The sequence below is a fragment of the Bacillus sp. LNXM12-1 genome, assembly GCF_003004375.1.
Classification (GTDB): domain Bacteria; phylum Bacillota; class Bacilli; order Bacillales; family Bacillaceae; genus Bacillus.
In genome coordinates this window covers 576,716-634,386 of the sequence record NZ_PVWX01000002.1, presented here as the reverse complement: position 1 = coordinate 634,386, position 57,671 = coordinate 576,716, and the positions used below count along the sequence as shown (strand labels likewise).

Annotated in this window: 55 protein-coding genes and 1 tRNA gene (2 of these 56 running past the window's edge); 8 read left to right on the top strand and 48 right to left on the bottom strand. The window is 43.4% G+C overall.

What is annotated here, in order from left to right; genetic code table 11:
* Positions 1–734, bottom strand: the 5' portion of a protein-coding gene (locus C6Y07_RS10665; protein ID WP_223254147.1) for an amino acid permease. Its footprint begins 652 nt before the window's first position; 734 of the gene's 1,386 nt are visible here — the first part of the coding sequence; the start codon lies at positions 732–734; its stop codon lies beyond the left edge, outside the window.
* A gap of 139 nt (positions 735–873) precedes the next feature.
* The gene (locus C6Y07_RS10660) at positions 874–2,067 is read right to left on the bottom strand and encodes an ornithine--oxo-acid transaminase (protein WP_060597328.1); all 1,194 of its coding nucleotides are present in this window, start codon (positions 2,065–2,067) and stop codon (positions 874–876) included.
* Between the two features lie 209 nt (positions 2,068–2,276).
* Here C6Y07_RS10660 and C6Y07_RS10655 point away from each other — a divergent pair, with 209 nt between their 5' ends.
* Complete coding sequence (locus C6Y07_RS10655) at positions 2,277–3,719, top strand: sigma-54 interaction domain-containing protein (RefSeq protein WP_106030514.1); 1,443 nt, start codon at positions 2,277–2,279, stop codon at positions 3,717–3,719.
* 27 nt (positions 3,720–3,746) lie between these two features.
* Here C6Y07_RS10655 and C6Y07_RS10650 read toward each other — a convergent pair whose 3' ends face one another.
* Together C6Y07_RS10650 and rpoN are read right to left on the bottom strand one after the other, a co-directional pair.
* On the bottom strand, positions 3,747–4,484 hold the full coding sequence (locus C6Y07_RS10650) for a FadR/GntR family transcriptional regulator (RefSeq protein WP_106072954.1): 738 nt from the start codon (positions 4,482–4,484) through the stop codon (positions 3,747–3,749).
* Between the two features lie 172 nt (positions 4,485–4,656).
* Complete coding sequence (rpoN, locus tag C6Y07_RS10645; protein ID WP_106156674.1) at positions 4,657–5,955, bottom strand: RNA polymerase factor sigma-54; 1,299 nt, start codon at positions 5,953–5,955, stop codon at positions 4,657–4,659.
* A gap of 70 nt (positions 5,956–6,025) precedes the next feature.
* On the opposite strand from rpoN, the gene yvfG reads away from it, so the two are divergent.
* Entirely contained in the window at positions 6,026–6,241 is a 216-nt protein-coding gene (yvfG, locus tag C6Y07_RS10640; RefSeq protein ID WP_003213121.1) for a protein YvfG, read from the top strand.
* 24 nt (positions 6,242–6,265) lie between these two features.
* On the opposite strand, the gene C6Y07_RS10635 is transcribed toward yvfG, so the two are convergent.
* The 19 genes from C6Y07_RS10635 to C6Y07_RS10545 all read right to left on the bottom strand — a co-directional run bounded on the left by C6Y07_RS10635 (position 6,266) and on the right by C6Y07_RS10545 (position 26,567).
* A complete protein-coding gene (locus C6Y07_RS10635) occupies positions 6,266–7,591 on the bottom strand; it encodes an MATE family efflux transporter (RefSeq protein ID WP_060597330.1) in 1,326 nt (441 codons plus the stop codon).
* A 62-nt stretch (positions 7,592–7,653) separates the two neighbouring features.
* Entirely contained in the window at positions 7,654–8,469 is an 816-nt protein-coding gene (locus tag C6Y07_RS10630) for an ABC transporter ATP-binding protein (protein ID WP_060597331.1), read from the bottom strand.
* Positions 8,470–8,482: 13 nt separating this feature from the next.
* A complete protein-coding gene (gene nikD / locus C6Y07_RS10625) occupies positions 8,483–9,298 on the bottom strand; it encodes a nickel import ATP-binding protein NikD (RefSeq protein ID WP_189293868.1) in 816 nt (271 codons plus the stop codon).
* A gap of 4 nt (positions 9,299–9,302) precedes the next feature.
* Positions 9,303–10,136, bottom strand: a complete 834-nt coding sequence (gene nikC, locus C6Y07_RS10620; RefSeq protein ID WP_034660032.1) for a nickel ABC transporter permease subunit NikC — start codon at positions 10,134–10,136, stop codon at positions 9,303–9,305.
* Positions 10,133–11,077, bottom strand: coding sequence for a nickel ABC transporter permease subunit NikB (gene nikB, locus C6Y07_RS10615; RefSeq protein WP_066030350.1), 945 nt, complete (start codon positions 11,075–11,077; stop codon positions 10,133–10,135). Before nikB ends, nikC begins: the two co-directional genes overlap by 4 nt.
* A gap of 18 nt (positions 11,078–11,095) precedes the next feature.
* Positions 11,096–12,718: a nickel ABC transporter substrate-binding protein gene (gene nikA / locus C6Y07_RS10610; RefSeq protein WP_060597333.1), complete on the bottom strand. Its 1,623-nt coding sequence runs from the start codon at positions 12,716–12,718 to the stop codon at positions 11,096–11,098.
* 149 nt (positions 12,719–12,867) lie between these two features.
* Positions 12,868–14,046: a DegT/DnrJ/EryC1/StrS family aminotransferase gene (locus C6Y07_RS10605; RefSeq protein WP_106072085.1), complete on the bottom strand. Its 1,179-nt coding sequence runs from the start codon at positions 14,044–14,046 to the stop codon at positions 12,868–12,870.
* The gene (locus tag C6Y07_RS10600) at positions 14,046–14,732 is read right to left on the bottom strand and encodes an acetyltransferase (protein ID WP_106048197.1); all 687 of its coding nucleotides are present in this window, start codon (positions 14,730–14,732) and stop codon (positions 14,046–14,048) included. Before C6Y07_RS10600 ends, C6Y07_RS10605 begins: the two co-directional genes overlap by 1 nt.
* Positions 14,695–15,288, bottom strand: a complete 594-nt coding sequence (locus C6Y07_RS10595; protein WP_060597336.1) for a sugar transferase — start codon at positions 15,286–15,288, stop codon at positions 14,695–14,697. The genes C6Y07_RS10600 and C6Y07_RS10595 overlap by 38 nt, the downstream gene beginning before the upstream one ends.
* Before the next feature lie 20 nt (positions 15,289–15,308).
* The gene (locus C6Y07_RS10590) at positions 15,309–16,823 is read right to left on the bottom strand and encodes an MATE family efflux transporter (RefSeq protein ID WP_106030519.1); all 1,515 of its coding nucleotides are present in this window, start codon (positions 16,821–16,823) and stop codon (positions 15,309–15,311) included.
* A gap of 28 nt (positions 16,824–16,851) precedes the next feature.
* Positions 16,852–17,880: a polysaccharide pyruvyl transferase family protein gene (locus tag C6Y07_RS10585; RefSeq protein WP_081311371.1), complete on the bottom strand. Its 1,029-nt coding sequence runs from the start codon at positions 17,878–17,880 to the stop codon at positions 16,852–16,854.
* Between the two features lie 5 nt (positions 17,881–17,885).
* Complete coding sequence (locus C6Y07_RS10580; RefSeq protein WP_106071382.1) at positions 17,886–18,908, bottom strand: glycosyltransferase family 2 protein; 1,023 nt, start codon at positions 18,906–18,908, stop codon at positions 17,886–17,888.
* A gap of 27 nt (positions 18,909–18,935) precedes the next feature.
* Positions 18,936–20,039, bottom strand: coding sequence for an EpsG family protein (locus C6Y07_RS10575; RefSeq protein ID WP_066030345.1), 1,104 nt, complete (start codon positions 20,037–20,039; stop codon positions 18,936–18,938).
* Positions 20,040–20,053: 14 nt separating this feature from the next.
* Positions 20,054–21,184, bottom strand: a complete 1,131-nt coding sequence (locus tag C6Y07_RS10570; RefSeq protein ID WP_106071381.1) for a glycosyltransferase family 1 protein — start codon at positions 21,182–21,184, stop codon at positions 20,054–20,056.
* A complete protein-coding gene (epsE, locus tag C6Y07_RS10565; protein WP_060597340.1) occupies positions 21,177–22,016 on the bottom strand; it encodes a glycosyltransferase EpsE in 840 nt (279 codons plus the stop codon). The genes C6Y07_RS10570 and epsE overlap by 8 nt, the downstream gene beginning before the upstream one ends.
* A gap of 2 nt (positions 22,017–22,018) precedes the next feature.
* Positions 22,019–23,158 carry a glycosyltransferase family 4 protein gene (locus tag C6Y07_RS10560; RefSeq protein WP_106156672.1) on the bottom strand — a complete coding sequence of 380 codons (1,140 nt, stop codon included), beginning with the start codon at positions 23,156–23,158 and terminating at the stop codon, positions 22,019–22,021.
* Positions 23,124–24,998: a polysaccharide biosynthesis protein gene (locus C6Y07_RS10555; RefSeq protein WP_106156670.1), complete on the bottom strand. Its 1,875-nt coding sequence runs from the start codon at positions 24,996–24,998 to the stop codon at positions 23,124–23,126. The genes C6Y07_RS10560 and C6Y07_RS10555 overlap by 35 nt, the downstream gene beginning before the upstream one ends.
* Positions 24,999–25,162: 164 nt before the next feature.
* Entirely contained in the window at positions 25,163–25,846 is a 684-nt protein-coding gene (locus C6Y07_RS10550; RefSeq protein WP_034660048.1) for a CpsD/CapB family tyrosine-protein kinase, read from the bottom strand.
* On the bottom strand, positions 25,836–26,567 hold the full coding sequence (locus C6Y07_RS10545) for a YveK family protein (protein ID WP_034660050.1): 732 nt from the start codon (positions 26,565–26,567) through the stop codon (positions 25,836–25,838). Before C6Y07_RS10545 ends, C6Y07_RS10550 begins: the two co-directional genes overlap by 11 nt.
* Before the next feature lie 258 nt (positions 26,568–26,825).
* Here C6Y07_RS10545 and slrR point away from each other — a divergent pair, with 258 nt between their 5' ends.
* Positions 26,826–27,296, top strand: a complete 471-nt coding sequence (gene slrR / locus C6Y07_RS10540) for an HTH-type transcriptional regulator SlrR (RefSeq protein WP_034660051.1) — start codon at positions 26,826–26,828, stop codon at positions 27,294–27,296.
* 88 nt (positions 27,297–27,384) lie between these two features.
* Here slrR and C6Y07_RS10535 read toward each other — a convergent pair whose 3' ends face one another.
* The 4 genes from C6Y07_RS10535 to C6Y07_RS10520 form a co-directional block, all read right to left on the bottom strand.
* Positions 27,385–27,609 (bottom strand): phage holin, encoded by a 225-nt coding sequence (locus C6Y07_RS10535; protein ID WP_034660052.1) that lies wholly within the window; start codon positions 27,607–27,609, stop codon positions 27,385–27,387.
* A 139-nt stretch (positions 27,610–27,748) separates the two neighbouring features.
* The gene (locus C6Y07_RS10530) at positions 27,749–28,654 is read right to left on the bottom strand and encodes an iron-hydroxamate ABC transporter substrate-binding protein (protein ID WP_060597722.1); all 906 of its coding nucleotides are present in this window, start codon (positions 28,652–28,654) and stop codon (positions 27,749–27,751) included.
* A 17-nt stretch (positions 28,655–28,671) separates the two neighbouring features.
* Positions 28,672–29,673: a FecCD family ABC transporter permease gene (locus C6Y07_RS10525; RefSeq protein ID WP_106156668.1), complete on the bottom strand. Its 1,002-nt coding sequence runs from the start codon at positions 29,671–29,673 to the stop codon at positions 28,672–28,674.
* Entirely contained in the window at positions 29,670–30,698 is a 1,029-nt protein-coding gene (locus C6Y07_RS10520) for a FecCD family ABC transporter permease (RefSeq protein WP_181185428.1), read from the bottom strand. The genes C6Y07_RS10525 and C6Y07_RS10520 overlap by 4 nt, the downstream gene beginning before the upstream one ends.
* A 322-nt stretch (positions 30,699–31,020) precedes the next feature.
* On the opposite strand from C6Y07_RS10520, the gene C6Y07_RS10515 reads away from it, so the two are divergent.
* Positions 31,021–32,430: a polysaccharide deacetylase family protein gene (locus tag C6Y07_RS10515; RefSeq protein WP_106071378.1), complete on the top strand. Its 1,410-nt coding sequence runs from the start codon at positions 31,021–31,023 to the stop codon at positions 32,428–32,430.
* A 15-nt stretch (positions 32,431–32,445) separates the two neighbouring features.
* On the opposite strand, the gene abc-f is transcribed toward C6Y07_RS10515, so the two are convergent.
* The 9 genes from abc-f to C6Y07_RS10470 form a co-directional block, all read right to left on the bottom strand.
* Entirely contained in the window at positions 32,446–34,005 is a 1,560-nt protein-coding gene (gene abc-f / locus C6Y07_RS10510) for a ribosomal protection-like ABC-F family protein (protein WP_212040910.1), read from the bottom strand.
* A gap of 335 nt (positions 34,006–34,340) precedes the next feature.
* Entirely contained in the window at positions 34,341–35,111 is a 771-nt protein-coding gene (locus C6Y07_RS10505; protein ID WP_060597346.1) for an ABC transporter ATP-binding protein, read from the bottom strand.
* A complete protein-coding gene (locus C6Y07_RS10500) occupies positions 35,105–35,923 on the bottom strand; it encodes an ABC transporter ATP-binding protein (RefSeq protein WP_060597347.1) in 819 nt (272 codons plus the stop codon). The genes C6Y07_RS10505 and C6Y07_RS10500 overlap by 7 nt, the downstream gene beginning before the upstream one ends.
* Positions 35,886–36,773 carry a nickel/cobalt ABC transporter permease gene (opp1C, locus tag C6Y07_RS10495; RefSeq protein ID WP_066031726.1) on the bottom strand — a complete coding sequence of 296 codons (888 nt, stop codon included), beginning with the start codon at positions 36,771–36,773 and terminating at the stop codon, positions 35,886–35,888. The genes C6Y07_RS10500 and opp1C overlap by 38 nt, the downstream gene beginning before the upstream one ends.
* A gap of 5 nt (positions 36,774–36,778) precedes the next feature.
* On the bottom strand, positions 36,779–37,708 hold the full coding sequence (gene opp1B, locus C6Y07_RS10490) for a nickel/cobalt ABC transporter permease (RefSeq protein ID WP_034660061.1): 930 nt from the start codon (positions 37,706–37,708) through the stop codon (positions 36,779–36,781).
* Between the two features lie 15 nt (positions 37,709–37,723).
* Entirely contained in the window at positions 37,724–39,355 is a 1,632-nt protein-coding gene (gene nikA / locus C6Y07_RS10485) for a nickel ABC transporter substrate-binding protein (protein WP_066030337.1), read from the bottom strand.
* 122 nt (positions 39,356–39,477) lie between these two features.
* On the bottom strand, positions 39,478–40,647 hold the full coding sequence (locus C6Y07_RS10480; RefSeq protein WP_066030336.1) for a macrolide family glycosyltransferase: 1,170 nt from the start codon (positions 40,645–40,647) through the stop codon (positions 39,478–39,480).
* Between the two features lie 168 nt (positions 40,648–40,815).
* Entirely contained in the window at positions 40,816–41,706 is an 891-nt protein-coding gene (locus C6Y07_RS10475; RefSeq protein WP_060597723.1) for an ABC transporter substrate-binding protein, read from the bottom strand.
* A 372-nt stretch (positions 41,707–42,078) separates the two neighbouring features.
* Positions 42,079–42,154: transfer RNA gene (locus C6Y07_RS10470), tRNA-Arg, on the bottom strand.
* A gap of 252 nt (positions 42,155–42,406) precedes the next feature.
* Here C6Y07_RS10470 and clpP point away from each other — a divergent pair.
* Positions 42,407–43,003 (top strand): ATP-dependent Clp endopeptidase proteolytic subunit ClpP, encoded by a 597-nt coding sequence (gene clpP / locus C6Y07_RS10465; protein ID WP_034660066.1) that lies wholly within the window; start codon positions 42,407–42,409, stop codon positions 43,001–43,003.
* 59 nt (positions 43,004–43,062) lie between these two features.
* On the opposite strand, the gene C6Y07_RS10460 is transcribed toward clpP, so the two are convergent.
* Positions 43,063–43,641 carry an LOG family protein gene (locus C6Y07_RS10460; protein WP_034660067.1) on the bottom strand — a complete coding sequence of 193 codons (579 nt, stop codon included), beginning with the start codon at positions 43,639–43,641 and terminating at the stop codon, positions 43,063–43,065.
* A gap of 136 nt (positions 43,642–43,777) precedes the next feature.
* Between C6Y07_RS10460 and C6Y07_RS10455 the strand changes: the two genes are divergently transcribed.
* Positions 43,778–44,119, top strand: coding sequence for a MazG nucleotide pyrophosphohydrolase domain-containing protein (locus C6Y07_RS10455; protein ID WP_034660068.1), 342 nt, complete (start codon positions 43,778–43,780; stop codon positions 44,117–44,119).
* Positions 44,120–44,147: 28 nt separating this feature from the next.
* Here C6Y07_RS10455 and C6Y07_RS10450 read toward each other — a convergent pair whose 3' ends face one another.
* Together C6Y07_RS10450 and C6Y07_RS10445 are read right to left on the bottom strand one after the other, a co-directional pair.
* On the bottom strand, positions 44,148–45,770 hold the full coding sequence (locus C6Y07_RS10450) for a SulP family inorganic anion transporter (RefSeq protein WP_106156666.1): 1,623 nt from the start codon (positions 45,768–45,770) through the stop codon (positions 44,148–44,150).
* 37 nt (positions 45,771–45,807) lie between these two features.
* Complete coding sequence (locus C6Y07_RS10445; RefSeq protein WP_060597724.1) at positions 45,808–46,389, bottom strand: beta-class carbonic anhydrase; 582 nt, start codon at positions 46,387–46,389, stop codon at positions 45,808–45,810.
* 553 nt (positions 46,390–46,942) lie between these two features.
* On the opposite strand from C6Y07_RS10445, the gene C6Y07_RS10435 reads away from it, so the two are divergent.
* Both C6Y07_RS10435 and C6Y07_RS10430 read left to right on the top strand, forming a co-directional pair.
* Positions 46,943–47,920: a 2-hydroxyacid dehydrogenase gene (locus C6Y07_RS10435; protein ID WP_060597351.1), complete on the top strand. Its 978-nt coding sequence runs from the start codon at positions 46,943–46,945 to the stop codon at positions 47,918–47,920.
* 184 nt (positions 47,921–48,104) lie between these two features.
* Entirely contained in the window at positions 48,105–48,593 is a 489-nt protein-coding gene (locus C6Y07_RS10430) for a ribonuclease (protein ID WP_034660072.1), read from the top strand.
* Between the two features lie 51 nt (positions 48,594–48,644).
* Here the strand turns inward: C6Y07_RS10430 and C6Y07_RS10425 are convergent, their stop codons facing one another.
* From C6Y07_RS10425 to C6Y07_RS10385, 9 genes are all read right to left on the bottom strand, one after another.
* Positions 48,645–49,388, bottom strand: a complete 744-nt coding sequence (locus C6Y07_RS10425; RefSeq protein WP_034660073.1) for an arylamine N-acetyltransferase family protein — start codon at positions 49,386–49,388, stop codon at positions 48,645–48,647.
* 39 nt (positions 49,389–49,427) lie between these two features.
* On the bottom strand, positions 49,428–49,685 hold the full coding sequence (locus tag C6Y07_RS10420) for an HPr family phosphocarrier protein (RefSeq protein WP_034660075.1): 258 nt from the start codon (positions 49,683–49,685) through the stop codon (positions 49,428–49,430).
* Between the two features lie 26 nt (positions 49,686–49,711).
* Positions 49,712–50,662, bottom strand: a complete 951-nt coding sequence (gene whiA, locus C6Y07_RS10415; protein WP_034660076.1) for a DNA-binding protein WhiA — start codon at positions 50,660–50,662, stop codon at positions 49,712–49,714.
* 17 nt (positions 50,663–50,679) lie between these two features.
* Positions 50,680–51,639, bottom strand: a complete 960-nt coding sequence (locus tag C6Y07_RS10410; RefSeq protein ID WP_034660077.1) for a gluconeogenesis factor YvcK family protein — start codon at positions 51,637–51,639, stop codon at positions 50,680–50,682.
* On the bottom strand, positions 51,640–52,527 hold the full coding sequence (gene rapZ, locus C6Y07_RS10405; RefSeq protein WP_034660713.1) for an RNase adapter RapZ: 888 nt from the start codon (positions 52,525–52,527) through the stop codon (positions 51,640–51,642).
* A 39-nt stretch (positions 52,528–52,566) separates the two neighbouring features.
* Complete coding sequence (locus C6Y07_RS10400) at positions 52,567–53,031, bottom strand: 8-oxo-dGTP diphosphatase (RefSeq protein ID WP_003213484.1); 465 nt, start codon at positions 53,029–53,031, stop codon at positions 52,567–52,569.
* A 357-nt stretch (positions 53,032–53,388) separates the two neighbouring features.
* On the bottom strand, positions 53,389–54,339 hold the full coding sequence (gene trxB / locus C6Y07_RS10395; protein WP_106156752.1) for a thioredoxin-disulfide reductase: 951 nt from the start codon (positions 54,337–54,339) through the stop codon (positions 53,389–53,391).
* Positions 54,340–54,572: 233 nt separating this feature from the next.
* The gene (locus C6Y07_RS10390) at positions 54,573–55,955 is read right to left on the bottom strand and encodes a C40 family peptidase (RefSeq protein WP_060597352.1); all 1,383 of its coding nucleotides are present in this window, start codon (positions 55,953–55,955) and stop codon (positions 54,573–54,575) included.
* Positions 55,956–56,318: 363 nt separating this feature from the next.
* A protein-coding gene (locus tag C6Y07_RS10385; protein ID WP_106156664.1) for a tetratricopeptide repeat protein crosses the window boundary here: on the bottom strand, positions 56,319–57,671 show its 3' portion. It continues 108 nt past the right edge of the window; only the last 1,353 of its 1,461 coding nucleotides appear in the window; its start codon lies off the right edge, out of view; the stop codon is at positions 56,319–56,321.

The window sequence follows — 57,671 nt, the reverse complement described above, 5'->3', positions numbered from 1 at the left end:
GCAATTGATAAAACGAAAAAGACCATCGTTCTCCAAATAATATTCCGTATCGATCGAGGCAATGTTTTTTCAGGGCTTTCACTCTCACCTGCTGCAATCCCTACAAGTTCTGTTCCTTGAAAGGAGAAATTGACCGTGACCATGGTTAATAAAATAGCAAAAACACCATTAGGAAATAGTCCGCCATGATCCGTCAAATGACGAAATAAAGGGGCTGGTTCTCCGCCTTTTAAATGAATCATTCCGAAAATTGCGCCAATTCCGATGATAATAAACAATAGGATGGCAGCGACCTTGATAGCTGAAAACCAAAACTCCGTTTCAGCGAAGCTGCGAGCTGAGATGGCATTCACGGCAAATAATATCACACTAAATGCTAGGCACCAGAGCCAAACCGGGATATCTGGGAACCACCTTTGGAGCAATATGCCTGCTGACGTAAACTCCAGTCCAATCGTACACGCCCAGCTAAACCAATACAGCCAGCCGATCATAAAGCCTGTGGACGGGCCTATATATTTGGTTGCATACTCCTGAAAGGAACCGGCTGTCGGCATCGCCACTGCTAATTCTCCAAGACACAGCATGACCAAATACATTAACAGTCCGCCAATGATAAACGATAGAATGGCTCCGCCAGGTCCTGCCTGATGGATAATCAATCCTGATCCAAGGAAAAGGCCCGTACCGATGACGCCGCCTAAGGCAATCATAAAGAGATGTCTGCTTTTCATGGAACGCTCTAGTTCATTATGCTGTTCTTGCTTCAAATCCACTTCCCCACTTTCTTTCTTCTATTCATCATCCTTTGACAAAATTCGCTGTTCGTTGAAAAAGAAAGGGAGAAAGTGAAGGTTCCTCCCCCTTTGGCATTTAGGCTTGAAACAGTGCTTCAATATGACCAATTGCCCAGTCTAAATCTTCTTTTGAAATGGTCAGCGGCGGTGCAAAACGGATAACTGTCTCATGGGTTTCTTTACATAACAATCCTGCTTGCTTCAGCTTTTCACAATAAGGTCTAGCTGCCTCTGTCAGCTCCATTCCTATAAATAATCCGCGGCCGCGCACTTCCTTAATCACAGGGCTTTGAATGCGTGATAGTTTGTCTTTGAAGTATTCGCCAAGCTCCATGGAACGTGCTGCAAGCTTTTCGTCGATTAAAACATCCAGTGCAGCAAGCGACACCGCACACGCAAGAGGATTTCCTCCGAAGGTAGACCCATGAGAACCAGGGTTAAACACGCCTAATATATCGCGGTTTGCTACGACACACGAGATTGGAAAGACGCCGCCGCCTAAAGCTTTCCCGAGGATCAGCATATCTGGCTCAATGTCTTCCCAGTCACACGCAAACATCTTACCTGTTCGTGCTAACCCCACTTGAATCTCATCCGCAATGAACAGCACATGTTCTTTCTCACAAAGCGCCTTGGCATCTTTCAAGAAGCCTTCTGGCGGCATGACAATTCCCGCTTCTCCTTGAATCGGTTCTATGAGGAAAGCCGCTGTCTGTGGTGTGATAGCTTCACGTAACGCTTCAATATCTCCGTAAGGAATCAGTTTTATTCCGGGAAGCATTGGACCGAAGCCTCTTTGGTATTCTGCTTCAGAGGAAAGAGACACAGCCGTCATCGTTCTCCCATGGAAATTGCCAACACACGCAATGATTTCTGCACGATTCTCTTCGATTCCCTTAACATCATAGCCCCAGCGTCTTGCTGCTTTTACAGCGGTTTCTACAGCCTCAGCACCAGTATTCATTGGCAGTGCCATGTCTTTATTTGTCAGTTTGCAAATTTTTTCATACCAAGGACCAAGCTGATCATTATGAAAAGCTCTCGAGGTGAGTGTCACACGGTCTGCTTGTTTTTTGAGCGCCTCAATAATGAGGGGATGGCGATGTCCTTGGTTCACTGCGGAATACGCACTGAGCATATCCATATATCGATTGCCTTCAGGGTCTGTCACCCACACTCCCTCAGCCTCTGAAATCACAATTGGCAGCGGATGATAGTTTGCCGCTCCATATTGTTCTGTTTGTTGAATCAATTCATTTGTCTGTGTCATCATCTATTCCTCCTTCTGTAAGGTAGCTTCTTTCAATTGGGTTCATCTTCATCCATATGTTATGCAAGGATCGTGCCAACTTTCTGACTGCTTGATCATGAGGGTCTACCTCATTATTTACGCAAAATTTCTTTGCGCATGCCAAATTTTTTAGAGGAAACCGCAAAATTTTTCATGTAAAATAGAGGTAACGTCAGGAGGTGGCACAAGTGAAAAAAGATCTGCATGCCGCAAAGCTTGAAAATGAGATTGATTTGTATAAACAAATGCTCGATTTAATTGATGTCGGGGTTCATGCAATTGACGAGAATGGCCATACGGTTGTTTATAATAAAAAAATGATGGAGATTGAGTCTTTAAAACGCTCTGATGTTCTCCATAAAAATGTACTCGACTTCTTCACCTTTCAAGATGAGATGCACAGTACACTTGTCCAAGCGCTTCGTACCGGGAAACAAACCGTTCATGCCAAGCAGACGTATCATAATTACAACGGAAAAGAAATCACAACGATTAACCATACATACCCGCTCGTTCGAGACGGCCTCATTCAAGGGGCAGTTGAAATTTCAAATGATGTGACCAAGCTGGAACGGCTGATTCATCACAATATGAAGAAAAAAGGAAGCACACGCTTTACCTTTGATTCCATTATTGGACAAAGCCCTGCATTTTTAGAGGTGATTGAACATGCGAAACGAGCGACACGCACCTCTTCTTATGTGCTCATTGTTGGCGAAACAGGGACTGGGAAAGAACTGTTTGCTCAAAGCATTCATAACGGCAGCAGCCGGTCATCTGGACCATTTATTACCCAAAATTGTGCAGCACTGCCTGATAATCTGATTGAAAGTCTGCTCTTTGGTACACAAAAAGGGGCTTTTACGGGGGCAACTGATCAGCCTGGTTTATTTGAACAGGCGCAAGGAGGAACATTGCTTTTAGATGAGATCAACTCATTAAATCCTCCTCTTCAAGCAAAACTGCTGCGCGTCTTACAGGAGAAACGCGTGAGAAGGCTAGGCAGCACAAAAGAAATCGCTGTTGATGTAAGAGTCATTGCCAATATGAATGAGGACCCTGTGGATGCGATCGCAGGTGGACGCATGCGCAAGGATTTATTTTATCGGCTCGGTATTGTCACCTTATTTATCCCGCCGCTTTCTGAGCGAAAAGAGGACATTCCTACGTTTGTGAATCATTTTATTCAAAAATATAATGAGCTGTTTCAAATGAAGGTGAAGACGGCTGACGAAGAGGTACTTGCCCTTTTCCAAGCGTATCATTGGCCAGGCAATGTAAGAGAACTGGAGCATGTGATTGAGGCGGGGATGAATATGATGATGGATGAAGACGACTTAAGCATGCATCACCTTCCCTATCATTTTAGATTTAAGCACGGGGAAGGCCGTCCTAAGGCGCAATTGCAAACAAATTCTCTGCAGCAAACCGCCGCTGCTGACACCTTTGTCTATACAAGCCCAGAACAGACGACTGATTTCCAAACCCAAATGGAGCGATTCGAAAAACAATACATCGTCCATTACTTAGAAAAAATGGACGATAATATTTCACAGACTGCAAAGTTATTGGGCATGAGCAGGCAAAGTCTGCAATATCGAATGAAAAAGCTACATATTTCTCGTCAATAATAGAGCTGTGCCATCATTCGGCACAGCTTATTGTGTATCTGACTGTTCTGCTTTTTTTTGCAGCACATCACCGAGCAGATTTTCTACATTTTTCAAATGCGTAAGCATCGCTTTCTCTGCTTCTTCTGGCTGCCTTGCCATGACGGCTTTGTAAATTTGTTCATGTTCTTCGTAAAGCTGCCGAATGGAGGCTTTCGTTGAGAATAATACGACTTTTCTCGTTTCCCGCATCGTTTCTACTAACAAGGTTGAGACTTGATTCATTAACACCTTTAATACATCATTCTTCGAGGCTTTGGCTAAGGCGAGATGGAAGGTGATATCTGCCTCTTCACCAATTTCTTCATGTGCTTCTGCCAGCTTCATTTGTTCGAGTGCATCACGCAGCTGATGAAGGTCATCGTCCGTCCGAAGCAGCGCCGCCTTTTTAACAGCACCTGTTTCAATGATGGTTCTCACTTCAAGGAGCTGCCTGACATCATGCTGCTTCATTAAAAATGCAGGAGATAAAGAAAATGCGAGCTGTTCAGGATCGAACTGCTTCACATACGTGCCTTCCCCTTGCTTCATCTCTATTAATCCGATCGCTTTGAGAGCAGACAGCGCCTCTCTTACAGCGGAACGGCTGACTTGAAAGCTTTCTGAGAGCGCTTGAACCGAATCTAATTTTTCCCCCGGAAGAAGCTCACCTGTACGAATGAATTCGATTAATGCATCCGCAATTTCTTCATATATTTTTTTGGTTTTGATTTGTTTATATTTCAATTGGTCTCACCTCATCACTGTTGTCTATCCTTATCGGCTCATGCCCTATCTTATACTTTACCCCAAAATTTCCGTTCAGACGTCTCCCCGATTTAATTTTCAAAAAATCTTCTGTGTGCCTTGCTTTCAACAAAAAAGAAGCACCTGCCTTGTTTCTGGCAAGTACTTCTTTTTAATCATAGCGCTTCCGCAGTGTAGATGATGGGAGATTCATTTGTTCACGATATTTCGCAATGGTTCTGCGCGACACACGGATACCAAAGGTTTGCTGAAGCTGCGTCATCATTTGCTGATCTGAATACGGTTTTTTCTTATTTTCCGTTTGGATCAGCTCTGCGATGTGCGTCTTGACTGTGTAGCTGGACGCCTCTTCCAGCGAAGGTCCTTCTAGTTTTGCTTGGAAAAATTGTTTCATTTCCATGAGACCATAAGGGGTTTGCACCATTTTCCCTTTCACCGTTCGGCTGACTGTTGACTCATGCACTTGCAATATATCTGCGATTCGCTTCATCGTAAGCGGTTTCATTTTATGTTTCCCTGTAAGGAAAAAATCTGTCTGATGGAAGATAATCTCACGAACGACATGGGTCATCGTTTGTTTTCTTTGCTTCAGCGCTTGGACAAGCCAATTGTATTGCTGCTCTTTTTCCTTTAGATACACATATGCTTCATGCCGCTTCTGGTCTTGAATCATGGCGAAGTATCCTTCATTCATTTCAACGTCTGGAAAAGCGCGCTGATTCAGCTCAAATGTGATGTGGTCCTGCACGACAGTAATCGTCACATCTGGCTCTATATACACAGGGTCCTCTTCATATGAGAAATGTATGCCCGGTCTTGGTTCCAGCTGCGACACCTCATCTTGTACCGCTTGAAGTGTTTTCATTGAAACGCCTGTTTTCGCCGCGATTTCCTTCCAAGCCTTTCTTGCAAAGAGAAAGAAGTGCTCGTCGATGATCAGCTCGGCTTCATACCAGCGCTCCTTTTTTCTTCTCAGCTGAAGCAGAATGCATTCTTGTAATGATCTTGCGCCAATACCGGCAGGCTCTAGCGATTGAAGCTGATGAAGGACGGCTTCTACTTCTTCAGCTGGCACCTCTAAGACAGCTGCCATCTCGTCAACCGGTTCATTTAAATAGCCATTGGAATCAATGGACTCGATCATAAAGTCAAAGATCCTTTGATTCTTTTCACTTAGATTCAAATCAATAGCTTGTTTCTTTAAATACATTTGCAGGCTTTCTTTTTGATGCGTTCGATACGGCTCTGTCATTAGATCTTGAGATTTTTTATGATAAACTGGTTGATAGCTGTCCGTGTCTTTCCGCTCAATCAGAGGGTTCTCAAGCGCTAACTGGTCAAGATACTCGCCAAGCTCAGCGCTATTCAGCTGGAGCAGCGTAATGGCCTGCCTGAGTTCTTGTGTGAGCACCTGCTTTAATACTTGTTCTTGTTGCAGATTAAGGCTCATTGTCTCCCCTCCCTCTCATCATTTTACATGAAGATTGACGGACCGTATATACGAAATAGGAGTGATTCCCATGTCTGAACTTTTTTCCGTTCCATACTTTGTTGACAACTTGAAACAGCACATCGCCATGAATCAAAATGAAGACAAGATTCATGCCATGAATGCCTATTACCGCTCAGTGGTGTCCACACTTGTACAAGACCAGCTGACCAAAAACGCTGTGGTCTTGAAGCGTATTCAGCATCTTGATGAAGCATATCAAAAAGTGAAAAAAGAAAGCGAATGAATGAACGAAAAAGAGCACCCTTTGTCATGATGGCAAAGGGTGTTTTTCATTTGCGAAAAGCTTCTGATCCAGCCTTGATTTGTACATCATCAAAAAGCCAGACCGTCCGGTAGTATAGATGATAAAGGCAAACCATAGTCCGTGATTGTGCCAAATAGGCGTGACCGCTGCTTGAACAACGATAAACAAGATCATCGCAAACAGCATCGAATTTCTGACAGGGGCAATTTCTGTCGCACCTGTAAATACGCCGTATATGACCAAACCGAAACAAGCGGCAAACGGATAGAGAACGAGCCAGTCTGCATAGCCTAATGTCACATCAAGAAGCCGGGGAAGATTTGTAAACAAGCTCAAGATCGGCTCTTTTAAGAGAAAATAAACCGACGCAATGACGCATGCCATGACAAGTGCCCACTGTCTCGAAAGAGTTAAAGTTCTTTCATAAAGGGTACGGTCATTTGCACCAACTGATCTGCCCACAAGGATGCTGGATGCATTGGCAAAACCATCGAACAAATAAGCCATGATATAGTGAATTTGAAATAAGATGGCATTGGCCGCCAGCATCTCTGTTCCAAAAGAAGCACCTTTTGCTGTAAACATGTTAATCACCACTAGCAGACAAATCGTCCGAATAAACAAATCTTTATTCACATGAAACATTTTCTGAACTGCCTGTGTATCCATGATTTTCTTAAGAGAAGGCATCTGGAACCCGTTTTTTGAATGCTTCATGATGATCCATGCGCCTAGCACAAAGGCAGTTAATTCAGATATCAATGTCGCAGCCGCCACCCCTTTGACTGCAAACGAAAACACATGAACAAGCAGAAGGGCAAGGACCATATTCATGACATTGATCAAGATTTGTAAAGAGAGGGCTTCTTTCATTTTTGCCATTCCCATCAGCCACCCTAATATCACATAATTCATCAAGGTAAACGGGGCACCCCAAATACGAATATGAAAATAATCTGCTGCAAATTGCCGGACATCCGCAGCGGGAGAAATCACTAGAAAAGCAGATTGAATAATTGGCCATTGCAGGGCAATAAAACAAAGGCCGACAATGATGGCGATTAAAAAAGGTCTTAGAAAAGCAAGTACGCCCTGCTCCTCACTCTGCGCCCCGTTTGCCTGGGCGGCAAAAGCAGATGTACTCACCCGCAAAAAACCAAAGAGCCAATATAGTGTACTGAAAATGAGACTGCCAACCGCGACGCCTCCAATATAAGCGGGATTGGCGAGCTGACCGACAACTGCTGTATCAACAGCTCCAAGTAATGGGGTGGTCATCGTTGAGATGGTTAAAGGAATGGCCAAAGCTAAATACGCTCGATGGTTCACGATGCCACCTGCCTTTCATGAAAAATAGCCTCTTCTAAAAGAGGCGTTGATGAAATGAAGATTTACCGAACCGGTCTGCCAATTGTTCGGGACAAAGGATGGTCTGCGAGCATTGCATCTCTCATTTTCTGCACCGCTGTCTCTTCTGATGAAAAGAAATCATCCTTTGATTGAAATTGAGCAACAAGTTCACCTTGATCCAATATCGCCAATTGATCACTTACATGATAGGCTGCCGTCATATCATGTGTAATAAATAAGTAAGCGACACCCAGTTCCTTCTTTAATTCTACTAATAAATCTAAAATGACAGCCTGTGTAACCATGTCTAAGCTGCTGACGGATTCATCCAGTACGACGAGCTTTGGCTGCAGCAATAAGGCTCTTGCGATGTTGATCCTTTGCAGCTGGCCGCCGCTGAATTGATGCGGATATTTAGACAAGTCCTTTTCACTGAGCCCGACTCTTTCCAGCCAGTGAATCAACACGTTTTTGCGTTCTTGTCGGCCCATAGCTTCATAGTTTTCAAGCGGCTCGGATAAAATTTGTTCGACTGTCCACCTTGGATTCACCGCCGAATATGAATCTTGAAACACCGCTTGCACATGCCGGCGATAATGTTTGCGTGTTCGCTGATCTGCACAATATATATCCTGCCCTTCAAAAAGGACCTGACCGGCTCTTGGTTTCTCTAGACCAAGTATGATGCGGCCTAGTGTACTTTTCCCTGCGCCGCTTTGCCCCAGCAATGCGAGGCATGTGCCTTCTTCAATGATTAAATTGACGCCGCTTAAGACTTGGTCTGCGCCTTTTTTTCTCATCAGAAACGACCGGCTGTTGTATGAATGACTAACTGCTTTCACTTCTAATAAATGCAAGGGCCTTCTCACCTCAAATCGGGCAAACAGCTGGGATGGATGGACGAGCTGCTAATAGTTTCTTTGTATAATTATGCTTCGGGTTTTCAAAAAGCTCAAGCACTTCTGCCTTTTCAACCATTTCTCCTTGTCTCATGACGACAACCTGATCTGCCATTTCTGCAATGACGCCAAGATCGTGAGTAATGAGCAAAATGGCAGTTCCATACTCATGACGAATTTGGTTTAGGTGCTCAAGCACCAGCTTCTGCGTGTGTACATCTAAAGCAGTTGTTGGTTCATCTGCTATGAGAAGAGGCGGGTGCATGCAGGCTGCCATGGCAATCATGACACGCTGCAGCATGCCGCCGCTTAGTTCAAAGGGATACTTGTTTAACAGCTTATCTGGCTGCGGCAGATTCATCTGCGCTAACGCATCCATTGCCTTCGCTCGTGCCTGCCTTTTACTGACAGCGGTATGCCGGCGGATGGTTTCAATCAGCTGATGACCGATCGTCCATACTGGTGTAAAGCTGTTCATTGGATTTTGCATAATATATGAGATGTCTTTGCCCCGAATAGAGCGCATATCCTTTTCACTCATACCGATCAATTCTCGTCCTTGTAATGTGATGCTGCCAGTGACTTCCGTTGTTTTCGGGTCAAGCATATGTAAGATCGACATACTTGTCACCGTTTTCCCGCAGCCGCTCTCACCTATTAATCCAACGATTTGACCACGCCCTACTTCAAACGATACGTCCTGAATAAGAGAGGTTGTCCCATGAGGCGTTTTCGTCTGCACATGCAGGTTCTCTATTTGTAAAATGGACTCTTGCACATCGATCATTCCTTTACACACGGCGTTTGATACCATATTTCTCTGAGAGGGCCTCTCCTAGTAAATTAAAGAGGACCACGACAGCCATGATCACAAGACCTGGGTACAGCATCAACTGAGGATTCGTTTGAATGTACGACTTCCCTTCATGGATCATCGCTCCCCATTCAGGCATAGGAGGCTGAACGCCTAATCCGAGAAAGGACATCGCAGAAATGTCCATAATCGCCCAGCCCATTTCGAGTGTACCTATGACCGCGAGTGGCGGCAGGACATTTGGAATCATATGCTTTCTCATGATGTTCCAGTGGGACGTCCCGCTGATTTTTGCGGCAGCAATAAAGTTCTGTTCTTTTAAACTCAGCACCATTCCTCGAAAGACGCGAGCATAGTATACCCATTGTACCAGCATCAAGGCAAGCACTACTTGAGAAAGTCCAGGACCGAAGATGCCGACTAATCCAAGAATCAGCACCAGGTTCGGGAATGCCATGATCCCGTCACAGATTCTCATCAAGACGTGATCGATCCAGCCGCCTTTGTAACCTGACAACAAACCAACGATTAACCCAATCAATAAAGAAGAGAGAAAGATTAATAACGCACAGCCTAGTGAAACACGTGCACCATATAAAATTCGAGATAAATTGCATCGGCCTAATTGATCTGTCCCAAGAGGATACTCCCACGAAGACCCCTTTAGCTTCATCGCTAGATTGACAGCCGCCGGATCATGTGGAGCGATCCACGGTGCACATACTGTCACAATCAGCAATAGACCAAGGAGCACCACACAGATCGAGATCATCTTTTGATGAGAGAAGAGATATTTTCCTTTTGTCATCATGGCTGGCGGCCTTCCTTTCTGGAAATACGGGGGTCAATGATCAGTTGGAGCAAGTCCACAATCAAGCTGCTCAAGATAAAGATACATGCTGCCATGAGGACATAGAATTGAATGACCGGCAGATCCCGGTTAAAGATCGCTTCAATAAAGAAGCGCCCAAACCCCGGCCATGAAAAAACCGCCTCTACGATAATGGTTCCTGTCAGCAGCTTGCCAAGATTCACCCCAAGCCCTGTCAGCATTGGCGATATCGCGATTCTCAATACATGCTTGAACATGATCGACCGTTCCTTTAATCCTCTGATTCTCGCATATTGAACAAAAGGCTCTTGAAGCGCCTCACTCACACTTGATCGTAATAGCCTTGTATACGTAGCAATTAAAGGGACGGCCAGTGTGATCGACGGCAGGATGAGATGCTCCCATGTTCCGACCCCTTCAACTGGTAAAAGATCGAGCTTCACTGAAAAAAAGAAGATGAGCAAATACCCCAAGACAAACGTCGGGATAGATGCTCCTAAAAAAGAAATAAGCCGGCTCATATGATCAACGACGCCATTTTTCCTCATGCCGCTGAAAAAGCCGAGCGGAATGCTGACACAAATAGCAATCAATAGACTAGTAAGCGCCAATTGAATCGTCGCTGGTATTCTATAGATCACCTCATTGAGCACAGGCTGGTTGGACATATACGACTGGCCAAAATCAAGGTGAATGACTTTTTCAATGGTGTGAAGATACTGCATATAAAACGGTTGGTCTAAACCAAATTCATTTCGTTTTTGCGCTAAAATTTCATCCGTAGGCTGGATATGAGCCGCTGCTAAATATGCCTCAGCCGGGTCAACTGGTGAAAGGTGAATCATACCAGTCGTAAAAAGTGTGGCTAATAAAAATACAGGGATGATTGATAGCATGCGTTTGACGATATAGCGGCCCATTTCCTTACCTTCCTTCTATTACTTCAGCTTAATGCCTGTGAATGGATGTTCATCGCGATTTGCTGGGAACTCAAAGTCCTTCACATTTTTTTGATAAACGGCTGTCTTTTTAAAATAAGAGATTGGCACAATCGCCCCTTGATCCTGTAATGAAGATAACACAGACGAATAAAGTGCTTTTCGTTTGTTTTCATTGGTTGTTGATGGAATTTCGCTCATTTCTTTGATCAGCTTGTCCTTATTTGGATAGGCTGAGATGGCTTCTTTGAATCCAAAACCATCTGATGAGACGACGTTCATAAATGTATGCGGATCATAAGGCGCTCCGTAGTTGCTAAAGAAGTTCATATCAAATTTGTTGGCTTTAAAGCGCTGCACCTGTGTTGCCAGCTCCACACCTTCAAGTTTGACGCCAACGCCAATGGCTCCCCATTCTGCTTGAAGCGTCTCAGCCATCGCTTTTTGAATCGATTCTGCTGAGTCATACATCATACTAAATTCAAGCGCTTTTCCATCTTTTTCACGTACGGTTTTTCCTTTTGGAAGTGTCCAGCCTGCTTCATCCAGCAATGCTTTCGCTTTGTCTACATCATACTGGAAAGACTTCACCTTAATATCAGATGTGTAAGGCATGTTGGTCGGCAATATGTGATCTGCTTCATCCTCTAAGCCAGAGGTTACACCTTCTACCATTGATTTCTTATTAATAGCATATTGAAGGGCATGACGCACTTTCTCATCTGACAGCTGATCCACTTTTGTGTTCATGACAAGCTGTCTCGTTGCTACAGGCTCTGACATTTTTGTTTCATACTTGCCGCTCGCCTCTAGCTGTTTGTAGGCATCAAGGCTAATGGTTCCTTCTCCGTAAAGGACATCTACATCGCCTTTTTCAAATGCCATGACTCTCGTTTCCGCATCTGGGATCACCTTGACTTTGATTTCTTTAACCTTTGGTTTTTCTCCCCAATAATGATCATTTCGTTCGAAAATGGCATAGTCATCTTTTTGATATGTTTTTAATACCCAAGGGCCTGTCCCCACTGGTTTTTCAATCCCTTTTGACGTATCTCCGTTTTTAGGGAAGCCTGCTTCTCCTAAGAAACGAACCGGGCGGACAACTGCTAATTCTTGAACAGTTGGATAATATGGCTCTGTTAATGTGAGTTTAAACGTTTTCTTGTCTACTGCTTCTGTCTTTTTGATTTTTTTTATAACACCTAACCAGCTATGTATATCCTTGTTTTTTAAGATGGAATCAAAGTTCTTTTTCACAATGTTAGCATTAAACTCAGATCCATCTGAGAACGTCACATTGTCTCTTAAATGAAAAGTATACACCTTGCCATCCTTTGAAACATCCCATGATTTCGCTAATTCAGGTTTTAGCTTTCCATTCTTTTGATAGCTGACCAATGGCTCATAAATCATTGATTGTGCAAACAATTGCGATGGGTTGTATACGTGCGGATTCATTTCGCCAATATCTCTCGGCCAAGCCATCGTGATCATGTCAGGATGATCCTTGTTTCCTTCTGCTCCATTGTTTGCTTGAGAGCAGCCTACTAATAAAAAGATTAGCAGGAAAGGTAATACTGTATTTATTTTAATTTTCGGAAAAAATTTACTCCAAATAGACATAAGATGTTCCTCCTAATTGACGCTGATAATCATTTTCATTTTAAGGAGGAAGGACCCCTTTGTCAATATCATATTTAAAACGAATTGACAATACATATACCTATTTATTCCATTAATTGATGAATTTGATAGAAAGAGAGACAGGCTGCTTACGAATGAGCAGCCTGTGAAGAGGTGAATGTTTTTTCTCGCAGGGCATTATGAAGTGTGTCAATGATACGATCCTGTTCAGCTTCTGTCATACTTGTTCCAGAGGGGAGACAAAGCCCTGTTTCAAATAACAACTCAGATACGGGAGTGCCTTTCGCTGCTGAATAAAAAGGACAATCACGAAAGAGCGGCTGCTGGTGCAGCGGCTTCCATACACGCCTTGCTTCGATCTGTTCTTTTTCTAGTGCAGCAATGATGTCCACTGGAGACGTTCTCTTATCACGATTAATAGTCAATGTCGTCAGCCAGCGGTTGGACTTGGTGCCTTGATATTCTGGCATGAAATACAGGCCCTCTACCTTAGATAAAGCATCCTGATAACGCTTGAAAATGCGTCGCTTCTGTTCAACACGCTCGTCCAATATTTCCATCTGAGCAATCCCGACGCCTGCTAGCAGGTTGCTCATGCGATAGTTGTATCCTATCTCTTGATGCTCATAATGCATGGCGCGTTCTCTAGCCTGTGAAGCGAGAAAGCGGCAGCGTTCGATCGCAGCTTCATCATCACTCACAAGCATACCGCCACCTGATGTTGTAATGATTTTATTTCCATTAAACGAATAGACACCGAACCTGCCCATTGAGCCGCTTTTTTTCCCTTTATATAGAGCACCTAACGATTCAGCCGCATCCTCAATGACTGGTACATCATATGCTTCACACAACGCCAGAATCTCGTCCATTTTTGCGCTTTGTCCATATAAATGCACGACAATAACAGCACGGGGTCTTTTTCCAAGTCGTTTTGATTCCACAAAGGCTTTCTCTAAAGCAAGCGGGCACATATTCCATGTATCTCTTTCAGAATCAATAAAAACGGGTGTGGCTTGTTCGTATAAAATCGGATTTGCAGTTGCAACAAATGTGAGGGTGGAACAAAAGACAATGTCACCTTTTTGAACGCCAATAAGCTTTAATGCAAGGTGAATTGCTGCTGTTCCAGAAGATAAAGCCGCTCCTGCATTCACTCCTGCATAGCGTGCGACTGCCTGCTCAAATTCATTCACAAGAGGTCCAAGCGGTGCAATCCAGTTACTCTTGAAAGCTTCCTCTATTTTCAGATACTCTTTTCCGCTCATATGCGGTGGTGATAAGTAAATTCGTTTCCTTTCTTGCATCATTTCCCACCTTCTCTCCGATCTTTGATTTCTATTGCAGGAATGCCTACAGCGACTTTCTGATCGTGTATATCTTTTGTTACTGCGGCTCCTGCGCCAATGATTGTCCAGCTTCCGATCGATATCCCGGGTATCACAACAGCACCTGCCCCAATATGGGTACCCATTCGTACAGACACACAGCCAGTTAACACTGCTCCTGGTGATAGGTGCACAAACGATTCGAGTATACAGTCATGCTCTACGATAGATCCTGTGTTGATAATCGCATGTTCACCGATTGCTGCATCTGCTTGAACCACTGCTCTTGCCATCACGACAGTTCCCCCTCCAATCACCGCTGATGGACTTATGACCGCCTCTGGATGGATGAGTGTGGCAAACGCCTTGTTTTCAAATGAGAGGCGTTCCTTTACTAGCTGTCTCATCTCATTTTGCCCAATAGCAATCAGCCATTTCATATGAGGCATTGTCTCTCTCAGCTGTTGACTCATGGAGATCGGTCCATACAAGATGCCGCTTTGAGTGGCCTCCTCTTCAAATTGATCATCTAATACGGCACATAATGAGTAATCGGGATGTGCAACAATCATTTCCTGAATGACTTTGCTATGCCCGCCAGACCCAATTAAACCTATGGGTTGCTCTTTACATATCGGTTCCTTTGAATTTTTCAGCTGTGGCATGATGCGGCTGCTGCACCCCCTCTGTTTTGATGACTTTCAGCAAGGTCATCCATAAAATTTTCATATCCAGCCAAAACGTTTGATGCTCGACATACCAGAGGTCATAGGTGAATTTCTCCTCCCAGGAGATCGTGTTCCTTCCATTCACCTGTGCCCATCCAGTAATGCCAGGCTTTACAAGATGGCGCCTTGCTTGCTCCTCTGTATACATCGGCAGATACTCCATCAGAAGAGGCCTTGGTCCAACGAGACTGAGCTCTCCTTTTAGGACATTGACTAATTGCGGCAATTCATCAAGACTGAGCTTGCGAATCAAGGCGCCGGTTTTTGTTAATCGAAGATGATCTGGCAGGAGCCCTCCGTGCTCGTCGCGTTCATCGGTCATCGTCCGAAATTTATATAGCATAAATGGCCGGCCATACAGACCAGGCCGCTTCTGCCGAAACAACACAGGCGTCCCAATTTTCCACCGAATCAGCCCATAAATCAGAAGAAAAAGAAGACTGCCTGCGATGAGCAGCGTCAATGCCACCATCACATCTAACATTCTTTTCATCATTAAATCTCCTTATCTCACTAGCGGGAAACAGCTTGTTTTACCTTATGCACCAGCTGCTGCCGCTCTCGTTTTGTTCCTGCAAATTGATACAAGTAGCCCATATAGAGAATGAAACAAAGACCACCAATACAAAACAGCTCCAACCATGAGTTCACGTCATAAAACGCCTGAATCCCTGCACAGACGCCCCAAATCATGAGTGCTCCTGCAAGTGGAACCAATGTATGTTTGTAAAAGATGGTGCGTTTCTGATTCGTGATGCGGGCCGTATAAAATGGCAGAAACACGATATTTTTCATCAATAAAACTATCGCTCCTGCTGATGCAATGCCATATAAGCCAAGCTGAAGCATATGAGTCAATCCATAGGCAAAAATCACATTGGATACTCCTAATATGAGCGTGACCACCGCTGGAACTTTCAATCGATTAAAAGCGGTCGGCACATATGTCAGCGGTAAAAACATCAAGGTCAAACATAAATAAGCTGCATGAATCATGAGAAGCCATTTCAGCTCTTCAAAGGCAGGTCCAAGCCATAAAAGCATGAGCGGACCGGCGAGCCCTCCTAGTAGAGCGGCTGGGAACGCGACAAATAAACCGCTCCATTTAATGGCACTGGCTGCATATTGGATGAGACCTTCTTCATCTTGATTCGAGTAAAATTTCGTGATCGTTGGGGCAAATACAACCGCCAGTGTCCCTGCGAGTGTGCGTAATAATAATGGGAATTGTAAAATCGCCGCATACTGTCCCGTCGCTTCCGCTCCAATGAGCAGGTTGGTCATCAATAAGTCAATTTGTAAAAACAACAAAATTCCCATTTGCTCAAAAGAATGCCAGACCCCTGATCGAACAAGTGTGAGACTAGAAGATAATGAGACGTGCCGCCACTTAAACGAAAACCAAGGAATGAGTTTTTTAAAATAATAGATACCGATTCCCATAGCCGCCAAGCTTCCTATGACGGCCGCAAGCGGAATATGCCAGATGGCTGGTGCCGTCCATGTAAACAGCATCATAATCATAAATGCCCTCAAAAACATCTGAATGGACTGACCAACACTTGATACATATAACTTATTCGCATAAAACGGCGCAGCCCCAATGCCGGACATGACAAAATTGAGCATAAATAAAAGACCCCCTAATATAAAGGCGGTCTGTGTGTCTTTTGCGAGATAATCAGGCACATGAAGCCACTCTACCAGCTGACGGGACATGAACAGACAAAACAGAAAAAGACTGATCGATAAAAAAATGGAACTAACGAAATAAGATGAGAGATAGCGCTGCGCCTTCTCCATTTCTCCTTTATGAGCCGCCACAGAAAAAAAGCGCACAACAACAGCACTTAATGAAGCCGTAATAACCGATAAATAGTTGATCATATTTTGCGTCAGATGGATTAAGCCGAATGCTTCCACTCCAAGTGTATGAACGATGTACGGTGTTAAACAAACAGACATAAGCATCATCAAGACAAACGTCATGAAGTTTGCACTGGCATTGTAAAGAAACGCTCGATTCATTTTGTTTTCACGCAGCGTTTAAAAGCTTTCATCCAGCTTCCTCTCCCTTTTGTCCGCTCGTTTTCATCAGCTGATGAATCGCCTCTTTCACAGCCGCCTCATTCGGTTCTTTTAATAGCGTCAAAAACGGAAGATGAGCCACCCATTCATACCCTTCCATCACCTTATGATCAAACGACCTGAGGACAACACACGGTGTATGCGTAATCGCACAAAAGATCATGCCATGAAGCCGGTCTGTCACGACGACCTGCGCCTTTCTTAACTCTGTCCATAAGGCAGATAATTCATCTAAGCGAGTCGTTCGATCAACTCGTTTGCCAATTGTCGTTGTGATGAAACCGACTTGATCATACGTGTCTTGAATATGCTGCTGCAGCTGCTGCCGGCTCTCCTTGGTGAGATAGGCTTCCTTATCCTCACGCAGACAAAGCAGAACCCCTTCACGTTTTTGTTCCTTTGATGCTTCGTCTAATGTCAGCACCATATCAGGCTGTTTCCACACATCTTGATCAGGGAAGTGCTGCTTCATCCAAGTATAGGTTGTTTGATCTCTTGCCATGAGAAGCAGCCTTGGATGATGTTTGTATGTCTGAATGGCGCGGCGTTCCTCTCTTTTTCCTCTCTTTGTTTCTGTAAAATGGGCAGTGGCCGGCAGTTGAATCACCGGATAGGACTTGAAGGTCTTCATGATAAATTGTCTCGTCCATTCTTCATAACGGTATAAGTCCCCCATATTGCCCCCACCGATGATACAGACGATGTCTTCTGGGTGCCGCATACGCTTTAACGGACGAGCGAGGCGATAGATCTCTTTCATGTCCACTTCCATGATGTCATAAGCGGGAAAGTGCTCTTTTAAAAAACAATAACTCGCATAGGCAATCGCATGATCCCCTAAATTATCATGCCCCGGCAGCAGCGTGAGAATGATTTTCTTCTGATGACTCAGCTCTGGCAGGCTTTGGCGGCTCAGTCGATATTCAAGTGGATATTTAACCTTTAAGAGCAGCCACTCTGCGGCGTGCGCCTTCAATTGCTGCAATGTCAATCCCATCACCCCTATTTCCTTGTTTGATATTCGATCCATTTTTGATAGCTTGAAGCGGCGGCAGAAAGCGGATAAACCAACCGGCACTTAGCAAGGAATAAAATCATTCGCTTTCGAGCGGTGAGCTTCGATGGTTCCACTTGTTTGACGGCATACAGAAAGGCCTCGTGTGTCACCATTTCCCGCATGTGATCAAGCTTTTCCCGAATAGAGAGGGCATTTTGGCTCTTCCATTCGTTGAGCATACAATGAAGAGTATGATTGACAATAAAAAAATCAAGTGCCTTCTCATACAGAGAGATGTCATCATATTCTTTCAAAAACAAGCGCTGCGCATGATAAAAGGTCAGTCCATGATGAAAATACTGCTTCTGATATCGCTGCACAATAGATGACAGATGAACCCTGTAGTAATAAAGAGGTTCATGAACAAAGGCGATGCTGCGTGATAAAGAAAAACAGCGCAGCGTCACATATTGATCTTCTATGTTCTCAAGTTCCCCCCGCAGCGGAAATCGAATGTGATGTTCTTCGATAAAGGCACGCCGATACAGCTTATTCCATGAAAACCCCGTGATGTCTCCGTGCAATAACGCTTCAATTAAACTCGTCTTTTCGGCTGATCGCTGGGCTAACAGCGTTGTTGGTATGGTTCGCTTTGACTGTTCAAATTGAATCCAGTACTCACTGACAACAAGATCTGCGCCGGTCATTTCAGCTTTTTCATACAAGGCTTCACAGTAATGAGGCGCGAGAATATCATCTGAATCAATAAAGGCGATATACGTCCCTTTTGCTTCTTCGATGCCCCGGTTCCTCACAGCGCCTAACCCTTGATTGGTTTGATGAATGACCCGAAAGCGCTGATCTTGCGCAGCAAACGCTTCAAGATATTCTCCGCTGTGATCCGTCGATCCATCATTCACGAGAATCACCTCTATATCTGAAAAACTTTGATCTGCAATTGATTGAAGGCATTGCTCCACATATTGACTCGTATTGTAGACTGCGACCAATAGACTGATAGCTGGCATTACAACATGCCCCACCTTTCTCCAAATCTACTTTGTAAATATCGTCCTGTACGGTAAAACAGATGAATCGAACGGCATCAGCATGATGCTGTACAGAATATAGCAAACAGCAATCCCTACATAGATAAAGACATTAGACCGCTGATCAAAAATACGGGTGAAATATGGCAGTAAAATGAGCTGATACAAGCCAAAATAAATATGAAATCTTGCATAAATGACATCCTTTGTAGCAAGGATGCCAAACAAGAAACCGAGCAAACAAAAATTCACAACGTAATCACTCTCAGGCGTCAGCTCACGAAGTCGTTTTCGATAAAGGAAAGCAAGCAAAAGCGGCAAAACCAACACACCAATTTTTGTCACATTCATTCCATTCGTATTCGTTGTGAGCCATTCCTCGTAATGCCCATATGAACTGCCTTGCAGCATCACGACAAACACGGAAACAAAGCGGTCATAAAGAGCGGTTAACCCTAAGAAAATCATGCATAAAACCAGCATCATCCAAGACCACGATTTTGTTCTCACGATAAAATACACAGGAATCATGATGAGAGCCGATGAATGAAACAATGAACATACGAGGACAAGCGGAAAATACAATTTCCACTGACCATTGATCACAAGACGGATGGCATAAAAAAGAACCGCAGCCACCATATACTGACGCATGCCATTAAACGAAGCGTAATAATGAAAAGTGCCGAGAAAAAGCAGCATACTCAGCTCAAAGGGACGGCCATATTGAATGAGCGTCTTGATGATAAAAAAATAGGTGATCGCCCCAACCGAGATATACATGATTTGCGGATCACGGGACAGTTGATTGAGCATCCATAAAATAAACGTAAATCCTGGGTCAGTGGCCGCCTTGTCCACACCAAGTCCGAATATATGCCAAGGCTTTTCATAATTGACGGAGAACTCATACATCTGTCCATATGTGACAAAATCGGTTCCTACTTTGTACCGAATACCAGCGACAATACAAAGAAACAAAAACGGAAATAACACCAGAATCTTGTTAGGCCGCCATCCGCTTTGAATGGTATCATCACGCCTGCCGTAAAATGCGGCAAAGCTCGACCATAAATAGACCATGATCATGTTCACCAAATAAACCGCCATCTGCCATTCCTTCCTTACAGTCCATATCCATTCATCACACGTGTGATGTTCTGTTTGACATCAAATCCTCTTTGTTCAAGCTGGGACGTAATGGTCTCTTGAAGAGGAGGCTCTGCATGATATGCTTCAAGCACCGCCTTCATCCATTCATGCGCAGAATCCCCCAGCGACATTCTTTTCACAAGACCGCAGCCTAAATCCACTTCCTCTGTAATATGATCTGAAATCACACAAGGCAATCCAGATGCCTGTGCTTCCACTAATACAAGCGGAAGTCCTTCAAACAAGGATGGCATCACAAATACATCAAATGCTTTCATATACTGCGGAACGTCTGATACGACGCCTGTAAAGACAATGTCGTCTAACAAGCCTGCCTTCTCCGCATATGATTCAACCACCTGCCTCAGTGGTCCATCCCCTACAAGGACAAGTTGAAATGAGACCCCTTGTTTCTTTAAGGTCTGTGCCAGTTCCATAAAAAAAACGTGATTTTTTTGCTCATGAAACCGGCCAATATGACCAATAATCATGCTCTTTTCGTGAAGACCCCGCTGCTTTTTGATCTTCACCTTTTCGTCTGGATCAGGCTGAAAGAAAAGGGATAAATCAATCCCATTCGGCAGCACCTCAACTTGTCCATTCTTCATTTTTTTCTGCCCAAATAAAAAGGAACCGGCATCCTCACCGCATGCAACAAGCTGTGTAGAAAATGCAAAGATCAGCTGGCGAAACCATTTGAGCATCATATGGTCTACCCAATTTGGCGACTGTTTCCAAGCTGTATTATGCGAATGACAAATCCGCACCTTCACACCCGCCAATTTCGCAGCAAGTGCGGAGAAACCTGTTTGAAAATCCGTATGGGCATGCACTGCCTGATACGGTCCTGTTCGTTTGATTGTCTTTGTCAATGTTTTCACAAATGCCAAAGGAGAGGACGCCCCAATACTTGGGACGTACAAGATGCGTCCCCCGAGCCTCTGAATTTCCTCATCATAATCACAGACATCCTTTCGGTGGGTAATAAAGTCAAATTGAAGGACATTTCTATCGAGTGCACGATAGATGTTCATGATCATCGTTTCAGCCCCGCCGCGGTTCATCCCGCCCACAATATGGAGTACACGCTTTGGCTCACTCATCCCGAATCGTCCTCCTTTTCAACAAAGACGCCTCCAACTTCCGCTGGTGATAAAATTTCATGATCTTCGGTGATAAACAGGCGCGGACCACCGGCTTTAGTGCAAACAGATAATGAACCGGCGACAATTTTAATAACCAGCATGCTTTTAAAACGAGCCAGGCATTATCCATCGAATATTGAAACTTACGGCGCTGAAAGGCCGCTTCATCCTCTCTCACAAGGTATAACGGCTCTTGTAAATTAAAGCCTTTTCTCCCCGCAGCAAAAAAACGGATCCAAAGATCGATATCTTCCATCCGCCTTGTTGTTTTCACAGAGCGATACCCATGTAAAGCCTTGTATGCAGCAGCCCTCATCATAATGGTTCCATGACAAAACGGCGTCCCTCTTGCCAGCACTTTCCGATCAGGCTCTGAAATCAGTGCACGTACACCTTTTGTACCCGATTCATCAAACACCGTCATCGCCGTACCGACCACATCATATTCAGGATGTGTTTCTAGGAAATGAACCTGTTTTTCTAAACGAACTGGTACTGATACATCGTCGCCATCCTGCCGTGCAATCAAGTCTCCCCTTGCTTCAGCGAGACAGCGATTCAGACTGGCAGCGAGCCTTTGATTATGCTCATTGCGGATAAGGCGAATTCTTTCAGGGTCTCGTTTTGTATAAGACAGCACTTTTTCATAGGTGCCGTCTGTTGATGCGTCATCACATATGATGAGCTCCCAGTTGTCATATGTTTGATGAAGAATGGATTCAATACTTTCTTCTACTGTGTCTTGGCAATTGTAGACGCCCATGATGATAGACACCTTTGGCTTACGCATGCTCACATCACCTTCTCTGCTTGATCCATATAGGTTGTATAAATTTCTTCCATAGCACTCACCGCCTGCTCCTGTGCAAATGCATGCGCTAAGGAGCGTCCCGCTTTTCCCATGAGGGGCAGCTGATCCCTTTTGTGATAGAGCTGGTGCAAATATTCAGCCAAGCCATTTACATCATGCGGTTTGACTAAAAAACCATTGACGCCATGTCTGATCAGCTCACAGTGTCCTCTATTTTCTGTTGCAATGACCGGCTTTTCCGCAGACATTGCTTCAAGCAGATTCATGCCGAGCCCTTCTCTCAAACTAGTCGACACACATACATCACTCATATGCATCCATTCCTCAATTTGTTTGCAAAAACCAGCAAAGTGGACATGCTTTTCAAGATGGAGCCCGCAAACCAGCTTTTCATACATCGGCCTCATTGTGCCTTCCCCGGCAAATACGATCTTCACATTTGATATTTTCCTATATATCTGGGCACATGCTTTGATGAGCATCCCTTGGTTTTTATTTGCATTTAATTCACCAGCACACAGCACAATAAAATCTTCCGAGGAAAAGCCATAGACTGCACGAAGACGCTGCTTCTCTTTTTCATCAACTGGTGCAAATCGTTTCATATCCACACCCATACCGGGAACATAATAGACAGATGAACGCTCTTTTGATAGACGATCTGCTCTTTTAAAATCCTCTCCATTAATAGTGATCAAAGCGTCTGTATGGCGGGCGAGCCATCGCTCAATCGGATAATAGAGCAGCCAGTTTTGAAGCGGCGCCCCCTGCCAAAAGTGAAAGCCGTGTGCTGTGTAAAGAACCTTCGTCCCTTTTTTGCGCGCACTTTTGGCTGCAAGTCTGCCAATGACACTTCCCATTGGCGTGTGACAATGGATGAAGTCGTAGTGCCCTTTCGCTAACAGCTTCTTCAGCTCCACATACGCAAACCGGTTGTGCACATGAAAAGGGGAGCGCTGAATCGGAATTGAGTGCGCTTGATCCACATAGGGCAGCTCCAGCTGACCATTTGCTGCTGTATGCACTTCCCATCCTTGTTCCTGAAACCACCGGAAATATGGAAGGTGAAATGCCTTAAAATGATAGTCAACTGTTGCGCAAAACAAGACTTTTTTCTTCATTGGCAAGCGCTTCCTCCTCTCTGGTCATCTGTTCAGACAACAAATCATGCGATTCGATGGCAGCAAACAATGCTTCTCTCATTTGCTCTTCACTCATCATGTCAAATTCATGGATAAAGCGGTTCAGCACATATGGGTCCCCATCCAGCGCATGACCGATATGAATTTTCGGAAAAATTTGTTCCTGTGCTTTTTCATGCTGGTTGAGTAATTCTTCATACATTTTCTCCCCAGGACGAATGCCTGTGAACGTAATCGGAATCTGGTCTGTGGTATAGCCTGAGAGGTGAATGAGGTTTTCTGCGAGGTCAACAATTTTCACTGGCTCCCCCATATCTAATACAAAAATCTGTCTTCCTTCTGCCAGTGCACCCGCCTGAATGACAAGCCTTGATGCTTCTGGAATGGTCATAAAATATCTTGTCATGGCTGGGTGCGTGACCGTGACCGGCCCGCCTTGTTCGATCTGTTTCTTAAAAATTGGAATGACGCTTCCCCTGCTTCCGAGTACATTTCCAAATCGAACCGCTACAAATTTTGTTTCACTGCTTGCCCCCATTTGCATGATCAGCATTTCAGCAAATCGCTTTGTGGCGCCCATCACATTGGCAGGATTGACCGCTTTGTCAGAGGAAATGAGGACGAATGTTTCAATGCCATGCTCATGTGCAGCTTCTGCGACATTTTTTGTCCCGATAATATTGTTTTTCACTGCTTCTTTTGGACTGATCTCCATGAGCGGGACGTGCTTATGTGCCGCGGCATGATAAATCATATCCGGCTGAAACTGACGAACGATTTCACTCATTTTCTGTTTATCTTGGATATCTGCAATTTGTGGATAGAGACTGATGGTGTCCCCATAAATTTCTTTCAGCTCTAGTAAAATAGAATGAATGCTAAATTCCCCGTGTCCCACAAGCACAATCGCTTGAGGAGCAAACACACAAATTTGACGACAGATTTCTGACCCAATCGATCCGCCTGCTCCTGTGACCATAATCGTTTTCCCCTTTAAATGGACAGATAGACGGCTTGAATCTAATTGAATCGGTTCTCTTCCGAGTAAATCCTCTGGCTGTACATCCCGTAATTGATTCAGCGCATGAGTTCCTTTTAAAATCTGCTCCATCTCTGGCATGATCTGCGTTTTGACCCCAGTCGCTACGCATTCCTTATACAGCCCTTTTAAGGTATGGCTGCTTTTGGACGGAATGGCGATGATGATCTTTTGAATATCCATCATCACAACAGCTGTTTGAATCTGTTCTTTTCCCCCTAGAACAGGCAGTCCCATGATTTCAAGCTTATGCTTCGTCTTGTCATCATCTATGAAGGCGACTGGTTCAATATGTACATCACTCGATTGCTGAAGCTGACGAACGATGATGGTCCCGGCTGATCCGGCGCCAATGATTAAGGCCCGCTCCTTTTCTACCTGCAGCCGCTTTGCACCATCATGAAATAGCCGAGAGGCCATTCGAGATGCACCGATGAATAATACGTGGAAAAGCCACACAATGAACAAAAACCGAAAGGGCCATGTCTGCACGAAAAGGTACAGCATTGCCATTGAAAATAAAAAAGAACACACAAAGGTCTTCATTAAAGAAAATAGCTCTCTTACCCCTGTATAAGCCCATACTTGCTTGTACACGTGAAAAATATACGAAAACAAATGGTGCCCAATGAGCAGACTGAGCGAAGAAATGACGAGCATTTCAAATGTATAAACAGTTAACGCCGCTTCTTGGACAAATTGAAAGCCAAAAAAGACAGCCACTAAGATGAGATATGAATCTAGTGCCACGATGATTGATAATCTTTGGGCGTAAGTCAACGCTCCTCCCCCTTTTTCAACATCACTATTCTTACGTAAAATGGGCATCAAACCCGTCCTCACACCCCACTATTGATGACGAGCATCTAAGGCATTTGTCATGCCCACAGCAGGATCGAGTGCCTCCATTGTTAAAGATTAGGAGACATCACCTATCAATCTTGTTAATACATATACAGCCTTCCCTTTTTCTCTTTCTTGCCATTTAGCATAGCCCCAAGCAGTTTACCTGTTGTTCCTTCTAACACTTCTTTTGATTTCTTCACAGCCGCTATCTTTGTTTTGCCGCTTAAGACAACAAGAATGCTCCCATCGGTCCGGTTCGCCAGGATCTTTGCATCGGCCACTGGCAGAAGCGGCGCGGAATCAACAATCACCATGTCATATTGCTGTTCAATTTCATAAAACAGCTGCTTCATGACAGAAGAGGAGAGCAGCTCAGCTGGATTCGGCGGAATGGTTCCGCTCGGAAGCAGCTCTAAATGCTCAATGGGTGTAGGCAAAATAGCTTCCTCCAAGCTGCAATTATTTAATAGTACATTGGTCAAACCCGTGTGATGACTCAGGTCAAAATATTCATGAACAGACGGCTTTCGCAAATCAGCATCCATCAGCAGCACCCGCTTTTTCTGCTGTGCAAAAACAGCTGCTAGGTTTGCAGCCGTAAATGATTTCCCTTCCTTCGGCAAGGAGGATGTCACCAATATGGATTTCAGCCTTGTTTGGATTGATGTGAATTCGATGTTAGTTCGGATTGTACGGAATTGTTCTGCAATGACAGAGTGAGGATTTAATACAGAAATACAGGATAAATCTCTCTTTTCTCTTTTCTTCCTCTTAAAGATCAATGTTCTGTCCTCCCGTTATGACGGACTGCTTGTCTTTTTTTGCCCTCCTGTCTGCCTGCATCTGATAGACACTTCCGAGCGACGGCAATCCGATCTCTTCTCTTATTTGATGTGTTCGTTTTACAGTATCATCGAGTAAATTCATTAAGAAGATGAGTGTCATCCCCCCTAATAAAGAGGCACCTAGTGCCAGAACGATATGAACGAATTTTCTTGAATTCATGAGAATCGTATTGGACAGCTTGGCTTCAGACAAAACATTAATGCGATCCATATTCATGGTTTTTTTGATTTCTTCTTGCAGCACCTCTGTTGCGGTATTCGCAATGGCGACTGCCTTTGCGCGATCCTCATCTTGTACAGAAATATTGATGACCTCAGACTCATTTTCTGTACTTGTGGCAATTTTGTGTTTTAATCCTTCAGCTGATTCTGTGAGGTTGAGTGTTTCTTTTACTTTTTCAATGACGATCGGACTTTTTAATAAAACTTGAAAGGTACGTGTATATTGAAGGTTCATCTGAATATCGTTTAAGTTTGCTTGTGCGTCATTGCTGCGTTTATGAACAAGAATTTGAGTGGTTGCCTGATATACAGGAGTCGAGACATAGAACTGATAGTAGGCTGAAGTGCCCGTTACGATCAGGACAATCAGAATCAGAAGGGCCATTTTCTCTTTAATGACAGAAAACAGCTGCTTAAAACCTATATTCTCATTCATAGATACCTCCCGATTTCATCATAAAAAGGTTATATATGGTTTCTTTTTGTTAATGATTGGATTATAAAAGATAATACCCGCAAAGAAAAATGTCATAATAGGTCTTATAGTTCTTTTTAAAGAACGAAATCGTTCGTTTTCTTTTGTTTACTTCCTGTTTCTTACGTTTTTGAATTTTATAAAGAACAATTTATTTCTTATAATGAACGAAAAGGTCGCAGTACGATTCGCCAGGGAGAAGGGAGATCATTGATAAGAATGATAGGAAAGGTGATACGCATTTACCGAAAGAGGAAAGGATACTCCATTCAGCAGCTGGCTGAAGATGCCCATGTCTCTAAGTCGTATTTAAGTAAAATTGAGCGTGGTGTCCACAGAAATCCATCTGTCCAGTTTTTAAAAAAGGTATCCTCTTCACTAGAAATTGATTTACAAGAGCTGTTTGATGCAGAGACGATGATGTTTCATTACTCTGAGGGTGGTGAACACGAATGGCGGGAGCATATCGTCAATGCCGTCCAATCCGGCATGCCGAAAGAAGAACTCTATCAGCTGCTCCAAACGTACCGAAAGGAGCAGGAAGAAAAGACGTTACATGTCACTCATAGAAAGCTGACGGATTCGAATATATCAGAGTGGAAGCGTCTGATGAGTGAGGCGAAAGCTATCGGCTTAAGCATTGAGGAAGTAAAAGCATTCCTCGCCAACATGGGAGAACGACGGGCGTAAGCCTTTCAGGAAGAGTCAAATTGCGGGGAGAGGCGTTTGACGCTTCGCTGAAAAAGAGCCTTTTATCATGAAAAGGCTCTTTTTTCTCTTATTCTTCTTTTTTTGTTCGTGCTTTTTTCGTTATATCATTGTTTTTCCAATAGGCCCATAGTGATGTAATCCCAAGAAAGGCTAACGTGATAAATTGCTGAATACCTTCTTCATCAATAGGAATTGGGCTTTTTCCCGCAGCGGTTAGAGCACTGTTGACAAGCGCGAGCAAAAGCAGCACAAGCCTTGCGATTGTACCTGCACTAATTTTTTGAACCTTCAACTGTATCCCCTCCCTTTCTTCCCCTTCACGGGCGGTACTGCTCGTTCTCTCTCATATGTATGCAAAAACCGAATGAATAGAAGACCGGATCAAAAAAAGAGACATCATTCCCATATAAGGAATGATGCCTGATTTCATTTTATTTTGATGTAGAAAACATCTCTTTTGCTTCATCCAATGCCATTTTATTGCCTAGTGCTGAGTAATCGAGCCATGGCTGATCGGCAATCGGATAGACTTGATTTTTCTTCACGGCTTTTAGACCCTTCCAAATCGGAGTCTTTTCTAATTGCTTGAATGCCTGCTGCGCTTTATCATCACGATTCACGACGACAAAGATAGCATCTGCATCATAGTCAGGAAGAACCTCTTGAGAAATCACTTCAAATGGCCGCTTGCTGTCCAGTTTCTTCACACCATCGACAGGTGTCAGACCTAAATCCTCGTATAAAATAGGACCCATTGGGCGCTTCATGCTAAATACTCGAAGCTCCTTTGCCGTCACACGGATCGCCATTACTTTCCCGTTTCCAATCTTTTGTTTGATGAGCGATTTGACTTCTTTTGCTTCTTGATTGTAATCCTGAATATATTGATCGGCTTCTTTTTCTTTATTGACGAGCTTGCCGATTTTTTTCAAATGATCACGCCAAGTGCCGTCATTTAAATTAAACACTTCCGTTTTGGCGATTTTCTTATATTTCGATAAGTCTTGTCCAGCTAGTTCTTCATCGACATAAATGACATCTGGTTGTAATGCAAGCAGTGACTCCATATCGGGATCGGCTGCGATGCCCAGCTTCTTCGTACCACTCAGCTGCTTTTTCGCATGTGGAAGGAAATCTTTTAAGTCCCCTCCTACAACAGAGCCTGCCGGCTTGATACCGAGTGCTAATAAGTCATTGGTTAAATGGATAGACAAGGAAGCAATTTTCGGTGTTCCATGATCATTTTGAGTTGTTGTATTCTTTGTTTCCTGTTGACCACAAGCGGCAAGCATAATGAAACAGAGCGTTAAACCAAGCACAAGTAATTTTTTCATGATGAGTTCCTCTTTCACGTTTATTTCGTTTTTGTTAATAAATAGAGAAAATAAGGTGCGCCAATAAAAGCCACAACCACACCCGCTGGTATGGCATTTGGGGCAAAGATGGAACGTCCTATTGTATCGGCACTGACCAAAATCAACAAGCCAAGCAGCGCACTAACCGGTAAAAAATACTGATGGAGTGAGCCGACAAGCCGCCTTGCCAAATGCGGGGCGACAAGTCCAATAAAACCAATACCGCCTGTCATCGAAACACTTGCACTCGCCAAACCAACAGCTAAGGTCAGCAAAAGGAGACGCTGACGCTGGACACGTACACCTACACTTGAGGCGACAGCATCTCCTAATGTCAATGCATTGAGCGTGTTTGACTGCATCAGCGTAAGCGGCACAAGGCATACAATCCAAGGCAGAAGCGCTAACACATGAATCCAGTCTCTCTCCCAGACATTGCCGACAAGCCATCTTGAAGCAAATGTGTAAGTATCTTCATCCAGCTTCAATGACAAATATAACGTCAAAGCACTGAATCCCGCCGCAACCGCAATTCCTACTAGGATCAGCCGGATGGGAACAAGCCCTTCCTGCCGGTTATACGCCAGAAGCACGATGACCGCTGCCGCAAGAAGCCCTCCGCCAAATGTAAAGAGCGGAATAAGAAGAGATGGATTGCCTTCTAGTGCATGGAAATACGTCACAAACACGATTAAGCCAAATGCTGCTCCTGCATTCAGTCCAATAATTCCTGGATCGGCCAGCGGGTTACGAGATAAGCTCTGCAAAATGCCGCCCGCAATGCCAAGACCAATTCCCGCCAGCATCGTCACCACGATTCGAGGCAGACGATAGTCAAACAGCACCGTTTCACTTTGAAAATCCCCAAAGCCGAATAACGTTTTGACGACCACAAGAGGACTTAGTTTCAGCGTGCCGGTATTTAAGCTATACAGCACAACAGCCGCAGTCAAACAAAGCAAAACGACTGTCACGACAAGAGCCCGCTGTTTCTCTCTCATGACAGGTTCCTCCCTTCTTTTCTGGCAATATATAAGAAGAAAGGAACACCGACAAGTGCCACCATCACGCCAATGGCAAGCTCTCGGGGCGGATTAACGGTGCGGCTGGCAAGGTCAGCAAAGACTAGCAGCACCGAGCCTAATATCGCCGACATCGGAATGACGAAACGATAGTTTACACCAACCAGCTTTCTTGCGATATGCGGGATGACAAGACCGACAAACCCAATCGATCCGACTGCTGATACAGAAACCCCTGCTAATAATACGGCAGCTGCCATTCCTAGTATTCGCACTTGTCGTGTTTTCACCCCTAAATTTGCCGCTACATCTTCACCGAGCGACAGCAGCGACAGTGAACGCCCTAATAGCATCGCCCATACGATCACTATCAGAATGACTGGGGCAAGAATCGTCAGCTGCGGCCATTTCACACCAGCCACACCGCCTGCATACCAAAACGCAAGGTCCTGACTCAAGTCAAAATAAATCGCGATCCCAGAGCTAAGCGCATGAAGCAATGCAGCCACAACGGCTCCTGCTACAGTTAAGCGCAGCGGTGTCAAAACTCCACCAGCCGCCCCAATCGCAAAGATCAGCAGCGTACTAAGCACTGCACCAATAAAGGAAAAAAACATAAGTGCCGAATAAGGCATTTCTGGGAAAAAGGCAAAACAGAGAGCGACCACAAACATCGCACCGCCATTAATGCCCAGAATCCCCGCATCTGCCAGCGGGTTTCTTGTGATGCCTTGCATGAGCGCACCTGCTACGGCAAATGCCGCTCCAACAAGAGCTGCTCCTAAAACACGAGGAAGTCTTAATTCATGGATGATCTGCTGCTCTGTGACATCTGACTGATAGTCAAATACAGCTGTCCAAACCGTTTGCAGAGACAATGTTTTGGCACCATATGACACAGCCAAAAACATGGCAGCCGCCAAACCAATGACGGCGAGAAAAAATATCAAAAAGAACAGAATATGTGATGATCGTTTTTGTTGAGGTGTTCGCTTATCCTGCAAAATCGGTGTCATCCTTTTCTTCATTAAAAGTCAGTTTGAAAATGAGAATCATAATCATCAAAATTATAGCCGTCTGCCTCTGAAAAATCAATGTACACCCTATTTTTTAATTAATGAAGGTATGTGCGTGGCAGCAAAATGAGGTGTCTTTTGCTCGTTTGGAATGGCCTATCATTTTTTCTCATAGTTTAATAGGAAAATAGTTGACATTCCGCCTGAACATCCTCTAAAATTACAAAAGTAAGTCAAATGTTATAAAAATATTACAAACAGATGTCAAACTGATAAAGAATGGCCCGTCATGAGAGGAGATTTGAACGTTGTGTCATTAAAGGGAAAATGGAGTATCAGCCTATTTGCACTTGCGATCATCATTGGAGTCGTTGCTTTCTTTCAAAATCAACAAGCAAGCGGTACAGAGAAGAAAAATGTAAAGCAGGATACGAACTATAAAAACGTCGAAATCGTTACTCTCGTAAATGACGGGAAATTTATGAGATATGCAGTCAACTATCCTCTTTTTCATCAAAAACAGCTAGATGACAAGATTCAAAGCTACGCCAATTCAGCATTAGAGCATTTCAAAAAGACGTTTAGTGAAGCCAAGGACATCGATGAAAACAAACGCTTTGAACTGAATATTGATTATGATATGGTGCATTATGCGAAGCAGTCTGCTGCTATTCGCTTTACGACTTATACCTATACAGGTCAGCAAAATGGGACCACCAATCATCTCACGATCAACTATGATTTTCAGAAAAAAACCTTTCTTGACACAAAAGATTTATTTCTGCCTAAAACCAACTTTTTGAAGAAATTATCCTACATTACATATTCAGAGCTTCAAAAGGACAAAACCTTATCTAAGGATCAGACTCTCCTTCAGAAAGGAACAGCCCCTACTGCTCAAAACTTCAGTCAATTTGCCTTGAAAGAGAAATATGTAGAATTTTATTTCCCAGCATCTCAAGTAGCCGACAAGGATCTTGGTCCGCAAACACTCGCGATTAAAAAGACGCTGCTGAAAGATATATTAAAGCCAGAATATATGAATAAAACCAAAAACCAAAATGAAATGAAAGAACCAAATCCGAAAAGAAAAGCCGTCAAGCTGCCGCAAAAATCAAAGCTTGACCCAAATAAAAAAGCCATCGCCCTCACATTTGATGATGGTCCGAACCCAGCGACAACATCAAAAATTTTAGATGCATTAAAGGCAAATAAAGGACATGCGACCTTTTTCGTATTAGGCAGCAGGGTGCAGTATTATCCTAGTATGCTTGCAGATATTCTAAAAGGCGGGAATGAAATCGGAAACCATTCTTACAGTCATCCTTTATTAACAAGACTGCCTTTAAAGGAGGCGGTGAAACAAGTGAAGGACACCCAGCAGTTGATTGAGAAAGCGAGCGGGTATACACCTACGCACTTTAGACCGCCATATGGTGGAACAAATCAAGACATCAATCAAGCGGTTGGGATGAAGGTCTCTTTATGGGATGTTGATCCAGAGGATTGGAAAATTCGCAACAGTCAGCAGATCACAAACCATGTTCTCTCACATGCAGCAGATGGCAGAACAGTGTTAATGCACGATATTTATGACAGCTCAGCTCAAGCAGCAGTGAAGATCATCCATGAGCTCACCAAACAAGGCTATCAGCTGGTCACAGTAAGTGAACTTGAACAATTAACAAAAGAACGGCATGAACAAGCCCCTGTGCAGTAAACACAGGGGTTTTCTTTATGACTCCAAAGACTTCTTTTGTTTCAATAATGCTTGAAATGTCTCTTCCAGCTCCTGAGACGGCTCAATACTTAAACGGCTGAGCACTTCAGACAGCTGCATATCAATTAAAAGAAGCTCCTCTTCTCTTTGTGTAACAGCTGGTTTGTCGTCCTTTTGTTTATACGCTTCATATGTGCCGTCAAATGCTTCAATACGCTTTTCATGAACATGGAAAATGCGAGTGGCCACCTCCTCAACCAGTCTGCGATCGTGGGAAACAAACACAACGGTACCTGGGTAATCCTTCAATAGACCTTCAAGCGCTTCAACTGCCGACAGATCTAGAAAGTTTGTCGGTTCATCCAGCATGAGGACATTGGCATCGCTGACAAGCAAGGACGCAAGCATGGTCTTCACCCGTTCTCCCCCGCTTAACACCCTAACAGGTTTATGCACATCATCCCCTCGAAATCCCAGTCTCGCTAAAACCGTTCGTACCACTGTCTCATCTTGAACAGCCTCTTTCAGCGCATTTTGTAAAATCGATTCATCTACCTTCAATCCTGAAAGATCCTGACGAAAATAGCCGAGCTTGACAGCTTCTGAGCGAGACACTCCGGGATGCCCATTCACTAGCATTCGGAGAAATGTCGTTTTCCCGCTCCCATTCTTGCCGATAATGGCGACTTTGTCCCCGCCTCTCACTTCCACATTTGCCTGCTTCCAAAGCAATTGATCGCCCGCCTTGCCATCTACATTTTTCACTCGCAAAATAGTACGGCTCGCTACTTCCTTCATTGTATGCTGAGTCATTTGAATGGGCTGAATGTCTTTTACTTTCTCAACCTTTTCTAATTTCTCCATCCTTGTCTCAATGGATTTGGCTGTTTTTTGCAGCTTTTTTTGCTTATTTGCATAGTAGGGCTTTGCAATTTTTGGCCCTGAGGATTTCAGCTTTTGGGATGGCTTTGTTGCTTTGTCGGCTTTTTTCTTTTTCTTTTCAAGCGCATGCTCTAACTGTTTTTTCTTTTGTGTATAAGCTTCGTACGCTTCCACCTGCTGACGATGCGCCAGCTCTTTTTGCTGTGCAAATTGCGAGTAGTTGCCTTTGTATTGATTAAGCCGTCCATGATCCAGCTCCCAAATCTCCGTACATACCGCATCTAAAAAAGCACGATCATGTGAAACGACAATGAGGGCCCCTTGATAATGATGCAGCTTCTCTTCCAGCCACTCAATGTGCTCTGTATCTAAATGAGTCGTTGGTTCATCTGCTAATAAAAGGGCAGAAGGACGGTTTAACGCGCTTTCAATATAAGTCTGGGTCATCTCACCACCACTCTGTGTGCCATCCGCTTGTTTCAGCTGAGGAAGCAGTGTGCAGGTCGTTGTGGCAGCAAACGTGCCACTGTCTGGTTTCTCTTGCCCAGCCAGCACATGCAATAAAGTCGTTTTCCCGCTGCCATTTGTTCCAACAAGGCCGATGCGGTCATCTTGATGGATGGCAAGCTCCTCAATATCAAATAACAATCGATCTTTTCGAAAAATCTTTAACTGATTGGCTTTTACTAACATCCAACCCTCTCCTTTCGTATCAGGAGACATGAAAAAGCCTCCCATTCTCAGAATAGGAGGCAAAATGGTGTACAAAAATAAGCAGATCAATCCAGGATGACGTGCCGCGTTCCTATCTGAACACACACATCCCCCCGTATCAATCACCTCATTCTTTGATTCCCAAGCTGTACCATCCTATTCCGAAGCTAAAAAATGAAAACGCAGCAAACATGGCAAACCAATCGTTTGCTCACTGCCTTCGTTTTTTCATTTTGCTTACAGGTCATAGGATTAGTACTTCATTGCATTGGGTCACCCTTCCGTCGTTTGTTACGTATACGATAAAAGATTGGTTATTTTTTGTCAAGCTGAAATGGCATAAGTGAGTCCATTAATTTCAGCGTAAATGGGTGGACCGCATCAAGCAGTTCATCCTTTTTGCATTCTTCCACTATGCTTCCTTCATGTAAAAAAAGGAGACGATCACATAGATACACCGCCGCTTCTATATCATGAGTAATCATAAGGATGGTCATGTCTAGCTCTTGTTTTAATGTCTCGAGCAGCTCCAATATTTGCACCTGAACAGAGACATCCAGTGAGCTCAGGACTTCGTCTAGTATGAGAATGGCTGGATGCGTTGATATGGCTCGTGCGATGCACACTCGCTGGAGCTGACCGCCGCTTAGCTGATGTGCATATTGATACAGCAAAGAAGAGGGTAGTCTGACTTGTTCAAGCAACGATAAAACCTTCTGATCCACATTTTTTTCCTGCTTTAACAATCGCATAGGCTCAGCAACGATTTCTTTCACCGTAAAGGAGGGGTGAACAGAAGATCGATAATCCTGAAAGACAACACTCATTTTTCCAAGGTTCATCTTTCGCCATGTGTCAGCTGGCTTTCCATCAATCTGTACCTTGCCGCCATCTATTTTTTCTAAACCGAGCAGAATTCTTGCCAATGTACTTTTGCCGCTGCCGCTTTCACCGACTAACCCGGCACATTGTCCTTTTTCGATTTCAAACGAGACGTTTGATATGCGTGGTTTTGACTGCATTTGTCGAGAGAAGAAACCTTTCTTCTCTCCATGTTTGATGAGGCTATCAGCTGTAATCAACATGGAAATGCCCTCACTCTCTGCTGCTGCCGCAGTGCTTCAAGAGGCGCAGATAATCGGCGCCTCGTCTCAAGTAAATGCTTCGTTTGAGGATGCTCAGGCGATGTGAATACCTTATCAGCTGGGCGATGCTCAAGCATTTCGCCTTGATGCACCACCAACACCTCGTCAGCGATCGCCTGAACGACGCCTAAATCATGCGAAATGATGATCAAGGCCGCGCCTGTTTCTTCTTTCAGCCTCTGTAATTGCATGATGACTTCACGCCGATTATATGCATCAAGCGACGCCGTTGGCTCATCGGCAATGATCACATCAGGAGAAAGCATCATCGTGATCGCAATCATCACTCGCTGAAGCATACCGCCAGATAATTCATAAGGATATTGCTTCAACAATTCATTTGGGTTTTTTAAATGAACACGCTCAAGTCCTGCGATGGCATGTGCTTTCCCTTCTTTTCCTTGTAAGCCCAAATGACGCTGGAACGTTTCCATCATTTGATGACCAATGGTTTCGATGGGATTGAACGCATTCATCGCATCTTGTGAGATGAAGCCAATTCGTTTGCCTCGCCACTGCTCAGCTGTCTGAGTTGTCAATGTTTCGCCGTCAAACATGATCGCTCCCTCCACTTCTAGCGAAGAAGGAATCAAGCCAATTAACGCTTTTGCGACGGTTGATTTTCCGCTTCCACTTTCTCCAATAACAGCTAAACAACGTTGTTGCTGTAGGGAGAACGTTATGTTCGCCACTAAATCCTTTTGCTGCACTGGATCATGTACGGACAGATTTTTTACGTCGATGAAAGGCAAATGGTCTCCCTCCCTTTTGATTGTTGTGATGCATGGCAGGGGTCGTGGCCTGCTGAAGGCTGTCTCCTAAAAAGTTCAGCGCCATGACCACAAATAAGATGGCAAGTCCAGGCGCAAGCATATGGGCTGGATGTGTCACCATGACATTCTTCGCTTCGTTGAGCATCATCCCCCATTCCGGTGTAGGTGCGCTCACGCCTAACCCAAGAAAAGACAGAGCAGATATATTTAAGATGACCCAGCCCGCATCAAGTGTCGCAAAGACAGCAATTTCTCCTGAAATGCGAGGAAATAAATGCTTCCTCAGTATGTAAAATGGGGAGCCGCCAGACACTTTTACATACTGAACAGAAGGTTCATTCGCATACTGCAGAACGGACGAACGAATCATTCTTGTATACCAGGCCCATTTCGCTAGGACATTCGCCAAAATAATATTGAATAATCCAGGCCCCAGTATCCCCACAACAGCTAGAATCATTACTTCTGCTGGGAAGGAGAGCATGACATCACACAGTCTCATCAACACGCCATCCACTTTTCCTCGGAAGAAGCCTGCCATGAGTCCAAGTGTGCTGCCAATGAGCATCGTGATACACATCGTCAGCATGGCCGCAAGCATCGTAGTCCGAATGCCATATAAAAGCCGTGACAATACGCATCTCCCGAGCTGATCCGTTCCGAGCGGATAAGTCAGGCTGATGCCGGCATATTTTTGAAGAATGTTCGTTTCTGTTGGATCATGTGGTGCTAACACTGGTGCAAGCAGTCCTGCTAAAGCGACAAGTACTAACAGCCAGATAGAAACAACCGCCATACGGTCTTTTCTTAATTGATGCCATCCTATCATCATTCTCAGACCTCCTTTCGCAACTGCGGATTCATGGTCATTTGCACAACATCAGCCATGAGGTTACACACAACAAAAAGGAACCCCATCACAAATAAATAGGCTTGAATCATAGGGAAATCGGCATGAAAAATAGCTGTTACACACAACCGGCCAACCCCTGGCCAAGCAAAAAGATTTTCAATAATAACTGTGCCAGCAATGAGTTTTGGGATAGACATGCCAAGTGCTGTCACAGCTAATTGAAGTGCATGTCTCATCACTTTCAGTTGAACAGCCCGTTCCTTTAAACCGCGAGCTCTTGCATAAAAAACAAATGGCTCGTGCTGAAATTTCAGGATTTGATTGCGGATCAGTCTCACATAGGTTGATAAGTACCCAAGTGATAGTGTGACAGCTGGTAGAAGAATTGATTTGAATCCTTCCATTCCACTCGTATTGACCCAATTGAATTTGACAGAAAAAAGCCAAATAAACAAAATCCCTAACCAAAAACTAGGCATTGAAGCAGCGATAAACACAAAGGCTCTCAGTACTCGGTCCACCCATGTATGAGCAGCATATGCACAGATCACTCCGAATAACAAACTCAATACAATGATGAAAAAGAGCGCTGCTCCCGCAAGCTGCAATGTGGCAGGCAGCGCCTCCATGATGAGATCAAAAACTGGCTCTTGTGTAACATAACTCCTGCCAAAATCACCTGTTAATCCATCTTTAAGCCATGTGGCATATCGTATAAGAAATGGCTGATCTAAGCCTAGCTCCTGCCGCATCGATTCAATCATGTCTTCTGTTGGAGTGACTTGATTCACCCGCAAAGCGACCTCAGCTGGATCACTTGCCCGCATCGTCAGCAGGACAAAAGCAAAGAAGGTGATGAAGATCATGAGTGGGAAAAGCAGTAATATTCGTTTTAAGAGATAGCGTGTCATCTTTCTGCCTCCGCTTTATGAAGAAAAATACATACGGTCAAAGGGAATTTCATACTGTGACACATGAAAACCTATGCCTTTCAGGCGCTTATTATAAACAGCCTTTGTCACAGAATAAGAAATTGGGATGTAGACATTTTCATTATGGATATACGTCAAGATGTCTCGATACATTTGTTTCCGCTTTTGCTCATCTGGTTCTACCAATACTTTCGTAATCGTCTCGTCCAGCCACTTTTTCTTCTTCAATCCTAACTGGGCTTGATAATCAGCATGCGATGCTACGCGGAACGAAGAAACATAGGTTTGTGGATCATAAGGAAGTCCCCACGATAGCGAGTACATCAGATCGAATTTCCCTGTTTTTTGGCGATCTAAAAACGCCTGTTTTTCTTCTCCTCTAATATCCAGCTTGATCCCCACTTGCTTGAAATCTTGTTGAATGGATTCACTTATCGTTCTTTCACCTGCATTATCGGAATTATAGTAAATGGCGACACTCAGCCTTTTGCCATTTTGATAGCGGTAGCCGTCTTCTTTCAGCTTCCAGCCTGCCTCATCCAGTAATGCCTCTGCTTTCTCTTTTTGATAGGTTTTCTTTTTCAGCGGGATATCTGCGTAAGGAACGGACGGGGCAAGCAGCGTATGTGCCACCTGTTCCGTTCCATTTAAAATGCCTTTTGTGATCATCTCTTTTTGAATGGCATATTGAAACGCTTCTCTGACTTTCGGATCTTTTGTCATTGGCTGGTTTGAATTGATGACGATCGATCTTGAACCAACAGGAGGACTCACGGTCACACCGTATTGACCTGCTTCCTTTAAAGCCTGGAATGAGTCTCCGTCGATCATGTCGCCATCTGCTCCAAATAAGAGATCAATCTCTCCTTTTTGCAGGGCAAGTAAAATCGTTTGGTGATCCGGCATGACTTTCCACTTTACTGTTGAAATGTTTGGCTTTTTCCCCCAGTAGTGGTCATTCGCTTTAAAAACGGCAAATTGATTTTTTTTATGTTCCTTTAGCACATAAGGACCTGTGCCTGCATAGCTTTGAACTCCTTTTGCTGTCGTTCCATCAATGAAGCTTTTTGGAGAAATAAAACGGAAGGGGCGTGTTAAGCCCAGTTCTTCTAACGTAGGGTAATAAGGCTCTTTTAACGTAAGAACAAATGTATCGTCATCCACCGCCTTTGTGGATTTGATTTCGGATACGAGATTAAGCCAAGCGTTCTTTTCAATATTTTTAACGACAGCGTCCATGTTCATTTTCACTGCCTTTGCATTAAAAGGCTCGCCATCTGAAAAAGTCACGCCTTTTCGAAGGTGAAAGGTGTAGGTCCTTCCATCTTTTGAAATATCCCAGCTCTTCGCTAAGGCAGGCTGAACGCCTTTCTCTGTATTGACGACAAGCGATTCAAACACCATATTTTGAGCGGCCATCTCTCCACCATATAAATGGGGATTGATGTCCCTTATATCTTTTGTACTTGCATACACCAGTTCATCTTCTTCTCTGTCATTCATGCTGGAAGATGCTTTATTATCAGAGCATGATGCCAATAAAAAACATGCCATGACTGAAAACAGCATCAAGGTGTATGTTACATAGGATTGCTTTTTCTTTATGTAAACAGGCTGATCACTCATATGTACTTCCCCCAAATTTATATTATCGTAATCATTACGATTATTAATCGAAATGATTACGAATTGAATAATATCATACAGAAATGGGGAATACAATCTCTTTTTTTATCAAAAAAACAGACTCACGATTGAGTCTGTTTCGTTTGCAACAATTGATCGATCACCCGCAATGCTTTTTCTGTTCCACCTGCTGTTTGGAAGCTTTCTTCAATTTTTTCAATCCCAGCACGGTACGTGTCACTTCCCAGAACAGATTCCACCGTTTCTCTTAGCTGCTTTGCTGTCAGCTGATCTTTATCAAGTGCACGGGCAGCAGATAGCTCTGTCAGTCTTTGTGCGACCATCGGCTGATCTTTGTCGACCGGAATGACGACCATCGGAACGTGATAATGAATGCCTTCATTGACACTGTTCATTCCGCCATGGGTCACAAACACATCTGTCAGCTCAAGCACTTCAAGCTGCGGTACATAAGGTTCTATCAGAAAATGAGAAGGCGCCTCTTTCAAGAGAGACCGATCCACTTTTTCACCTGTTGCGAGCACCACTTTTCCGTCAAAGTCGGCAAAGGCATCAATACACATATTAAAAAATGCTTCTGTATCCCCAAGTACGGTGCCCATCGAAATAAAGACGACTTTTTCTTGCTCAAGTGCTTCCAGCGGGAAATCATGCTGATCTGCCCTTTTTAGAAAGCTCGGTCCAATGAAAACAAACGAGTCGTTCACTGCATCGACAGACGGCTGGAAATATTCACTTGTATACACGATATTGAGCTCTCCGCGGTTTTTCATGAATTGCATCAAACGCGTTGGCTGAACGCCAAAACGCTCTTGTATGTTTTCTAACAGATGATCGGCTTTCTCATCCTTTCTGTATAGCGGTGTATCAAAATGCGCCTCTTGCAGCACAAAAGATGGGTTTGAGCCGATCCCTGGAATTTGTAAGTAATCTCGAACAAGCTCTCCTGCCCCAAACATATCAAAATAGACAAAATCAAATGAATGCTGCTGAGAAAGTGTTTCCACCACCTCTAAAATATCAAATGATGTTTGCAGCATGGCATGAAAGAACGGCTGCATGGAATCGAGATTTCCTTCATCCACATGTAATGTACGAATATAGTCTGGATGTTTATGTACGTGAGCTCCTAAGCGTTTGATTCGCTGCTCATAATGTACAGTTGTGACCGCATGTACTTCATCTCCTCGATCCGCCCATGCTTTGATGATCCCTAACATAGGGTTCACATGCCCTTCAGCTGGAAATGTAATCAATAAAATCTTCGCCACAAGAAATCCCTCCTCATTGTCAATTCTCTTCCATGTTAATCATATACAGCCAGCAGGCTCAACAAATACGCCTGTAAAGGGAAGAAATGAGTCTTATGACCAGTATTTTAAGAGATGACAAGAAGAAAAAAGACAAAGCCCCATGTTATGTGCTTTGTCTTTTTTCTATTATTTTTTGAGCAGCATTTGTTTAAACGCAGCAGACTGTTTTTCAATTGAGATTGGATCCGCATAGATAAATTCATTAATTGAATAGTACAGGACATGTCCTTGTTTCACTGCTTGATTTTTCTTCCATACACCGCTGTTTGTGATATCAAGATTCGGTGCTTTTCCATCCTTTGTGGGTACAAGTAAATAGTCACCTGTATACTGGTTCATCTCTTCTAATGAAATACCAAGATAGCCTTCTTTCGGAAGAGCTTTTTCTGCCTTTTCAGGCAAGCTGAACCCATAGCCTTGATAGATGACTTCCCCGCCGCGGCCAAAGTCTGTACCAAATAAGTATACTTGCTTTGGCTGCACGTCCATAATGGAGAACGTCTTGTCATCACCAATTTTTGCTTTGACCTCTTTGCCGTCTTTCTTCAGCTGCTCGTCCATTTCTTGTATTTGTTTTTTCGCTAACGCTTCTTTTCCAAGAATCTTTCCGATTTCAATATGCATCTCTTTGAAGCTGTGTTCACTTGTCGTAAACGTGATCGTTTTGGCAATCTTTTTATACTTTTCAATCTGTTCGTTTTGGGAATATGCAATGATCAAATCAGGCTTTAGCTTGGCAATCGCCTCTACATTTTCGATCGGTACCCGCTTCACACCTGATTCATCTAAAAACGACGATTCTGGGTAAACATCTGTCATGCCAACAGGTGTCACACCTAACTTTTTAAAGTTTCCAAGCTGCGCTGTTAACACAACAACACGCTTCGGCTTGGCGGGAATGGTGATCTTTTCACCCGTTTCAGTTGTATATGTACGTGTACTTGCTGCTTGCTCTTTATTCTCTTTCTGCCCGCATGCCACTAATAATAATGCTAGCAGACTGACCAGCCAAATCATTTTTTTCACTTGTGAAACCACCTTTAATTGAGAATGATTATTAATTATAGCATAAATGGCTAGTCATAAATGAAAAATTTTAAAAGTGAATGATATATATGTGTAAACGAAAAAACCCTCTCAAAGGAGAGGGTTTCAGCGTGTAGACAAACCCTCGCATTCGGTGTCAGTCCTGTGCGCCGATGCTCACGAATGTTAAATTCGCTCCGCTTCGGTGCTCGTCCTTCCTAGACTTCAAAGGTTTTCTATCACGCTGAAAAGAAGACAAAGGGCTAAAATAAAGATCATTTTAGCCCTTTGTCAACAATCTGAAAACCCTCTCAAAGGAGAGGGTTTCATTGGACCTTTATCGATCGTGAACAAGATCAAGTACGCGCTCGGAGGGATTCGAACCCCCGGCAGACGTGGTACCGGAAACCACCGCTCTATCCAACTGAGCTACGAGCGCACGATATGTTTTTGAACGTCAGCATATCAAATTATAAGGGAAATGCTGCAAGAAAGCAATGATTAATCATCAGTCCTGAACATGTATTTTCTTCTTTTGGATACATAGACTAAAATGATGGTTTGAAGTGGAATGAGTTTGGGGAAAATGGATAGGGGTATTTGAATTTAGGTCAGCGTTTTGTTTGACCTTTATTGACCAAAAATGTATCATTGAATTACATACTTACCTAAAAGGTGAAGGAGGAACATTATGAATTTAATACCTACAGTCATTGAGCAAACAAATCGTGGGGAAAGAGCTTACGACATTTATTCTCGTCTTTTAAAAGACCGTATTATCATGCTTGGTTCTGCGATCGATGACAATGTTGCCAACTCCATCGTGTCACAGCTGCTTTTCTTAGAAGCTGAAGATCCAGAAAAAGATATTTCTATCTACATTAACAGCCCTGGCGGTTCGATCACAGCTGGTATGGCCATTTACGATACGATGCAATTTATTAAACCAAAGGTATCAACCATTTGTATTGGTATGGCTGCATCTATGGGTGCGTTCCTGCTTGCTGCTGGTGAAAAAGGTAAGCGTTATGCCCTTCCAAACAGTGAAGTCATGATTCACCAACCACTAGGTGGTGCCCAAGGTCAAGCAACAGAAATTGAAATTGCGGCAAAACGAATCCTTTCTTTACGCGATAAACTGAACCAAGTACTTGCTGAACGTACTGGTCAGCCAATTGAAGTGATTGAGCGCGATACAGATCGTGACAACTTCAAAACAGCGGAAGAAGCACTTGAATACGGACTCATTGACAAAGTCTTGACCCGTAATTCAGAAGAACAAAAATAATATGACAAAACAAACCGTCTGCTCATTGAACAGACGGTTTTTTGTGATTCAAAAACGCTTTAAGACAACTCTGTCCATTTCTGCTGAAGAGATGGTGTTTGATAAGAAGCCATCTGCGTGATTAATTCCTCCGGTTCGCTGGAAGCATGTAACAATTGAAGGTGTGATTCATTCGAAAAACCTTCCTGTACACTAAACTTCACCATGTCAATGAGCGGATTGAAATACTCATTCACTTGATACAAGCCGATTGGCTTTTGGTGGATGCCGATTTGTGCCCAGCATAGCACCTCAAATAATTCTTCATATGTACCAAAGCCGCCTGGCATCGCAATAAATCCATCAGCCAGCTCGCTCATTTTCGCTTTTCGTTCATGCATTCCTGTTACCTCGATTAATTCTGTCAGCTCTTGATGCACAACTTCTCCTCTAAAAAGCCCCTTAGGCATGACCCCAATCACTTGCCCGCCTTGTCTTAAAACCTCATCTGCAATGGCACCCATTAATCCAATTCGTGAACCGCCGTATACAAGACGGATGTCTTGCTCTGCCATATAAGTCCCCAGCTCTACAGCCTTTTGTTTGTAGACGTCCTTCACGCCTGGATTCGAACCAGCAAACACACAAATCGTTTTCATCAGAACAGCTCCATCTCTCTCTATGATTTCTTCTCCCACTCATTCTACTATAATTAATTGTAAAAAAACAGCCGATCCATCTATATATAGTGTAAAATCAAAAGGTAAACACCATATAAGGAGATGTATAAAGAAAATGCAAACAACGGAGATGGAGAAGTGGATCAAGGATTTTTATGAAATGAGAAATTGGACAAAATACGGGCCGTTTATCCGGTTAGGCTTCCTCATGGAAGAAACGGGAGAACTCGCTCGTGCTGTTAGAGCAATAGAGATCGGACGTGACCGGCCTGATGAGCAAAGACAAAAATCATCCGAGTTGAAGAAAGAACTCGTTGAAGAAATGGGTGATGTGTTAGCGAATCTACTTATTTTAGCCAATCTCTATGATGTCACAGTAGAAGAGGTCTTCTCCTCTCATCAACAGAAACTCACAAAGCGTTTTTCAGAAGAAATAGAGCAAGTGAAAAGCACGTGACCACATTGTCACGTGCTTTTTTTCCACCTTATAACTGCTGTGGCGAGATATCATCTGTTCGTTCAAAGAAATGCTGCTTTCCAATATGATGAAAAAGACCCGTTCGACGCAAAAGCTCTTTCGGCTGCGATTGAAGTCCGACAATCATCAGCTTTCCATTATGATGCTTTAAACGATTGGAGATATTCATCAGAACCGCTTCTGCTGATGTGTCCATATAATTGACTTTATTCATGAGCAGAATGAGCGTTTTCGGCTTTGTCTGAACATGGTCCAAAATCGAATTTTCCAATGAATCTGTTGTTCCGAAAAACAGCGGCCCTTCAATGGAGTACATACTGATACCTCGCTGGTCTGTCTGTTTTTCTAAAGCAGCTGCCGTTTCCATTTGGGGAACCGCAACATTAGTATGAATGCTGGTCGTCTGGCTCATTTTTTTGATAAAAGCGATAAATGCTAAAATGAGACCTGCGGTGACGCCAATAATCAAATCACCGATGACCGTCAGCAGGAAGGTCACAACAAGTACAAGTGAATCCGCATTTTTCACTTTTACAATATTGATAAACTCTTTTTTCTCACTCATATTCCAAGCAACAAACATTAAAATCGGTGCCATCGCAGCAAGTGGAATCATCGACGCATATGGCGCAAACAGCATTAAGATGAGCAGCACGACGACGCCATGCACAACACCAGAAATCGGGCTTGCTCCACCATTTTTGATGTTTGTTGCCGTACGGGCAATCGCACCAGTCGCCGGAATTCCTCCGAATAGCGGTGCCGCCATATTGGCGATCCCTTGTCCGACAAGCTCCTTATTGCTGTCATGCTTTGAGCCTTTCATATTATCAGCAACCATAGCTGACAAGATTGACTCCACTCCGCCTAAAAGTGCAATGACAATCGCTGGAGGCAGGAGGTATATCATTTTTTCAATCGTTAATTCAGGAAAAGCGAAGCTTGGCAGCTGACGAGGAATTTCCCCATATGCCGAGCCAATCGTTTCAACTTGTCCTTGGAAAAAGAGAACAGCTAGAAACGTTGAAGCCAATAGACCTAATAGAGCACCAGGTATTTTGGGAATGTATTTTTGAGCCGCCACAATCACGATGAGCCCAATAACGGCTGTGATGATGGAAAGACTGTTTGCGGTACCGAGATGGACCACAATTTCTCTCATATTGAGGAAAAAGCTTTCATGCTTTTCAACACCCTTTAACCCGAGGAAGTTGGCAATCTGCCCTGAAAAAATAATGACAGCAATGCCAGCAGTAAAGCCGATGATAACCGGACGAGGAATAAATTTCATGAGCTTTCCTAGTTTGAATATTCCGAATAATACAAGCATACAGCCTGCCATAAAACCGGCAATGAGCAAGTTTTCAATACCGTACTGGCTGACGATACCAAATAAAATCGGAACAAACGCCCCAGTCGGCCCGCCGATCTGATACTTTGAACCACCAAACAATGAAATCAAAATGCCGGCAACGATGACTGTGTATAATCCATATTCTGGTCCGACACCAGATGCAATGGCAAAAGCCATGCCTAAAGGAATTGCCACAACGCCCACGACAAGCCCAGCGATTAAATCGCGTCTAAACTTTGATGAATCATATCCTTCAAATCTTCCATAAAAACGCATGGTATGTGTTGGCCTCCTTCAAGTATGTGTAGATGATTTAGGTATACTGCGCGTCAATCTGTTTATCTTTCACAACAACATCCAGCTTTCCCGTTGCTGGATGAATGACTAGTCCATGAACAGCCACATCACTTGGCATCAATGGATGCTCTTTGACCAATTTCACACTTCGGGACACGCTCTCTTCAACCGAATCAAAGCCTGTCAGCCACCCCTTTAAATCAACTCCTGAGTTTTTCACAATGCTCAAACATTTCTCTTCAATGCCGCGTGCTTTCGCCTTTTCAAGTAAAGGATCTGCCGCAAGACCTGCCATTCCGCATTCATGATGTCCTACAATGCATACCTCTTCTGCCTTTAGCTCATAGATGGCTAGTAGAATACTCCTCATCACACTGCCGAACGGATGAGTTACAATGGCGCCCGCATTTTTAATGATCTTGGCATCACCGTTGCGCAGCCCCATGGATTGCGGCAATAATTCCAAAAGACGTGTATCCATACAAGTTAATATGACCAGTTTCTTTTCGGGAAATTTCCCCGCTTTGTAAGGCTCATAATGTCTCTCTTGTACGAACTCTGAATTGTGCTGAAGAATCTGTTCTAATTTTGATCCCATCTTGCCATCTCCCATCTTTTTATAAGTCACGTAAGTCCCTGCCTGTCCCCCTTTTCTTTCGTGTGTTCTCAAGCATAGAGAAGAAAAATGATAGAAAAAAAAGAAAAAAATGAGAAAACGATGAGAAAAAAAGTCATCATTTTCTCTATTTTCCGCTTCAACGTAAGGGAGACGCGGTCTTCCTTTCAATCTATCGTTCTCAGATCGCCAAAAGACGATGAAATGGTTTAGTAGAAAACGACCTTCCCGTTTAATACGTTTCAAATATAATCATTTTTCTATCAAAAAATCTCGATCTATTTTCCAGTTTGTCAGATAATCTCTCAGAAAATCAGGCTTTTTCATATGTCACATCTCCCATTAGCTGACTCTTATCGATGTAAAAAATGGATCAGATGGCATATGAATATACTTTTTCACTAAGAAAATGTCTCTCTTTTCCGTTATTTTAGTATATTAAATATTGAGCAGATAACCTTCAAACGTGTTCAGCCGAAATGGTTGCTTTATAATAAAAGGAGTAAGATGATCATGTGAAAGGAGCGAGTTGACAGTGAAACCACACATTTTTGTCGCCAAACCATTACCTGCTTCATTTGAGGAAATACTAAAGGAACATTGTACATACGAGGTGTGGCAATCCAAAGACCCCATTCCAAAAGATACTTTATTTCAAAAACTGCAGCATGCTGATGGTCTTTTAACGTCTGGAACGAAAATCGATCAAGAGCTATTAGATCACGCACCAAAACTCAAAGTAGTGAGCAATAACTCTGTTGGCTATGACAATTTCGATATAGAATTGATGAGGCAAAGAGGCGTAATTGGTACACACACGCCTCATACACTCGATCATACTGTTGCTGACCTTGCATTTTCACTCATTCTTTCCTCTGCGCGAAGAATTGCCGAGCTTGATCGTTTTATCCGCGAGGGGAAATGGACGAAATTTGTACAGGAAGAAGATATCTTTGGCATCGATGTCCATCATCAAACGCTTGGCATTATTGGCATGGGACGAATCGGAGAGCAAGTAGCCAAACGAGCCGCACATGGTTTTGATATGAACGTCCTGTATCATAACCGCAGCCGGAATGAAAAGGCTGAATCAGCATATGGCGCTTTATATTGCACACTTGATGACCTGCTAAAGCAAGCCGATATCATTGTGTTGATTACACCGCTGACCAATGAAACGTATCATATGATTGGAGAACGGGAATTGAAGTTAATGAAGCAAACGGCTTTATTTGTAAACATCTCACGCGGGAAAACAGTGGATGAAAAAAGCCTCATTCAAGCGCTTCAGGAGGGATGGATCAAAGGCGCAGGTCTTGATGTGTTTGAGCAGGAACCGCTTCAGGAGAATCATCCTTTCAAAGAAATGAACAATGTCACCCTTGCTCCTCACATCGGTTCTGCTACTGAAACAACACGGGATCTTATGCTGAAACGAGCCATTCATAATGTGATTCATGGAATTGATGGCAAAGCCCCTGTTGATATTGTGAAGGAGCTTGCTTCATCTTAATCGGAAAAGACGCAGGATTCGGAGCTGCGTCTTTTTATTTATTTCATCAGAAGGTTATCAGGAAAAAAGCCTCATTTTAGCAAAGAACCTGTTTCTTTACATTTCCTTCATGTTCGGGTGCTATAATATGAGGTAGACAAGCATCAAGAGGACAGCATCCGATTTCCTTAATAGGAGGATGAAGATGAAAAAAATCAGTTCGGTTTTTACTATGTTTGCTCTGATCGCTGCTATTCTGTTTTCTGGTTTTATTCCGCAGCAAGCCTATGCCGAAACACCTCTTACACAGACCGCCACAAATGAAACAGCTACTATTCAACTTACATCAGATGTTCATACCCTTGCCGTCATTAATACGTTTGATGGTGTAGCAGATTATTTAATTCGCTACAAACGACTGCCTGATAACTACATCACAAAATCACAAGCAAGTGCTCTTGGATGGGTGGCATCAAAGGGAAATCTAGCAGAGGTTGCCCCAGGTAAAAGCATCGGTGGAGATGTTTTCTCTAACCGGGAGGGACGTCTTCCTTCAGCAAGCGGCCGAACATGGCGTGAGGCAGATATCAACTACGTCTCTGGCTTCCGAAATGCTGACCGCCTCGTGTATTCAAGTGACTGGCTCATTTACAAAACAACAGACCATTATGCAACTTTCACACGTATTCGATAATCAATCAAAAAAACAGCCCCATTTGACCTAGGGCTGTTTTTTTGATGCTGCTTACGGCAAAAGAGTTTTCACGTATTCCTCAAAAGGCAGTGGCAGCGGTTTTTTCGACACTTCTTCATGTTCATGTGTGGTGACATGATCCTCGGTGACGACTACACGTCCTGTTGGTGTGAGCTTTGACGCAAGCGGTCTTTTGTTAAAAGGAGAGGCTTCATTTTCATAAATCTCATGTCTCATTTGGACCAAAGTAGGCTCGCTCACCTCTTCCAATGTGAAAGCATAGCCTGTTTCAGCGCCTTCCCCCTTATCTAATTGGAGCAGATGCGTTCCTTTTTCGGTTTCCTCTTCTTTGACTCGAAACCGAATAGACGCTCCTTCCACCCATTCTTCTGTAAAAGGTACAGGCTGAAGAGGTAAATTCACACCAAATCCCGCATCAATAAGGAAGCGTTCGTTGTGATGGTTCAACGTCATGGCTACGTGCGTGCCATCAATTGCCCATGTGCACGCTTCTTTGTTATACACGGTCCCTTGAACGAGCTGTACAGCAAGCCCTGCCTCTTTTAACACATAATATAAGAGAGGATTGAGATCGTAGCAAAGACCTCCTCTTTCTCCTTCAAGAAGATGCTGCTTCAACCCCTCTTGATTCAAGGCATAGGATTGTTTGTTCAGCACAGATCTATTTTCAAATGGAAAGGTGTAGGCCATCTTTTTTAATAATACAGGCAGGTCATCAAAGGTGATGGACTGGCCTTCGTATCCGATCTTCTGTAAAAATGCTGATTGCATCATATTCATTCCCTTCTAAAAAAACTGAGTCTGTGAAGAGACTCAGTTTTCTTGATTGATAAAATCCGTTAACGCATCAATGGCTTCTTGTTCATCCGCACCATCTGCTATCAGTGTGACAGTGACCCCAGAGCTGATCGCAAGGCTCATGAGACCCATAATGCTCTTCGCATTGACTTTTTTTCCGTCCTTCTCTAGAAAAATTTCAGCCCCAAAGCGATTGGCTTCTTGTACGAACAAAGCAGCGGGACGTGCCTGCAAGCCTGTTTTTAACTGGATGGTGACCGTTTTTTCCACCATATGATCTGCCTCCCTTTTTCATTCTCCTATTTGAGTGTAACAGCTTGTCCGTTTCGTAATTGTTCTGCAATTTGATCTAGCTTTCTTAAGCGGTGGTTAATGCCTGATTTGCTGATCTTGCCGCTTTCCACCATTTCTCCCAGTTCCTTTAGCGTGACCTCTTGATAGTCGACTCGCAGTTTTGCAATTTCACGCAGCTTATCCGGCAGGGCATCAAGTCCAATTTTTTCATCAATGAATTGAATGTTCTCGACCTGGCGCAGTGATGCACCAATCGTTTTATTTAAGTTTGCTGTTTCACAATTGACGAGCCGGTTCACGGAATTTCGCATATCACGGACGATCCGAACGTCTTCGAAGCGAAGAAGTGAATTATGCGCACCTACAACGCTTAAGAATTCGGTAATTTTTTCGGCTTCTTTCATATACGTGATGTATCCTTTTTTACGCTCAAGTGTTTTACTGTTGAGTTGAAATTGATTCATCAGCTCACAAAGGGCATCATTGTGTTCTTTATATAGTGAAAAAATCTCAAGGTGATAGGAAGACGTTTCTGGATTATTCACAGAACCGCCTGCTAAAAAAGCACCTCTCATATAGGAGCGCTTGCAGCATCTTTTCTTTACAAGCTCTTCTGAAATATTGCGCTCAAATACAAATTGCTCACCTAATATTTTCAAATCCTCTAAAATGGTTTTCGCTCGTTCTACCAGTCTGACAATATACACATTATTCTTTTTTAATCTCATTTTCTTACGAACGAGCAGCTCGACTGTGACATCATATTTCTTTTTCAGCAGCGTATAAATCCGTCTTGCGATGGCTGCGTTCTCTGTCTGTATATCTAGAATTAATTTTCGATTAGAGAAAGATAATGAACCGTTCATACGGATGAGGGCAGAAAGCTCTGCTTTTGTGCAGCAGTCCTTCACGTCCAGATTAGTCAGCTCTTTTTTTGTTTCGGATGCAAATGACATCCTTGCCACCCCCATTCCTATTTTTTCTTATGCAGCAGGTCGACAAGCAGCGAGGCTACTTTCAGCGTGTCGTGACGAATCACATGCTGGTCATATGTAATGATTTCCCCAGGGATGACTTCCAGTCCCATTGCCTTGAGTACATCTGTGTCGAACTGTACAGGCTGTGCCTGTTCTTCTGCATATTTTGCTTTGATCTCTTCTGGAATTTCTTTATTGTTCACAAAAATGGTATCGATAAATGGACGAACCATATGATCATTTAATGCCTGCACATGATCAGCTGCACTGTAGGAAAGCGTTTCCCCTGGCTGCGTCATGACATTGCAAATATACACTTTTTTCGCCTTCGAGCGAATCACTTCTTCGCCAATATGCGGTACAAGCAAGTTTGGCAGGATACTCGTATACAAGCTGCCTGGCCCAATCACGATCAAATCAGCTTCACGAATGACTTGAATCGATTCTGGGAGCGGTTCAATCGTATCGGGTGTGAGGAACACTCGTTTAATTCGCTCACCGTAGGTTGGGATTTTTGATTCTCCTGTCACCACTTGCCCGTTTTCTAATTCAGCATGAAGTACAACACTTGAATTCGCTGCTGGCAAGACTTTTCCTCTCACATTTAAGACCTTGCTCATTTCTGTGACGGCATGAAAAAAATCACCGGTTATATTTGTCATGGCCGCAAGAATGAGGTTGCCAAGAGAGTGGCCTGTTAAGTCATTCCCTTTGTTAAAACGGTGCTGAAATAAGTCTTCTACAAGCGGTTCAACATCAGAGAGAGCTGCAAGGACATTTCGAATATCGCCTGGAGGCGGAATATTCAAATCATGCCGCAGTCTGCCTGAGCTGCCTCCGTCATCAGCAACCGTTACAATAGCGGTAATGTCCACTGGCTTTGTTTTTAGCCCTCTGAGCAAAACAGATAAGCCAGTGCCCCCACCAAGAATGACCACCTTTGGAAGTGTCGTCATCTATTTTCTGCTTCTCTTTTCAATGTCCCGGTGAGTGACATGAGTGTAGTAGTCATTTTTAAAATACTCCGATAAGTAGTTAGCTAGCGTCACTGATCGGTGCTGTCCGCCTGTACAGCCAATAGCGATCACAAGCTGACTTTTTCCTTCTCGTTTATAGGACGGAAGCATAAAGCTGAGAAGGTCAATTAATTTCTCTGTGAATTTTTGTGTCTCGCTCCATTTCATTACATAAGAGCGCACTTCTTCATCGTTTCCAGTCTGTGGACGCATGCTCTCAATATAGTAAGGATTCGGCAGAAATCTCACATCAAATACAAGATCAGCATCAATCGGCAGACCGTATTTAAAACCGAAGGACATCACATTCACTGTAAACACCTGCCCTTGGTTCGTGGCAAAGTGCGCGACAATTTTTTCTCGAAGCTGTTTTGGTTTTAAATCCGATGTATCAAAAATCATTTGAGCCCGGCCTTTTAACTCTTCTAACAGGTCGCGTTCCATTGCGATTCCTTCGAGGGGCAAACCTGTTGTCGCAAGGGGATGCGAACGTCTCGTTTCTTTGTATCTTGAGACAAGCACCTTATCGTTTGAATCTAGAAATAATATTCTTGGTGTGATCCAGCCAAGATCACTCATTTCATCTAAAGCTGCAATTAAGCTGTCAAAGAATTCTCGTCCGCGTAAATCCATCACAAGGGCGACCTTGCTCATCTTAGAATTCGATTCCTTCATGAGCTCTAGGAACTTCGGTAAAAGTGATGGCGGCAAGTTATCTACACAGAAGTAACCTAAGTCTTCAAAGCTTTGAATGGCAACGGTTTTCCCCGCACCTGACATTCCTGTAATAATCACAAGCTGAATATCTTCTTGTTTGTTCGTATTCATGCCTGCTTCCTCTCCTTCTTTATGAAAACGGTTCATGTATTAGTCTCCTTGAGGATCTAACCGATAAGCAATCAATTCAAAATCAGGTGTATACGTAAAAGTACCGTGCAGAAGTCCTTTTCCCTTTAGCATGAAATCAAGAATATGGGAATCTCCTGGAGCCATCGGTAAATGAGGCACATCTTTTACTTCATGCCACTTTAAAATGCCTTCCTCTGACTCTGTCACGTTTTTTCCAGTAAATGAATCTGCCATAAAGGTGAACATCATCCACTCTTGAACGATTTGATCGCCTTCTTTTATGATAAAGGTAAAAACACCTTTTAACTGAGGATTTAAAATATAAATTCCTGTTTCTTCTCTATACTCTCGAACGACTGAATCCTTGACCGATTCTCCGCTTTCCATTTTGCCGCCCGGCGCTACCCACCAGCCCCGTCTTGGCTTTTGCAGCAAGAGAACTTGATCTTCGTGATGCAGCACACAATTGGTTACTCGTTGCATCAGCTGTCACCTACTCTTTTATGTCTTTAACTTATTATACAGGTTCATCCTGACTCTCACAATGAACATGCCCTTTCTTCACCGAAAACAGACCGGATTTCGTCTGAAAGAGGTGGCGCGCAATTTCTCTACTCTTTATTTTACAGCATCTAATGGTTCTCCATGCGTCATTTGTGAACATCTCATGAATTTCTGATTTTAAGCAAAAAAAAGGACACGGATTCTCATCCGTGCCAAACATGTATTCCTTATAAAAGGGGGTCAATTACTAGTTTTATCATAACGGATAATTATTTCACCCGTGTTACATTCCAGTTAAAAGCCCATGACGCTATATTAAGGATTTACGACAGCCATTTATTTCGCTGCTTTCAGCTTTTCAGCAAGCTCTTCTACATAATGCTGTGCGCTTTGTGCGGCAATACTTCCGTCACCTGTTGCTGTCACAATTTGACGTAGTGTTTTTTCACGAATGTCACCAGCGGCGAAAATGCCTTCCACTCTTGTTTCCATTCTTTCGTTTGTCTCGATATATCCTTCTTCATTTGTAATGCCGAGATTTTCAAATGGTTTAGATAGTGGGAGCATCCCGATATAGATAAAGACGCCGTCTGTTTTAAAGTCTTCTTCTTCACCAGTCACCGTATCAATCAAGGTCACACTGCCGACTTTACCGTTTTCTTCATTAATTTGTTTAACGGTTTTGTTCCACATGAAGTCGATTTTTTCATTATCAAAAGCACGCGCTTGTAAAATGCTTTGTGCACGAAGTTTATCGCGTCTATGAACGATCGTTACTTTTGACGCAAAGCGTGTGAGGTATACACCCTCTTCTACCGCAGAGTCTCCGCCGCCAATGACCACGAGCTCTTTGTTTTTAAAGAAAGCACCGTCACATACTGCACAGTAAGAGACGCCCCGGCCGCCAAGTTCTTTTTCACCTGGTGCACCGATTTTTTTGTATTCAGCACCTGCCGCAATAATGACAGAGCGTCCTTTGTATTCTTTTGAACCGGCTCTGACGATTTTGTACTCTTCACCGTCTACGATTTCTTTGATATCGCCATATGCATACTCAGCACCGAATTTCTTCGCATGCTCAAACATTTTATTTGAAAGTTCTGGCCCTAAAATGCTTTCAAAGCCAGGATAGTTCTCGACATCTTCCGTATTTGCCATTTGACCGCCTGGAATCCCTCTTTCAATCATCAATGTTGAAAGATTTCCCCGTGATGTATAAACAGCGGCTGTCATTCCGGCAGGTCCCGCTCCAATGATGATCGTATCGTAGATTTTTTCTTCTGACACAACTGTCACTCCCTCTTCAATTGCTGCTAGCATTTCTTATTAGAATGCCCTTGGGTGATGCTTCCATTCATGACAGAGAGCATCAATTCCACTCTTACTTTTATTCCTTACCCATATCCTATTAAATCTGCGGATAATAAGCGAATCATTTGCTCATATCTTCAAAAAAAGAAAAAGCTTCCTTAAACTGCTGTTTAAGGAAGCCTGTTTACGGTTATATAGTAAGTAACGATTTATTCAACGACTCTTCTCACAACGCCATTGAATGCTTTTTTCCAGTAAACATTGCTCATAGAGTCAACTGAAACACCGCGAGAGCTGTTATCGTTCAAGAATGTACCGTTTCCTAAGTAAATACCAACGTGTCCATTTACTTTATACGTATCAAAGAACACAAGGTCTCCGCGTTTCATGTCAGATGCACTTACAGCTCTTCCTTTACCTACAAGCGTATCTGTTGTTGTACCGCCAACTGGTCCAAGGTTGATGCCTGCTGATGCGAATGCCCAGCGAACGAATGAAGAACAGTCAAAACGACGTGCATCAATATCGGCTTGTGATCTGCCGCCGCCCCATTTATACGGAGATTGTCCAACGATGGTAGAACCTGTGCTGATTGCCCCTTCGATTCCGCCTACGTTACTGCTGACAGGTGATCCACCGCCAGAAGATGGCTTCTTGCTTGGTGAACTGCTGTTGTTATTATTATTTGAAGATCCACTGTTACTGTTATTTGAAGACGGGCTGCTGTCGTTAGTTGAGCTGTTGTCTTCCGCTTGAACACTCGCTTGACGCTGCTGTTGTCTTTGTGCTTTTTCTTCTTTTGCTTTTTGAGCTGCTTCTCTCGCTTCTTTTTCAGCTTGTTTTTGAGCAGCGATTGTTGCGTCTTTTTCAGATGCAATGCTGTTAGCCTCACTGTTTAACTCGCTGATTTCAGAAGATGCACTTCCCTTTTGCTTTTTCACTTGCTTGAATAGCTTGTCTTTTTCATCAAGCTGTTTATTCAAGTCTGTTTGAAGCGTTTCAAGCTTTGCAAGTGTCTTTTGAACATCTTCAAGCTTTGTGTTTAATTCGTTTTCAGACTTTTGAAGCTCAGCTTTGTCTTTTTCTTGCTCTTTAATGATTTCGCTGTCTGCGTTGATGAGTGTAGATACTGCACCTGCACGGCTGATGAAATCGCTAAAGCTTTTCGCTCCTAGTAATACATCTATGTATTTCGTAGAACCGCCGCTTTCTTGAAGCGCACGTACACGCTTTTTCAAGAACTTGTTTCTATCTTCAATACGTTTTTCAGTATCAGCAATTTCTTGTTTCAGTGCTTTGATTTCTTTTTTTGTTTTTTCATTTTCTTTTTGTTTTTCTTCGATTTGATCACTTGTTTTTAAAGCTTTCTCGTCAATTTCTTTTAGCTTTAGTGCAAGTGCCTCTTGTTTTGCTTCAAGCTTTGAAAGCTCATCTTTTTTCTTTTGAAGGTTTTTGTTGACCTCAGATTGCTTGCTGTCCAGCTCTTGTTTCTTTTGTTCAAAGTTCTGTGCGTTTGCTTCATGAGTAAATGGGATAAATAAACTGCTCGCTCCGATGACCGAAGCTAAACCGAAAGTAATAAACTTTTTCACGAATAGTTCCTCCTTTGACAATTTCCAAGCGACATGAGAAAGCAGCAAATTCTCTGCGGCCAATCTGTGCTATCTATGTCTTTCTTCCTGATTGATCAGTCAGATGTTGACCAGATTGTTTCTATCACTAGGTGTTTCATTATGTATAGTAAAATATCTAAATATATGTCTTTGTTTTAATCCACGATTTTCATTATACATGAGACATCGACAAAATGAGCTAATATTTTTATTACATTTATGTTTCAAAAACATGTCGTGATTGTCATACTTCGCCAAATCCTTGCAAATCCCACCTTTTTATCCAAGAAAAAAGCATGACCTTTTCGGCCATGCTGCAATCTGCTGAATCTATTTACCTATTTAATCAATTAACGTACAAATGACTTGTTCATATTTAGACAGTGTTTGAACGCTGATTTGAAAAGAGGCTGCAATCTCTTTTTTGCTCACAACTGATCCTTCTTGCTCCTGCATCCATAAATAATAAGATGCTGCTGCCCATGCAGGCGCATTTTTCTTATCTACGCCAGAAGCACGTGCCTGCTGAATAATATGGAATAACCAAAAATAAGGCATATGGCTGTCAGGCTGAACAGCTTCTTCCAAGCTGGATGCCGCCTGTTTTGCGAAAACCGCATCTTCTGAAAACGACCGCACTTCCATTTCATCTTCGTATAAGAGCAGTTCGATGAATTGCTGTTCGAAGGCTGTTTTCGCTGCGTGTGCATCAAGGACAGATTGAAGAACGTCACGTTCCCCTTTTTGTTTGCTCACATAGTACGCAGTCAGCCGCTCCTCAATGGAGACCATTGGCTCAGTCTCCTCGGGTTTATCCTGCCACGGCTTGATTTCATCTGCATCGATATCTTCTTCGACCATCTTATTCCAAACCGTTTGTGCAAGCGTTTTGTGGCCTGTATAATAAGCTGCGCTTGCGAGCCAGTATAAAAATGTACTATCTCCCTGAAAGCCTGTTTTGTACAAAGAATAAAGCCATTTAAAGGCCCATTCAAATTCTCCAACTAGGGCAAATGTTGCGCCAAGCTTATAACGCTGTTCACTTAATATTGGATACACGTGCGTTAATTGCTTCGCTAACGTATTGACCTTTTCTTCTTCTTTTTCATAATGATAGAAGACAAGCTGGTTGCAAAGGGCATGCAGATTACCCGGATTTTCATGAAGAACCCGGTTCAACATCTCTTTCGCCTGATGGATTTGACCAGAATAAAAATAGGCCAAAGCGAGATTATTATACGCTGACCAAAATTCTGGATACTCAACAATCATCTGTTCCAGCATTTCAATGGCTTCATCAAGCCTGCCGCTTTCTAGCAAGTGATTCGCTTGATCCTGCTTGACAATCAGGTCATCCTGATCGTAAGGAAAATCTTCGTCCTCTTCGTCGCTCATATCGAGCAGGTCGAGGAGATCGTCATTTTCATCTGCAAATTCCCCGTTCTCTTCCAATGAAGCATAGGCAGTAGCTGACTTATATGCCTCTTGAAAGAGTCCTAGATTCGCATAATTATTGGCTTTAAAATAGTGACACTCAGACATGTTTTCATCGATATGTTCAAGTATGAAATCAAGCAGTTCATTTGATTGTTGGTAATGACCCATTTCAGTATAAATAATGGCAAGCTGTGATAGCATTTCTACATTTTCAGGCTCAAGTACGATAGCCCGCTGTATCAGCTTACTCGCTTTAGA

What these genes read in the sequence shown, in the direction of transcription:
- abc-f (WP_212040910.1), bottom strand. Translation starts at nt 34,005, where the DNA reads ATGTTAGTAAAAGCCAATCAGTTAAAGATTTTTCGAAAAGATCGATTG.
- yvfG (WP_003213121.1), top strand. Translation starts at nt 6,026, where the DNA reads ATGTCTGAACTTTTTTCCGTTCCATACTTTGTTGACAACTTGAAACAG.
- C6Y07_RS10545 (WP_034660050.1), bottom strand. Translation starts at nt 26,567, where the DNA reads ATGAATGAGAATATAGGTTTTAAGCAGCTGTTTTCTGTCATTAAAGAG.
- C6Y07_RS10525 (WP_106156668.1), bottom strand. Translation starts at nt 29,673, where the DNA reads ATGAGAGAGAAACAGCGGGCTCTTGTCGTGACAGTCGTTTTGCTTTGT.
- C6Y07_RS10410 (WP_034660077.1), bottom strand. Translation starts at nt 51,639, where the DNA reads ATGACGACACTTCCAAAGGTGGTCATTCTTGGTGGGGGCACTGGCTTA.
- C6Y07_RS10505 (WP_060597346.1), bottom strand. Translation starts at nt 35,111, where the DNA reads ATGTTGATTACAGCTGATAGCCTCATCAAACATGGAGAGAAGAAAGGT.
- C6Y07_RS10560 (WP_106156672.1), bottom strand. Translation starts at nt 23,158, where the DNA reads ATGAAGAAAAAAGTCTTGTTTTGCGCAACAGTTGACTATCATTTTAAG.
- nikA (WP_060597333.1), bottom strand. Translation starts at nt 12,718, where the DNA reads ATGTCTATTTGGAGTAAATTTTTTCCGAAAATTAAAATAAATACAGTA.
- C6Y07_RS10595 (WP_060597336.1), bottom strand. Translation starts at nt 15,288, where the DNA reads ATGAAAAGAATGTTAGATGTGATGGTGGCATTGACGCTGCTCATCGCA.
- clpP (WP_034660066.1), top strand. Translation starts at nt 42,407, where the DNA reads ATGAATTTAATACCTACAGTCATTGAGCAAACAAATCGTGGGGAAAGA.
- C6Y07_RS10455 (WP_034660068.1), top strand. Translation starts at nt 43,778, where the DNA reads ATGCAAACAACGGAGATGGAGAAGTGGATCAAGGATTTTTATGAAATG.
- C6Y07_RS10450 (WP_106156666.1), bottom strand. Translation starts at nt 45,770, where the DNA reads ATGCGTTTTTATGGAAGATTTGAAGGATATGATTCATCAAAGTTTAGA.
- C6Y07_RS10425 (WP_034660073.1), bottom strand. Translation starts at nt 49,388, where the DNA reads ATGATGCAATCAGCATTTTTACAGAAGATCGGATACGAAGGCCAGTCC.
- C6Y07_RS10430 (WP_034660072.1), top strand. Translation starts at nt 48,105, where the DNA reads ATGAAAAAAATCAGTTCGGTTTTTACTATGTTTGCTCTGATCGCTGCT.
- C6Y07_RS10575 (WP_066030345.1), bottom strand. Translation starts at nt 20,039, where the DNA reads ATGGCGGTTTATTTGGTGAACATGATCATGGTCTATTTATGGTCGAGC.
- nikC (WP_034660032.1), bottom strand. Translation starts at nt 10,136, where the DNA reads ATGATGACAAAAGGAAAATATCTCTTCTCTCATCAAAAGATGATCTCG.
- nikB (WP_066030350.1), bottom strand. Translation starts at nt 11,077, where the DNA reads ATGGGCCGCTATATCGTCAAACGCATGCTATCAATCATCCCTGTATTT.
- C6Y07_RS10660 (WP_060597328.1), bottom strand. Translation starts at nt 2,067, where the DNA reads ATGACACAGACAAATGAATTGATTCAACAAACAGAACAATATGGAGCG.
- slrR (WP_034660051.1), top strand. Translation starts at nt 26,826, where the DNA reads ATGATAGGAAAGGTGATACGCATTTACCGAAAGAGGAAAGGATACTCC.
- C6Y07_RS10475 (WP_060597723.1), bottom strand. Translation starts at nt 41,706, where the DNA reads ATGATTTGGCTGGTCAGTCTGCTAGCATTATTATTAGTGGCATGCGGG.
- C6Y07_RS10420 (WP_034660075.1), bottom strand. Translation starts at nt 49,685, where the DNA reads ATGGTGGAAAAAACGGTCACCATCCAGTTAAAAACAGGCTTGCAGGCA.
- C6Y07_RS10600 (WP_106048197.1), bottom strand. Translation starts at nt 14,732, where the DNA reads ATGCCACAGCTGAAAAATTCAAAGGAACCGATATGTAAAGAGCAACCC.
- rpoN (WP_106156674.1), bottom strand. Translation starts at nt 5,955, where the DNA reads ATGAGCCTTAATCTGCAACAAGAACAAGTATTAAAGCAGGTGCTCACA.
- C6Y07_RS10580 (WP_106071382.1), bottom strand. Translation starts at nt 18,908, where the DNA reads ATGCCAGCTATCAGTCTATTGGTCGCAGTCTACAATACGAGTCAATAT.
- C6Y07_RS10605 (WP_106072085.1), bottom strand. Translation starts at nt 14,046, where the DNA reads ATGCAAGAAAGGAAACGAATTTACTTATCACCACCGCATATGAGCGGA.
- C6Y07_RS10460 (WP_034660067.1), bottom strand. Translation starts at nt 43,641, where the DNA reads ATGAAAACGATTTGTGTGTTTGCTGGTTCGAATCCAGGCGTGAAGGAC.
- C6Y07_RS10445 (WP_060597724.1), bottom strand. Translation starts at nt 46,389, where the DNA reads ATGGGATCAAAATTAGAACAGATTCTTCAGCACAATTCAGAGTTCGTA.
- opp1B (WP_034660061.1), bottom strand. Translation starts at nt 37,708, where the DNA reads ATGACACGCTATCTCTTAAAACGAATATTACTGCTTTTCCCACTCATG.
- C6Y07_RS10590 (WP_106030519.1), bottom strand. Translation starts at nt 16,823, where the DNA reads ATGAATCGAGCGTTTCTTTACAATGCCAGTGCAAACTTCATGACGTTT.
- whiA (WP_034660076.1), bottom strand. Translation starts at nt 50,662, where the DNA reads ATGTCATTTGCATCCGAAACAAAAAAAGAGCTGACTAATCTGGACGTG.
- nikD (WP_189293868.1), bottom strand. Translation starts at nt 9,298, where the DNA reads ATGATCGATGTGCAAGAGTCCATTTTACAAATAGAGAACCTGCATGTG.
- opp1C (WP_066031726.1), bottom strand. Translation starts at nt 36,773, where the DNA reads ATGATAGGATGGCATCAATTAAGAAAAGACCGTATGGCGGTTGTTTCT.
- C6Y07_RS10570 (WP_106071381.1), bottom strand. Translation starts at nt 21,184, where the DNA reads ATGAGTGAGCCAAAGCGTGTACTCCATATTGTGGGCGGGATGAACCGC.
- rapZ (WP_034660713.1), bottom strand. Translation starts at nt 52,527, where the DNA reads ATGAATACGAACAAACAAGAAGATATTCAGCTTGTGATTATTACAGGA.
- epsE (WP_060597340.1), bottom strand. Translation starts at nt 22,016, where the DNA reads ATGCGTAAGCCAAAGGTGTCTATCATCATGGGCGTCTACAATTGCCAA.
- C6Y07_RS10400 (WP_003213484.1), bottom strand. Translation starts at nt 53,031, where the DNA reads ATGCAACGAGTAACCAATTGTGTGCTGCATCACGAAGATCAAGTTCTC.
- nikA (WP_066030337.1), bottom strand. Translation starts at nt 39,355, where the DNA reads ATGAGTGATCAGCCTGTTTACATAAAGAAAAAGCAATCCTATGTAACA.
- C6Y07_RS10585 (WP_081311371.1), bottom strand. Translation starts at nt 17,880, where the DNA reads ATGGGATTGACATTGCAGCAATTGAAGGCGCACGCCGCAGAGTGGCTG.